The sequence below is a fragment of the Chitinophaga filiformis genome, from assembly GCF_900102545.1.
Classification (GTDB): Bacteria; Bacteroidota; Bacteroidia; order Chitinophagales; family Chitinophagaceae; genus Chitinophaga; species Chitinophaga filiformis.
Map to the genome: position 1 here is coordinate 57,672 of NZ_FNBN01000004.1, position 57,671 is coordinate 115,342.

At 44.6% G+C, this 57,671-nt stretch carries 50 protein-coding genes (2 of these 50 cut by a window edge); 31 read left to right on the forward strand and 19 right to left on the reverse strand.

Features of this window, described 5'->3' with window-relative positions; genetic code table 11:
• The 11 genes from BLR32_RS18020 to BLR32_RS18070 all read left to right on the forward strand — a co-directional run.
• Window positions 1-1,039: the 3' portion of a chloride channel protein gene (locus BLR32_RS18020; protein ID WP_089834246.1), read on the forward strand. Its footprint begins 854 nt before the window's first position; the window shows 1,039 of its 1,893 coding nt (coding positions 855-1,893); the start codon falls outside the window, past its left edge; the stop codon is at window positions 1,037-1,039.
• A 219-nt stretch (window positions 1,040-1,258) separates the two neighbouring features.
• Window positions 1,259-2,929: a thiamine pyrophosphate-binding protein gene (locus tag BLR32_RS18025; RefSeq protein WP_089834247.1), complete on the forward strand. Its 1,671-nt coding sequence runs from the start codon at window positions 1,259-1,261 to the stop codon at window positions 2,927-2,929.
• A complete protein-coding gene (locus tag BLR32_RS18030) occupies window positions 2,922-4,427 on the forward strand; it encodes an AMP-binding protein (RefSeq protein WP_143011517.1) in 1,506 nt (501 codons plus the stop codon). Before BLR32_RS18025 ends, BLR32_RS18030 begins: the two co-directional genes overlap by 8 nt.
• Entirely contained in the window at window positions 4,417-5,616 is a 1,200-nt protein-coding gene (locus tag BLR32_RS18035; protein ID WP_089834249.1) for a citrate/2-methylcitrate synthase, read from the forward strand. The genes BLR32_RS18030 and BLR32_RS18035 overlap by 11 nt, the downstream gene beginning before the upstream one ends.
• Window position 5,617: 1 nt before the next feature.
• Window positions 5,618-7,006: a Gfo/Idh/MocA family oxidoreductase gene (locus BLR32_RS18040; protein ID WP_176842334.1), complete on the forward strand. Its 1,389-nt coding sequence runs from the start codon at window positions 5,618-5,620 to the stop codon at window positions 7,004-7,006.
• A complete protein-coding gene (locus tag BLR32_RS18045) occupies window positions 6,999-8,138 on the forward strand; it encodes a MalY/PatB family protein (protein ID WP_176842335.1) in 1,140 nt (379 codons plus the stop codon). The genes BLR32_RS18040 and BLR32_RS18045 overlap by 8 nt, the downstream gene beginning before the upstream one ends.
• Window positions 8,135-8,689, forward strand: a complete 555-nt coding sequence (locus BLR32_RS18050; RefSeq protein WP_089834251.1) for a P-loop NTPase family protein — start codon at window positions 8,135-8,137, stop codon at window positions 8,687-8,689. The genes BLR32_RS18045 and BLR32_RS18050 overlap by 4 nt, the downstream gene beginning before the upstream one ends.
• A complete protein-coding gene (locus BLR32_RS18055; protein WP_089834252.1) occupies window positions 8,686-9,903 on the forward strand; it encodes an MFS transporter in 1,218 nt (405 codons plus the stop codon). The genes BLR32_RS18050 and BLR32_RS18055 overlap by 4 nt, the downstream gene beginning before the upstream one ends.
• A 1-nt stretch (window position 9,904) precedes the next feature.
• Window positions 9,905-11,152, forward strand: coding sequence for a hypothetical protein (locus BLR32_RS18060; RefSeq protein ID WP_089834253.1), 1,248 nt, complete (start codon window positions 9,905-9,907; stop codon window positions 11,150-11,152).
• 4 nt (window positions 11,153-11,156) lie between these two features.
• The gene (locus BLR32_RS18065; protein ID WP_089834254.1) at window positions 11,157-12,665 is read left to right on the forward strand and encodes a hypothetical protein; all 1,509 of its coding nucleotides are present in this window, start codon (window positions 11,157-11,159) and stop codon (window positions 12,663-12,665) included.
• 210 nt (window positions 12,666-12,875) lie between these two features.
• Window positions 12,876-13,538, forward strand: a complete 663-nt coding sequence (locus tag BLR32_RS18070; RefSeq protein WP_089834255.1) for a response regulator transcription factor — start codon at window positions 12,876-12,878, stop codon at window positions 13,536-13,538.
• 2 nt (window positions 13,539-13,540) lie between these two features.
• Here the strand turns inward: BLR32_RS18070 and BLR32_RS18075 are convergent, their stop codons facing one another.
• The gene (locus tag BLR32_RS18075; RefSeq protein WP_089834256.1) at window positions 13,541-14,311 is read right to left on the reverse strand and encodes a CHAD domain-containing protein; all 771 of its coding nucleotides are present in this window, start codon (window positions 14,309-14,311) and stop codon (window positions 13,541-13,543) included.
• 198 nt (window positions 14,312-14,509) lie between these two features.
• Here BLR32_RS18075 and BLR32_RS18080 point away from each other — a divergent pair, with 198 nt between their 5' ends.
• The 4 genes from BLR32_RS18080 to BLR32_RS18095 all read left to right on the forward strand — a co-directional run bounded on the left by BLR32_RS18080 (window position 14,510) and on the right by BLR32_RS18095 (window position 18,784).
• A complete protein-coding gene (locus tag BLR32_RS18080) occupies window positions 14,510-15,847 on the forward strand; it encodes a Gfo/Idh/MocA family protein (RefSeq protein WP_089834257.1) in 1,338 nt (445 codons plus the stop codon).
• Between the two features lie 188 nt (window positions 15,848-16,035).
• On the forward strand, window positions 16,036-16,506 hold the full coding sequence (locus tag BLR32_RS18085) for an RNA polymerase sigma-70 factor (protein ID WP_089834258.1): 471 nt from the start codon (window positions 16,036-16,038) through the stop codon (window positions 16,504-16,506).
• 27 nt (window positions 16,507-16,533) lie between these two features.
• Window positions 16,534-17,538 (forward strand): FecR family protein, encoded by a 1,005-nt coding sequence (locus BLR32_RS18090; RefSeq protein ID WP_089834259.1) that lies wholly within the window; start codon window positions 16,534-16,536, stop codon window positions 17,536-17,538.
• 25 nt (window positions 17,539-17,563) lie between these two features.
• Window positions 17,564-18,784, forward strand: a complete 1,221-nt coding sequence (locus BLR32_RS18095; RefSeq protein WP_143011518.1) for a hypothetical protein — start codon at window positions 17,564-17,566, stop codon at window positions 18,782-18,784.
• On the opposite strand, the gene BLR32_RS18100 is transcribed toward BLR32_RS18095, so the two are convergent.
• The 3 genes from BLR32_RS18100 to BLR32_RS18110 form a co-directional block, all read right to left on the reverse strand.
• A complete protein-coding gene (locus BLR32_RS18100; RefSeq protein ID WP_089834261.1) occupies window positions 18,772-19,818 on the reverse strand; it encodes a Gfo/Idh/MocA family protein in 1,047 nt (348 codons plus the stop codon). The two genes, BLR32_RS18095 and BLR32_RS18100, sit on opposite strands and share 13 nt — an antisense overlap.
• 3 nt (window positions 19,819-19,821) lie before the next feature.
• A complete protein-coding gene (locus BLR32_RS18105; protein WP_089834262.1) occupies window positions 19,822-20,919 on the reverse strand; it encodes a radical SAM protein in 1,098 nt (365 codons plus the stop codon).
• A gap of 266 nt (window positions 20,920-21,185) precedes the next feature.
• Window positions 21,186-22,196, reverse strand: coding sequence for a sigma-54 interaction domain-containing protein (locus tag BLR32_RS18110; RefSeq protein ID WP_089834263.1), 1,011 nt, complete (start codon window positions 22,194-22,196; stop codon window positions 21,186-21,188).
• 319 nt (window positions 22,197-22,515) lie between these two features.
• Between BLR32_RS18110 and BLR32_RS18115 the strand changes: the two genes are divergently transcribed.
• The 7 genes from BLR32_RS18115 to BLR32_RS18145 all read left to right on the forward strand — a co-directional run bounded on the left by BLR32_RS18115 (window position 22,516) and on the right by BLR32_RS18145 (window position 31,786).
• Entirely contained in the window at window positions 22,516-23,421 is a 906-nt protein-coding gene (locus tag BLR32_RS18115; protein WP_089834264.1) for an AraC family transcriptional regulator, read from the forward strand.
• Between the two features lie 130 nt (window positions 23,422-23,551).
• Window positions 23,552-24,553, forward strand: coding sequence for an alpha/beta hydrolase (locus tag BLR32_RS18120; RefSeq protein WP_089834265.1), 1,002 nt, complete (start codon window positions 23,552-23,554; stop codon window positions 24,551-24,553).
• 316 nt (window positions 24,554-24,869) lie between these two features.
• Entirely contained in the window at window positions 24,870-26,279 is a 1,410-nt protein-coding gene (locus BLR32_RS18125) for an ATP-binding protein (RefSeq protein WP_089834266.1), read from the forward strand.
• Window positions 26,280-26,333: 54 nt separating this feature from the next.
• Window positions 26,334-28,004, forward strand: coding sequence for an FAD-dependent oxidoreductase (locus tag BLR32_RS34555; RefSeq protein WP_089834267.1), 1,671 nt, complete (start codon window positions 26,334-26,336; stop codon window positions 28,002-28,004).
• Window positions 28,005-28,049: 45 nt separating this feature from the next.
• On the forward strand, window positions 28,050-30,191 hold the full coding sequence (locus BLR32_RS18135; protein ID WP_089834268.1) for a DNA topoisomerase 3: 2,142 nt from the start codon (window positions 28,050-28,052) through the stop codon (window positions 30,189-30,191).
• Window positions 30,192-30,349: 158 nt separating this feature from the next.
• Window positions 30,350-31,237: a DUF4349 domain-containing protein gene (locus BLR32_RS18140; protein WP_089834654.1), complete on the forward strand. Its 888-nt coding sequence runs from the start codon at window positions 30,350-30,352 to the stop codon at window positions 31,235-31,237.
• Between the two features lie 123 nt (window positions 31,238-31,360).
• Window positions 31,361-31,786 (forward strand): SufE family protein, encoded by a 426-nt coding sequence (locus BLR32_RS18145; protein ID WP_089834269.1) that lies wholly within the window; start codon window positions 31,361-31,363, stop codon window positions 31,784-31,786.
• 68 nt (window positions 31,787-31,854) lie between these two features.
• Here the strand turns inward: BLR32_RS18145 and BLR32_RS18150 are convergent, their stop codons facing one another.
• Both BLR32_RS18150 and BLR32_RS18155 read right to left on the reverse strand, forming a co-directional pair.
• Window positions 31,855-32,556: a 3-ketoacyl-ACP reductase gene (locus tag BLR32_RS18150; protein WP_089834270.1), complete on the reverse strand. Its 702-nt coding sequence runs from the start codon at window positions 32,554-32,556 to the stop codon at window positions 31,855-31,857.
• Window positions 32,557-32,598: 42 nt separating this feature from the next.
• Complete coding sequence (locus BLR32_RS18155; protein ID WP_089834271.1) at window positions 32,599-35,133, reverse strand: phosphocholine-specific phospholipase C; 2,535 nt, start codon at window positions 35,131-35,133, stop codon at window positions 32,599-32,601.
• Between the two features lie 134 nt (window positions 35,134-35,267).
• Here BLR32_RS18155 and BLR32_RS18160 point away from each other — a divergent pair, with 134 nt between their 5' ends.
• A complete protein-coding gene (locus BLR32_RS18160) occupies window positions 35,268-36,701 on the forward strand; it encodes a cation:proton antiporter (protein ID WP_089834272.1) in 1,434 nt (477 codons plus the stop codon).
• Between the two features lie 59 nt (window positions 36,702-36,760).
• On the opposite strand, the gene BLR32_RS18165 is transcribed toward BLR32_RS18160, so the two are convergent.
• From BLR32_RS18165 to BLR32_RS18215, 11 genes are all read right to left on the reverse strand, one after another.
• Window positions 36,761-37,633 carry an SdpI family protein gene (locus tag BLR32_RS18165; protein ID WP_089834273.1) on the reverse strand — a complete coding sequence of 291 codons (873 nt, stop codon included), beginning with the start codon at window positions 37,631-37,633 and terminating at the stop codon, window positions 36,761-36,763.
• Complete coding sequence (locus BLR32_RS18170; protein ID WP_089834274.1) at window positions 37,623-37,922, reverse strand: autorepressor SdpR family transcription factor; 300 nt, start codon at window positions 37,920-37,922, stop codon at window positions 37,623-37,625. Before BLR32_RS18170 ends, BLR32_RS18165 begins: the two co-directional genes overlap by 11 nt.
• Before the next feature lie 96 nt (window positions 37,923-38,018).
• Window positions 38,019-39,350, reverse strand: coding sequence for a lytic transglycosylase domain-containing protein (locus tag BLR32_RS18175; protein WP_176842336.1), 1,332 nt, complete (start codon window positions 39,348-39,350; stop codon window positions 38,019-38,021).
• Window positions 39,351-39,363: 13 nt separating this feature from the next.
• Window positions 39,364-40,809 carry an Asp-tRNA(Asn)/Glu-tRNA(Gln) amidotransferase subunit GatA gene (gatA, locus tag BLR32_RS18180; protein WP_317042837.1) on the reverse strand — a complete coding sequence of 482 codons (1,446 nt, stop codon included), beginning with the start codon at window positions 40,807-40,809 and terminating at the stop codon, window positions 39,364-39,366.
• A 194-nt stretch (window positions 40,810-41,003) separates the two neighbouring features.
• Complete coding sequence (locus tag BLR32_RS18185) at window positions 41,004-41,240, reverse strand: Sec-independent protein translocase subunit TatA/TatB (RefSeq protein ID WP_089834277.1); 237 nt, start codon at window positions 41,238-41,240, stop codon at window positions 41,004-41,006.
• 191 nt (window positions 41,241-41,431) lie between these two features.
• Window positions 41,432-41,779, reverse strand: a complete 348-nt coding sequence (rplS, locus tag BLR32_RS18190) for a 50S ribosomal protein L19 (protein ID WP_089834278.1) — start codon at window positions 41,777-41,779, stop codon at window positions 41,432-41,434.
• A 110-nt stretch (window positions 41,780-41,889) separates the two neighbouring features.
• Window positions 41,890-42,561 carry a tRNA (guanosine(37)-N1)-methyltransferase TrmD gene (gene trmD, locus BLR32_RS18195; RefSeq protein ID WP_089834279.1) on the reverse strand — a complete coding sequence of 224 codons (672 nt, stop codon included), beginning with the start codon at window positions 42,559-42,561 and terminating at the stop codon, window positions 41,890-41,892.
• Window positions 42,562-42,612: 51 nt separating this feature from the next.
• On the reverse strand, window positions 42,613-43,185 hold the full coding sequence (rimM, locus tag BLR32_RS18200; RefSeq protein ID WP_245705457.1) for a ribosome maturation factor RimM: 573 nt from the start codon (window positions 43,183-43,185) through the stop codon (window positions 42,613-42,615).
• Between the two features lie 34 nt (window positions 43,186-43,219).
• Complete coding sequence (gene rpsP / locus BLR32_RS34625; protein ID WP_089834281.1) at window positions 43,220-43,660, reverse strand: 30S ribosomal protein S16; 441 nt, start codon at window positions 43,658-43,660, stop codon at window positions 43,220-43,222.
• 130 nt (window positions 43,661-43,790) lie between these two features.
• Window positions 43,791-45,116 (reverse strand): signal recognition particle protein, encoded by a 1,326-nt coding sequence (gene ffh, locus BLR32_RS18210; RefSeq protein ID WP_089834282.1) that lies wholly within the window; start codon window positions 45,114-45,116, stop codon window positions 43,791-43,793.
• A 198-nt stretch (window positions 45,117-45,314) separates the two neighbouring features.
• On the reverse strand, window positions 45,315-46,184 hold the full coding sequence (locus BLR32_RS18215; RefSeq protein ID WP_044218015.1) for a sigma-70 family RNA polymerase sigma factor: 870 nt from the start codon (window positions 46,182-46,184) through the stop codon (window positions 45,315-45,317).
• 368 nt (window positions 46,185-46,552) lie between these two features.
• On the opposite strand from BLR32_RS18215, the gene BLR32_RS18220 reads away from it, so the two are divergent.
• The gene (locus BLR32_RS18220) at window positions 46,553-46,933 is read left to right on the forward strand and encodes an START-like domain-containing protein (RefSeq protein WP_089834283.1); all 381 of its coding nucleotides are present in this window, start codon (window positions 46,553-46,555) and stop codon (window positions 46,931-46,933) included.
• Window positions 46,934-46,938: 5 nt separating this feature from the next.
• Here BLR32_RS18220 and BLR32_RS18225 read toward each other — a convergent pair whose 3' ends face one another.
• Window positions 46,939-47,550 carry a hypothetical protein gene (locus BLR32_RS18225; RefSeq protein WP_089834284.1) on the reverse strand — a complete coding sequence of 204 codons (612 nt, stop codon included), beginning with the start codon at window positions 47,548-47,550 and terminating at the stop codon, window positions 46,939-46,941.
• A gap of 174 nt (window positions 47,551-47,724) precedes the next feature.
• Between BLR32_RS18225 and BLR32_RS18230 the strand changes: the two genes are divergently transcribed.
• From BLR32_RS18230 to BLR32_RS18240, 3 genes are all read left to right on the forward strand, one after another.
• Entirely contained in the window at window positions 47,725-49,167 is a 1,443-nt protein-coding gene (locus BLR32_RS18230) for an LptF/LptG family permease (RefSeq protein WP_089834285.1), read from the forward strand.
• A 157-nt stretch (window positions 49,168-49,324) separates the two neighbouring features.
• The gene (locus tag BLR32_RS18235) at window positions 49,325-49,987 is read left to right on the forward strand and encodes a phosphatase PAP2 family protein (protein WP_089834286.1); all 663 of its coding nucleotides are present in this window, start codon (window positions 49,325-49,327) and stop codon (window positions 49,985-49,987) included.
• A gap of 31 nt (window positions 49,988-50,018) precedes the next feature.
• The gene (locus BLR32_RS18240; protein WP_089834287.1) at window positions 50,019-51,644 is read left to right on the forward strand and encodes an ArnT family glycosyltransferase; all 1,626 of its coding nucleotides are present in this window, start codon (window positions 50,019-50,021) and stop codon (window positions 51,642-51,644) included.
• 74 nt (window positions 51,645-51,718) lie between these two features.
• Here the strand turns inward: BLR32_RS18240 and BLR32_RS18245 are convergent, their stop codons facing one another.
• Window positions 51,719-52,456 (reverse strand): superoxide dismutase, encoded by a 738-nt coding sequence (locus BLR32_RS18245; protein WP_089834288.1) that lies wholly within the window; start codon window positions 52,454-52,456, stop codon window positions 51,719-51,721.
• A gap of 424 nt (window positions 52,457-52,880) precedes the next feature.
• On the opposite strand from BLR32_RS18245, the gene BLR32_RS18250 reads away from it, so the two are divergent.
• The 4 genes from BLR32_RS18250 to BLR32_RS18265 form a co-directional block, all read left to right on the forward strand.
• A complete protein-coding gene (locus BLR32_RS18250) occupies window positions 52,881-53,984 on the forward strand; it encodes a ThiF family adenylyltransferase (RefSeq protein WP_245705458.1) in 1,104 nt (367 codons plus the stop codon).
• Between the two features lie 106 nt (window positions 53,985-54,090).
• Window positions 54,091-54,801, forward strand: a complete 711-nt coding sequence (locus BLR32_RS18255) for a hypothetical protein (protein ID WP_089834290.1) — start codon at window positions 54,091-54,093, stop codon at window positions 54,799-54,801.
• Between the two features lie 20 nt (window positions 54,802-54,821).
• Window positions 54,822-56,948 carry a sensor histidine kinase gene (locus BLR32_RS18260; protein WP_089834291.1) on the forward strand — a complete coding sequence of 709 codons (2,127 nt, stop codon included), beginning with the start codon at window positions 54,822-54,824 and terminating at the stop codon, window positions 56,946-56,948.
• Between the two features lie 66 nt (window positions 56,949-57,014).
• Window positions 57,015-57,671, forward strand: partial view of a sensor histidine kinase gene (locus BLR32_RS18265; RefSeq protein ID WP_089834292.1) — the 5' portion only. Its footprint extends 441 nt past the window's final position; only the first 657 of its 1,098 coding nucleotides appear in the window; the start codon lies at window positions 57,015-57,017; the stop codon falls past the right edge of the window.

Consider the following 57,671-nt stretch of genomic DNA (forward strand, 5'->3'; position numbering starts at 1 on the left):
ATTGCCCATACACTGGATGTGGTGGCCGGCAATAGGTTCTCTTGCGGTAGGTATAACCGGTTATTTCGCTCCTTATACAATGGGGGTTGGTTATAGCAATATTTCTCAACTACTGAGTGGCAACATAAGCGTTCAGCTTATACTGGGACTGTGCTTTCTTAAATTTATTTCCTGGTCAATTTCTTTAGGCAGTGGCACTTCAGGAGGAACACTGGCGCCGCTGTTAACTATCGGAGGCGCTACCGGTCTGGGACTCGGCCTTATTGTATCTTCACTGTTTCCGCAGATCAACATCAGTCTGCCCACCTGTGCACTGATAGGTATGGCCGCTATGTTCGCCGGGTCAGCAAGAGCGCTACTTACTTCTATCGTTTTTGCATTTGAAACGACCTTACAACCACACGGATTATTGCCATTACTGGGCGCATGTACCGCCTCCTATTTTGTTTCCTTCTTTATGATGAAAAGCTCCATCATGACAGAAAAAATTAACCGTCGCGGCGTGCCAACACCAGATGCATATGAACCGGATATTTTGCGGGAATTGAATGTGGAAGAGGTGATGGATAAAAACGCTCCAATAGTTAGAGAGGATGAAAGCATCAGAGAAGTACTGGAAGGTTCAGCAGCAAAAGTACAGGACGGATACGGGGCGGTTATTCTTGATAAAGATGATAAAGTACGCGGAGCGATAAATTTAAAAGACCTGTATCAGGGGGTATTAAAAGGACATACTACTATGTCTGAGCTGAAACACGAAGAGGTTTTTGTTTTTCCTAACAGTACACTACTTGCTGCCATTATATTAATGGAAGAGCGTAAACTGGAGCTACTACCTGTAGTATCCAGACAAAACAAGGGAAAAGTGCTCGGCGTTATTACAAAAGACCTGATACTTTCCACTTATCGCAGAAGACGCGAGGATAGTGATGAACATCAGCGGGAGATTTCAATCAAGCGAAGTGGCTACAAATTCCTGGCAAGAACGAAAAGACTAAGGCAGGAACAGTCTAAAAGATTTTTCAGAGGAACAAAGTAAGCCTACCATACCGAAGAGTTACGGCAGCAGTACAGATGTATTGTTGCCGTTTTTATTTCTGCGATCCCTCCCGTTACTTTATAACCCCTCCATATCCCATTGCGTATTTCCGCAAAATAATTTGGTAGCTGCCGCAACATAATTTGATGTTCTTGCTAATTACCGGCCGGGGCTTTCCTTCTACATTTATGCCACATTGATCCACCAAACATTCAAAAGATGAAAGCCTCAAAGTTATTCTTAAAATCAGTTGCCAAATTAGGAATCAGAAAAGTATTCGGTATAGTAGGCGGGGAAGCGCAGGCCATGCAGTTTGACGAAGAACCATCACTGGACTTTTACCTCACCCGCCACGAATTTGCTGCCGGTATTATGGCCGATGTATTTGGCCGCATGACAGGAGAACCACAGATGTGTTATTCCACCTTTGGTCCGGGACTCTCCAACCTGTCTACCGGTATAGTTTCCGCCATTCTTGACAGATCTCCCATGCTGGCAGTATCAGCCCAGATCCCAAGAGCGGAAATACAATTTAACCAGACCCACCAATGCATTGACAACGTAGCCCTGATGCGCCCTATTACTAAATTTGCTGCGCAGATAGAAAACGTCCACGAAATACCTGCATTGCTTAAAACAGCCCTTGAAATAGCCGTAAACGATATTCCCGGCCCTGTATATCTGAGCTTCCCCACCGATGTAATGGAACAGGAAATACCCGACGAGGAGGCAGTAGCCCTGTTGCAAAGCCTATCCCCGGTAAAAAGAGCAGCTGCTCCCCTCCCCGACTTCCGCCAGTTAGATATAGTGCTCAACAAAATAAAAGATGCGCGGAAACCGCTGGTGGTTGTAGGTAATCAGCTGATCAGAGACAATTGCTGCGAAGAGCTGGTAGAATTCATCACCGCGCATAATATACCCGTTATCTCCACATTGGCATCAAAAGGTATTGTTCCGGAAGATCATCCATTGTTCATTGCTCCATGCAATAAATACATAGACAAAATATATCACGATGAACTCGTATCCCAGATCTTTGATAACAGCGATCTGCTATTGCTGATCGGTTATGATTTCGGAGAAGACCTGAAGTCAAGCCTGTGGAAAAATAAAAAAGAGACCATTGTTATCAACACCCATTATAATGATATGGGTAAGGTATTTCAACCGGATATCCTTTTTACCGGCGACCTGAAACAGGTGTTCCCTTATATCATGCAACAGGGCATCACTCCCAAAGAAGACAATGAAGCGCTACTGGAATTAAAACAACTGTTCGATAAAAGAGCGCCTTTCGTAAGCGAAGAGTTTTCCAATATACCACTGATCATTCAGTCTGTCAGAAATGCGCTGGGTGAATCAGGGGTGCTGTGCAGTGATATTGGCCTACATAAACAATATGCCGGCTTGCTTAGCAAGACCTATAAGCCCGACACTTTTATGTGTTCCAATGTATGTGGCACATTCGGCTTTGGCCTGCCTGCAGGTATGGGTGCCAAACTGGCCAGACCTGCTGAAAGAGTTGCTGTTATTTGCGGAGATGGAGGTTTTCACTCTACCAGCCAGGACCTTGAAACCGCTGTCCGTTACAATATTCCTATTGTAATCGTTGTGCTGAAAGACAATGCTTTTGGTCTGATCAAATACTACCAGTTCCTTGAAAGAGAAGACATCTTTAAGCGTAGCGTTGAATTTGGCAACGTAGACTTTGTGAAACTGGCTGAAGCGAATGGCATGAAAAGCATACAACTGGAAGCGCCGGAGCAACTTGAATCAATGATGGAAGAAGCCTTTTCCACCAACAAACCTATGCTGATAGAAATTCCTATTGTATACGACTACAGATTCAGAGAAGTTGAAGTACCTGAAGAAATGGAAATCAATGACTAAGTATATTGCCAATCATAGTCCCCTTACTCCTTTATTGTTCCTGGAAAGAGCCGCTGCCTTTTATAAAGATAAAACAGCTGTCGTACAGGACAATATCAGAAAAACATATGGTGCATTGTACAGCGATTGTACACTTACCGCCATGCGTTTTAGGGAGCTGGGGGCACAAGCCGGGGACCGCATAGCCTACATCAGCAGGAATAATCACCAGCTGCTGGAAGCACACTATGCGGTTCCCATGTGCGGGGCCATCCTTGTTCCTATTAACTACAGGCTGAATGAAAAGGAAGTCAGTTATATCCTGAAACATGCAGCCGTAAAGATCCTTGTTACTGAGGAACAATACTACCACGAGCCTTACAGTGATATCGTTGAAGCGCATCTCTTCATCAACAGCGAAGATCTTTATAAGCAAAACCCGCACTATAAATATAAAGCCCCGCGGATCAATGAAGACGATACCATCTCTTTGAACTACACCAGTGGTACAACCGGGCATCCTAAAGGCGTGATGTATTCGCACCGGAGTACCTATCTCAACACCCTTGGAGAATGTATCACTGCGTCGCTGACGGCCGACTGTAATTATTTATGGATACTTCCTATGTTCCATTGTAACGGATGGTGTTATACCTGGGCAGTAACGGCAATAGGAGGAACACACTTTTTTATAGACAGCTTCGACCCTGAATATGTTGTTTCCTATATCACCACTCAGAAGATCACGCATCTGTGTGCTGCACCTACCGTGCTTATACAACTGCAACAGGCCATTAATTTCTCGCTGCTGAGAAACTATGGTAAACTGACGATCATCACGGCGGGCTCCGCACCAGCGCCTGATACCATCAGGAGGTTTGAAGAGAATGATGTAAAGGTCATTCATGTATACGGACTGACAGAAACACATGGTCCTCATTCTGTGTGTGAAACCAGCGACAGATCAAGACAGGGCATTGCCAGTGTACATGCCGTGTTTATGAACGTTGTCGATGATGAGCTACGCTCCGTAACATGGGATGGTAAAACGATCGGAGAAGTAGTAGTACGCGGCAATAATATCATGCAAGGCTATTACAAAGACGTAAAACTAACCCGTCAGGCATTCAAAGGCGGTTGGTTCCATACAGGCGATCTTGCAGTAATACACCCCGACGGACATGCCGAAATAGTAGACAGAAAGAAGGATCTTATTATCAGTGGCGGTGAAAACATCTCTTCCATTGAAGTGGAGAACGTATTGTATCAGCACCCTGATATCCTGCTGGCAGCAGTCATCCCCGTATATGATCATAAATGGGGAGAGATACCCAAAGCCGTCATTGAACTAAAACAGGGAAAGACCCTTTCGGACAAAGAGATCATTGACTTCTGCAGAGATAAACTGGCTCACTACAAATGCCCCAAAGCAGTCATATTCGATACAATCCCCAAAACCAATACAGGTAAAGTGCAGAAAAATAAGTTAAAAGAAAAATATTACTACCATGGAAAATAACACCCTTGAAACACAACTTACGGATCTATTTAACATTACCAGCAACGGTACGCACCAGGTACTGGAGTTCAAAAAAGGTATCAACAACGTTATTGTATTTGACCCCGGCGCTAACCATAGCAGCTTCTGTAAAAGTAGTATCAGCCGCATTGACGGCAAAACAGGCCAGTTGTTCTATGGCGCTACTCCAATTGAGGAAAAAATCACCGAAACAAATTTTGAAGCCCTCGCATTCCAGTTAATTACACAAAGTGATAATAATCCTTCCGGAGAACAACAGTTCGCCCAGGGGATGCACCGCTTCTTTGTATTAGATACAGAGATACAGGCAGTGCTGCAACATCTGCCGGCATCCATTCACCCGATGGATTTCCTGCTGATAGGCGTAACCGCCCTCTCAGGTATTGAAGAAAAGTACCTTCCTGGCAATGAAGATCCGCTGGTACAGGCTCAGTTTATTATCTCCCAGCTGTTCGTGATAGCAGCATATTACTATCAGCTACAAAACAATATTACTTGGAACAGCAGCACGTCAGACCAACCTGTTTATCATCGTTTCTTACAACAGGTATCTCCAGGGAAGGCGGATCTGCATGCACCGCTTTTGAACATCGTTCTCATGTTACATGCAGAACATGGACAAAACTGTTCTACAGCCACTGTGCGTAATATAGCCAGTGCAGGAGGGGATATTTATACAGCCATCGCCAGTGGTATTGCTGCATTTAAAGGCAGATTACATGGTGGCGCCAGTCAGTATGTATCGCAGATGTATAATGAAATTATACAGAGAGGCATCAGTGCGAGCGAGTTCATAGCCGAAAAGATGAGCCGTAAGGAAGTGATCTACGGCTTCGGGCACCGCATCTATAAAAACTGGGACCCAAGGGCAAGGATCATGTACAATATGTTGAAGTCGGATGATCCTGTATACGCCCCTGTAGATATACTTAGAAAACTTGCTTTTGAGTTAACGGACCATGTAAGTAACGACACCTATTTCAGCAGCCGCTTCATCTTCCCTAATCCGGATCTGTTCAATAATGTATTCTATACGTTGTTCGGCATGCCTTCTTCCATGAACACAGTGATGTTATCACTTTGCAGAGTAGCCGGCTGGATCGCACATTATTATGAGAACCTGTCCGACCGTCTCCCTATTATCAGACCACAGGAATTATACAAATAACGTGAGCAGAAAAATACAGCATATTATAGTAGTCGGATGCGGTCTGCATTTCAGAGAGCGATACTATTCTGTACTGCAACAGCAAGCGGACATAAAGATCAGTATGGTGATAGATCTGGAAGCAGAAGAGGACCGCATCCGGCATTTCTTTTCAGACAAATCGCTGCTTCCTGAACAGTATCTTTTTCTTCCTGATCAGTATCGTAATGATCTTACTCCTGAAGAACTGGATAGGCTGCTATGCGGCAGGGTATATAAAAAAGCAATAGATGCGGTGATCATCTGTACAGAACCAAAAGCCCATAAAGCGTATGCTATATGGGCTGTCAGAAATAACCTGCATGTGTTCACCGACAAACCGCTGACTGCCTTTTCCTCCAGACAATCCTCGGACTCGCTGTTGCAGGATTTCTATGACATTACAGGAGAAATCCGGAATGATCAGCTGAACTTTGTTATATCCTGCGAGCGGCGCGCACATACCGGTTATAATTATGTCAGACAGTTTCTGTCAGATCTGATCAACACCTATCGCGTGCCTATCACATTTATAGACATTCATTTCGGCGGAGGTATGTGGAATATGCCGGATGAACTTTTCTACCGGGAAAATCATCCGTATAAATATGGATACGGCGTAATGCTGCATTCAGGCTATCATTACATTGATCTGCTGTTTAGTCTGATGTCGCTCAACAAAATACTGTATCCTGATATACATGCATCCACGCTGCATGCCTTAGCCATCTCCCCCGCTGACCATCTGGGCATGATCGATCAGACCGTGTATGAAAGATGCCTGCATACCGACCGGTTCAGTGAATATTTTCAACCTGAAAATATCAGCCGGCTGCATGATTTCGGGGAAACGGATGTTACACTGACGGGAGACTTCAAGTGTAATGGCAAACGTATCTCTCACTATTGTCTGAAGCTGATGGAAACCTCTGCCTCCAACAGAGGCTGGCATCAGTTACCAGAAAATACATATATCAGCAATGGCCGGCTCAGGCAGGAATCTGTCATCATACATGTAGGTCCTCTATGTTCTGTTCATATCAGCAGTCATTCGCTGTCTAAACAGCAATCGGCAGATAAAACAGAACATTTCACCATAGAGATCATCAACAATAAAAATGTGACAGGGCATGCCGGTTATATACAGCTGAACAGAAAGGATATCACCGATATGTACCCGGAAATGCCACTGAACAAAGGTATGAATGTAGCAGCCCGGCAATGGCAGCTGCAAAACTTTCTGCAGGGAGGAGATGCGCATTCATCCTTGTCGTCGCACAGAGAAAGTATTGCGTTCATTGATAAAGTTTACAGACAGCTTCAAACAAATATGGAATATGCTAACGCCCCAAACGAACGAATGCATGTTTGATACAATATACGACAGACGGCTTACGGACTCCCACAAGTGGAACAAGATACCGGAAGACAGCTTATCGATGTGGCTGGCCGATATGGATTTCAGAACACCGGCCCCCATACTGGATGCCTTGCGGCAAAAGGTATCTACCGGCTTTCTCGGTTATCCGGCTGTCAACGAACAATACATGGAAACGGTGCTAAACTGGTTCACGGCTTATCATCACTATAATACAGAAGGGATCAGCATCATTCCTGTAACCGGTATTATTCCCGCCCTGTCTGCCATCATACAGCGATATACTTCCGAAGGCGCTGAAATGATTATACAGGCGCCTGCTTATTATAGGTTCATGGAAATCACAGAGAACCGTACCATTTTATTCAACCCTTTAAAAATTGACGAACATGGCGAGTACCAGATGGATTTTGAACATCTGGACGCCCTGTTACCTTTGCGGCCGCAGATCTTCGTACTGTGCTCTCCACATAACCCTGTGGGCAGAGTATGGAGTTACGAAGATCTGCTGCGCATTGCGGAATACTGTCTTGAAAATGAGATCCTGCTGATAGCGGATGAGATACATTGTGATCTCGTAATACCGGGTTATCATTTCACGTCGGTCGCTACCTTGCCAACACGTTATTTACAGAATACCATTATTCTTCATTCTTCCACAAAAACTTTTAATATTGCAGGACTGAGAGGTGGGCATGTTGTTGTATTTAATCAACGGATGCAAAAAGAACTATCAAAAGTTTTTGATCTTTATGGTATCAATAAAGTGAATACTGCTTTTCTTACTGCAACAATGGCAGGTTACACCCATTGCCGCGACTGGACGATCTCATTAAATGAATATATTGCCCATAATTATCATTATATCCGGACGTTTATACAGGAGCATATTCCTCAATTAAAAACGTTTCCACTGGAGGCTACTTACCTGATGTGGATTGACTACCGCGCGTTACAGATCAGTGAAGATGATTTCTTTTCCGCACTGGACCGGGAACTGATTGTATCAAAAGGAACAATATTCAGTGAATATGGAAAAGGCTTTTTCAGAATAAACATTGCCTGTCCGCAGGACCTGATAAAAAAGGCAATGCAGATTTTACACACCCAAATAAACCATTTATGAAGATCCATATTGTAGGAGCATCCTGCTCGGGTGTTACCAGCCTTGGAGAATATCTTTCAGCAACGCTCAATGTACCCTACTTTGACACAGACGAATTTTACTGGGAGAAAAGTGATCCCCCTTTTACGATAAGAAGAGATCCGGCAGCACGGAATAACATGATATTACAGGAGTTCAGTCAACATAAGAGCTGGATATTGGGAGGTTCTGTTATCAAATGGGAACTGGATATCGCATTTGATCTGATCGTTTTCCTATGGCTGCCGCAGGATATAAGGATTGCACGGCTGAAAGCGCGGGAACTGGAAAAGTATGGAGACATTATCTATACAGATGCGGAGAGGAATAAACAATTTAATGAGTTTATTGACTGGGCATCAGGATATGATGATAATACTGCCCGTGGCAGAACCTTAGCTGCGCATCAGCAATGGCTGGCGGCGTCTCCGTTTCCGGTAATGGAACTGAAAGGAGACCTATCTATTCCCGAACGCGCAGCTAAGGTGATGGAGAAATTACATGCCATACAGCAAGAGATGTCTTTGAAATGAATACCACTTATCTTTCAAAGACATTTTCCAGCCTGATCCGGCACAGGAACTACAGACTGCTTTTTTTCAGCCTCAGTATATCGCAGGTAGGTACCAGTATACAGGATATTGCGCAGTCTTGGGTGATACTTGAGAAAACGCATTCCGCACAGGCTATTGCCCTGCTTACTGCCTGCCTGTTCACACCATATGCCCTATTGGGACTGATCAGTGCACCATTGCTGGAAAGATTAAACCCACGGAAAACGATGATCATTTGTCAGTCGTTGTCCATGTTGTCTGCCATTGCCTTGTCATTGCTTTGCTTTACGGGACAGATCGAATTGTTTCATCTTTACCTGTTTGCCCTGTTAAGAGGATTTATTGTGGTTGTCAATAACCCCATACGTCAGCTGTTGATCCGTCAGTGTGTGGAGCGGTCGCAGGTACCCAATGCCATTGCCCTGAATACTTCTGTGTTTAATCTTGCCAAGGTGCTTGGTCCGGCGATAGGTGGATTACTACTGGCTGGTTTGGGCGCCGCCTATTGTTTCCTGTTCAACGCAGTATCGTTTGCGTTTGTTATACACAGTCTCTTTATTATGCAGGAGCAGGAGTTGTACCCTTATGCAAACAATAAATCGAAGCAGTCGCTGCTGAGCCGTATCAGTAAAGCATTGGGGTATGTTTTCAAGAGCCGCCAGCTGTCGGTACCATTTGCGGTGCTTTTCCTGGTGTCTTTGCTCTGCATTAATTTTTCTGTTGTTCTTCCCATCATCTCGGGTATGTTATTACAGACGAATGCGAAAGAGTTTGGTTATATCAATGCCTTGTTCGGACTGGGGGCATTTCTGGGCGCCATTGTCTCCGCCTATCTTTCAAAGGTGAGTTTTAATTTCATGATGGTCTCTGCTGCCGGCATGGGAATGATGTTTATCCTGCTTGCCCTGGCAGGCAATATCTGGCTGACTGGTAGCCTGCTGATCATCACCGGTTATTTTTATACGACATATACAACCGTGACCAGTGCCTACATTCAACTTCGCTCGGATGAAGAATACCAGGTCAATACCATTGCATTGTATACCTATATACTCACGGGTATCAATCCTGCGGGAGCATTCCTGATAGGCTTTCTTGAGAAGACCGGAGGAGCGGCCGCGGCCTTGATCATACCCGGTATTATTGCCCTGTTGTCATCCCTCTGCGGATATCTTGCTAATAAATCCCAATAACATGACAGCGAATAAATGGACGCCCGTTCAGCAGGCATTATTCAGGTTCTGTTTTATCTTCTTTATATTAAGCCTGTTCCCATCCACCTATCGGTATTCATTCAGTATGGATTTTACGGGTATACTGATGCTAGCGACTTATCGTCCTCCTTCTCTGCCTGTGCTGTTATATATGTTGCCCGTATCGGCTGTCGGCGCTACTATCTGGATGGTTAGAGATAATAACAGACACAATATGGATATGCTGTATTACTGGCTGAGAGTAATACTGCGCTACCGGCTTGCGCTTGCTTTTGTGGGGTATGGATTTGTTTACTTCTTTCACATTCACAGCCCTTATCCTTCCATCAGTCATATGAACACCCACTATGGGGAATTCACGCGCTGGAAGATCTTTTCCATGACGTTGGGCGTTGCTCCCGGATACTCCTGTTTTCTTGGTATCGTACAATTGACCATTGCCCTGCTGCTGCTTTTCAGAAAACTAACACTGCCGGCTGTGATCATTGCCGTCATATTCCTCGGTAATGTATTTCTCAGTAACTGGGCCTATGAAGGGGCAGATGTATTATACAGCGCTTACCTGTTAAGCATTGCGTCATTCCTGTTGATATATGATCTCACGGAGTTTCATACATTGTTTGCGCTGCAGCGTCCTGCGGCGTTAAGACCTGCAATCCCTTCTTTAAAATGGAAATGGGCGCCAAGGAGTATTTTCCTGCTGTTCTTCCTGGCCTGTGGTTACGCCAGTTATTCCAGTTACAGGCAGGGCACTTACCAGTTCCCGCATACATCAACACCCACAGGGCTGGTGGGTTTTTATGATGTGAGTAGCTTCACTATTAACGGGCGGGAGCTGCCTTACTCCTTAACAGATACTATGCGATGGGAAAACGTGGTATTTGAAAAATGGGCGACTGTCAGCATTCGCTCTCCTCAACAAATCTCTATTCCAACACCTGTTTATACAGTGCCTGATCTACTGGAAAGCCCTTCCTCTTATGAGCAGACTGGCAATAACGGAAGGTGCTACTACTCGCTGCAGGCAGACACAATACAGCATACTCTTGCACTGTTGCAGCAAAACAATATGTACATATTTCATTATCACCAGCCCGACAGCAACAGGATTGTATTGTCAGGCATCAATCAGCAGCATGATTCCCTGCTGATCGTGTTAAGAAAGATAAACAAACGATACCTACTGGAAGAAGCAGGTACCGGCAAAAACAACCCTGCTAAATTATAATAACATGCATCCCTGGAACAACGCCTCAAAAATAGCCTTCCGGATATGTTTTATATTTTACCTGATCATGTGCATTCCATTCAGTAAAGAATGGTATGACAGGCTGTTCGCCGTTCACTGGGATGCGCTTCATTACAGGGACATATATGACATCACGCGTTTTCAACCTGCCATTGTCAAGTTCGATAACAGCAACTGGAATCTGATGGGATATACAGACTGGTTGCTCATACTTGCCATCTCAATTATAGGGGGATTGATATTTTCTTTTGTCGACAGAAGACGCCCCTCTTATTATGCGCTCAACTACTGGTTAATGGTGCTGATCCGTTACAGGGCGGCCATAGGTATTATAGGATTTGGGTTTTTAAAGATTTTTCCGGTACAGATGCCCTTTCCCTCTCTGGCCATGTTAAACACAGATTTCGGGCAATATTCTGCACAAAAGTTATACTGGGTATCTGTAGGTATTGTTCCCTGGTATCAGTCATTTGCCGGTGTTTTTGAAATAGGAGCTGGCCTTTTACTGCTGTTCAGAAAAACAACCGTTTACGGTGCGATCTTATTGTTTGCCGCCATGGCAGACATTGTATATGTCAACTTTTCCTATGATGGCAACGTGCATATTTATTCCTCTTATTTTGTTATTCTTGCGGCCTACCTGCTGGCTTATGATCTTCCTTACTTCTATGCATTCTTTATAAAAGAACGGTATGTAATTCCTTATCACTACTATCCTTCTTTTACTGAAAAATGGCAGCAATACCTGAGAACGGGGTTAAAATCAGGGCTACTGTTTATCTTCGTTGGTGTTACCGCTTATCTGCAGCTGATGAACTTTTTATATGACCCCTATAAACAGCCATCTCTTAAAGGAGTGCCTGCGCTAAGAGGGAACTACAATGTGACATTTTTCAGTATCAACAATAAAGAAATAGCTTACGATCCTTTCGATACCACAAGGTGGCAGCATGTCACCTTTGAGAAATGGTCTACTTTTACCTTTAGCACCAATCAACCACAGAACCTGGATCTGTCTAACGGTATCGCGCTACCGATGAGAGATATCAACCGTACTTTCGAGTTAACGGGTATGGCTGGCAGGAGAACATACTTCTATTATGAAGCGGATACAGTTCAGCAGCTACTTCATCTTCACAATAAAAATCCATTAAATAAGAAAGCAAGTATTACCAGCAACTCCTTCTACCTGGCAGGTGGCAGTAAACCTATTTTATACGATACGATCACTATTATTCCCGATGTGATCAGGAAAGAAATAAATGGCATAGACGAAAGAGCGCGGTCATGGCGCAGGCAGAAGCATATACTGCTGGAATATGCCAATGCACAACCGGGAGAAGATATGACATTACACTATACAACTAAGGACGGATCAAGGATTATTATGACAGGTGTCACCCGCAACGGAGACTCTCTTTATATAGTATTAGACAAAGTAGAAAAGCATTACCTGCTTACAGAAAGTTCATTAAACGCCGGCAATTATTAGATAATTAAATTACCATTAAATTGAACGCCTGATCTTGCCTGAAAAAAAATTTCAGGTTATATTACATGTATAAATATTTTTACTTAACCCGTAAAGTCCCGTTAAGATTGTGTTGCCCGTTAATCCAGAAACAACACAACCCTCAAGCTAAAATACCACAAAGTTCAGTGCCTGTAATTTAAACAATACTCATTCTTAGTTCTTATTTTTATGCCAGCGACACACATTAAGTTAGCCATTTTAGATAACTACACTTTATTCATCAAAACATTAAAAAGTTATCTCTCAGAAAGAAAAAATATAACCGTTGCTATTCAGTCGTCCAATGAATATGACCTGTTACAGCAACTGAAACATACGCAGATAGATGCGTTGCTGGTAGATATATTAATGCCGACACTCACAGATACTATTATATTAATCCGTCAGGAATATCCCCGTGTAAAAATACTACTGCTTGGAACTGATAAGGATATACATCTCATGTGCGATCTGCTGGAACTGGGGATATATGGGTTTATTTCCAAGTCAGGAGATCCCGAAGATCTATTGCAGGCAATAGATTCCGTAAAGGAAAACAGGGTTTACAGAAACAGGTTGTTTACGGATGTATTGTATGAGAATACACAGCATGAGAATAGTCGTAATAAGGCGAAAAAAGAAGCGACGTTGAATGACAGGGAGAAAAAGATCCTTCAGTTGTTGTGGGATGAAAAGAGTAATAAGGATATAGCGGCTCAGTTGTTTGTGAGCATCCGGACTGTGGAGAAGACGAGGCAGGATTTGAAGGATAAATTGGGGGTGAGGTCGACTGTGGGGATTTTGAAATATGCGATAAAGAATAAGATAATTTTGCCGTCGTATGGAGGGTAGATTCAATCCCTCTTAACAACCTTATTTAAAAAATCGTCCCCCATCGTATGAATAGCCTTACCAGCTTTATCCTGCTCTTTATGCAGCTTGCTGATCTTAGCCTTATTCCCTGAACTGTGCGCAGCCAGCAGTTCAACCGCTACGGCAGTGTCGTGCCATTTACCAATGGCATCCTGCATCTGGTCAAGATAGTCGATGTTTAATTCTAATGCAGATGCCAATCGCTGCTGAAGTATCCCATGCATGTATACGAGGTTTTTGATTCTCTTACGGGCTTCATGTAGCTGATCTGTGGATGTTGTAGTTACTACTCCAGCTATCTTTTTCAACTGCCTGGTAAACCAGTGTTTAATGTCATGATTCCGGACGGGCTGTAATGACTTCAGAAAGGATTTGACGTTATTCCTGATATCGTCGTTATAATCCGTTTTATGTAAACGGAATTTAGCTGTTTCCTGTTGGATAGTACCTTTTGCTTCAGTGTTGAATGCCGGATGATGAATATTGAACTGCTTTATCATTTGCAGGTTAATACTGGCTTCCCGGATAATTCCGGCACGGTGAAATATCTTCCTTATATTTTTTTTAATAGTAACGGCTTTCTCGCCCTTATACAATTTTGTCAGTTTGGAGAAAGCCTTCAGTTTCTTGATCTCCACACGTAGCTTATGCAAGGCATCCTCACCTCCGGCATCGGCAAAGGCATATAACTGAAGTCGTAACTCCAGGCACCTTTTAACAAGGTATTTTTGCTGCCTTTTCCTTTTTAGCATACCCCACAATTTTCTATTAAAGTTACCACTAATACCTTGTCCGTTCTACAATTTGCCCCAATCATCGCTTATGGAACTTCCCCTTCCTTTCGCTCATCAAAAATTCTATAAACCCCATATTTATTTTTTTACATTAGGCAGCCTATTCTAAACTTCTATCGTGCAAAAAATATTAATCTATAAACAGGTCACATCGTTATGAAAAGAAGAGATTTTATCAAAACCGGTGGTCTTGCTGGCGTAGGAGCAGGCTTAACCATCCTTAATTTCCCTGTGTTTGGAAAAAATGCCCCCAGCAATAAGCTGGTATTGGGCGTAATGGGTGTCAATTCCCGGGGGAACTGGCTTGCCCAGTGTGCAGCAAAGCTACCTGGCGCAGAGATCGGTTATATCTGCGACGTGGAAGATGGCGCTATCGCAAAGGGACTGAAGGCTGTTGCGGGCGCCCAGGACCGTAAACCTACTGTTATAAAAGACATCCGTCAATTGCTCGAGCGCAAAGACTTTGATGCATTGTTTGTCGCTACCCCTGACCACTGGCATGCCCCGGCAGCAATAATGGCCACTGCGGCAGGCAAACACGTATATGTGGAGAAACCCTGCGCCCATAATCCTGCAGAAGGAGAATTACTGATAGCAGCAGCAAAGAAATATAATCGCCTGGTACAGATGGGTAGCCAGCGCCGTTCCTGGCCGAATATGCAACAGGCTATAAAAGAGGTGAAGGAACAGCAGGTGCTGGGTAAGATCTATTATGGGAAAAGCTGGTATACCAATAACCGTCAGCCGATTGGCGTTGGCAAAAAAATAGCAGTGCCGGATACCCTGAACTGGGATCTATGGCAGGGGCCTGCCCCACGCCGCGACTACCTGGACAACATCGTTCACTATAACTGGCACTGGCGCTGGCATTGGGGTACTTCAGAAACCTGTAACAACGGCACTCACGAACTGGATTGCCTTCGCTGGTTCATGGACCTGGAATTCCCCACCAAGGTAACTTCTGCCGGCGGACGTTATGCCTATCCAAAGGACGACTGGGAAACACCGGATACCCAGACCCTCAACTTTGAATTTGAAGGCGGCAAAGCCATCTCCTGGGAAGGACGCAGCTGCAGCGCATTCAACCTGGAAGGCAGCGACCGCGGTTTTGCCATTTTCGGAGATAACGGTACCCTGTACAATTCCGGAGGTGACAGCTATAAGATAGTAGACCTCAAAGGAAAGGTCGTTAAAGAGGTGAAACAGGCCACCAATACAAACCAGAGTGCTGTTAATACGGTAAGTCCTGCCGGAGAATTTTACGATGCAATACATATCAATAACTTCCTGGAAAGCATCCGCGGCAACGCCAAACTCAATGCTGAAATAAATGTGGCCTACCGCAGTACACTGCTGCCGCTACTGGGCAATATCGCGCAGCGCACTGGCAGGGTATTACATACAGATCCCTCCAATGGGCACATCCTCAATGATGCCGACGCTATGAAATTGTGGAAAAGGGAGTATGAAAAGGGATGGGCTCCAAAAGTCTGATAATAAGTACAAAAGGATTTTTTTAAAAACACGTAGGGGTATATCCGCCCCTTCGTGTTATACTATTATATTATTGGCCAACTAGCACCCGGGAATTGACGGCATTGAAGAATAGAGATAAATCTGAACTGTTCCTGCATCTTTTTCATACCTGCTATGAAAAGCTGCACCGGTAAGCCTATACATTACTGAGAGACAGCGAAGAAGCCAATGATATTGTACAAACCGTATTTGCCCGGCTGTGGGAGAAACGGGAAACTGTCGCCTTTGAAGAAGATATAAAAGGATATTTATACCGTTCTGTTTACAACAGCTGCATGAACAATATCCGGAAAGACGGCGCCAGGGACAGGTATGTGTCCTACAAAGCCGGCAACACGGACAACTTCACACAAGGAGGCACAGAACAGCAAACGCTGACCAGAGAGCTTGAAAAACACATTGCACAGGCAACAGGCGCCTTGCCCGAACAATGCAGGGTGATATTCCTGAAAAGCCGGGAAGAAGGCAAAAAGTACGCTGAAATAGCCGCAGAACTGAACATCTCAGTAAAGACGGTGGAAGCACAGATGAGCAAAGCATTAAAACTGATGCGGGAAAAACTGGCCGATTACCTCCTTACGATTTCCCTGATATTGTATATAAATCATCTGCTGTAAAAATCCTGCATGAAATAACATTTACCATTGAGCAAACAACAAAACATAGCGATAACTGAAGCACTGCTGATAAAATACCTGGCCGGAGAAGCGAGTCCGGAAGAGGCGCTTGCCATTGATGAATGGGTAGAGCAGACGCCCGACAACAACCGGCTCCTGCAGCAATACCTGCAGTTATGGTCGCATGCCGGTAAAGAGGGCGCTTATACGGCTCCTGATCTTCAGCGGGAGCTGCAGCGACTCAATATCGATACTTCTCTTCCAACCGGAAGTCGTAAAACACCGGTACTACGTACGCTGTTTATACGCCGGGCGGTGGCAGTTGTGTTCATGGTAGCGCTTGGTGCAGCGCTACTGGTTTTCTTCCAGCCGTGGAAAACAGCGAAGGCCCCTCTTATGCTGGCGCTTACATCATCTAATGATATTCTCCGGGATACCCTGCCCGATCATTCCCGTGTAACATTAGCACCGGGTAGCCGGCTGGAACACCCAGCCTCATTCGATGGTGCTGACAGAACAGTGCAATTGCAGGGGGAAGGCTATTTCTCTATTGCGCCCAATGCCAGCAAACCTTTTATTGTACGCACAGGGACTGCAGATATTAAGGTGATCGGCACTGCATTCAATGTGAAGACTAATAAAGATAGCGTTACCATAGCCATGGATAATGGTGCTGTACTTTTCTTCGATAACCATGACAGTGTCATTGTAAAAGGTGGCATGCAGAGTGTATACCAGGTGGATACACATCGCTTCTCCGTAACAAAAATGGAAGGTGGCAATGACTATGCCTATGCTACTAAAACATTCCATTTTGAGGCTACTCGTCTGGAGTTAGTAGTTAGCGCCCTGGAAAAGGCCTACAACGTAAAGATCGTACTGGAAAATAAAAAACTGGCCGATTGCACCATCACTACCTCATTTACCGATATGCCAATTCAATATGTAATGGAAGTCATCACCGCATCGTTATCTCTACAGTACCATATGGAAGGGTCTACTATTTATGTGCAAGGGAATGAATGCAATTGAGTTATTTAGGAAAGCATGCCTGGCCATGGTATGCATACTACTGTTTACCGGTGTGAAAGCACAGACAGTCCCTCCATCATTGGATAAACGGGTGCGCGTTCCTATGAAGGAAGTGAGTATCACCACCCTGGGGGATATGATTACAACACAAACAGGTTTCATCTTATCCTTTAATGCACAAAAGGTAATAGCCCAGAAACAGCTACAGCTCCGACAGCCCTCTTATTCCATGCATCAGTTGCTTACAATGATCAGGGAAGCCACAGGCTCTGACTATACCATCTATCAGGACCATGTTATCTTCCGCCGGTCAAACAACAAGAATGTTGCTACAAGGACCGCTACAAGCAGTCAGCCAATCAAACACGTGACCGAACAGCGCCCTACAGGCGCAAAATGGCAGCCTATCGGTGCAGGTAAACAGATGCACATACCGGTAACAAACGCCCCACCTGGTACCATAACAGCTACACCGGAAGCTGGTATAACAACAGATTTTCTACCCAATGCTACAGCGGCTACACTAATAAATACTATCGCGGGCAGCAATAAAACTATTAGTAATTCACCTTCTTATTCACTCTCAATAGCACCGGTAAGGCTTACCATTCCTACTATAAAACCCGCAGCGCCTATGTCGCTACGTCCTACTTCACCAGCGAAACGGCAAAAGCAACCATACATATATGAAAAGCCAGGCCTTTTCAAACCATTTGCGCAGAGCGGGTTCGCCGCAGATGAAGCACTTTATGCCAACGTGCAGGCAAAAGCAGGTGTGACACTGGTATACGGTATTGTATCCTGGGGCACCAATTTTTCAGTATCAGGTTTTCGCTATGGAGCAGGTATCAGTTATCCCTTAAATAATCGCTGGCTGATAGAGCTGGAAGCTACAACAGGTAAGCTCTTTAAAGAAACGACTATACACACAGTTAGTGATACCGGTGCAACAAGGCCTGTTGTTTATGTAAACAGCCAATTGCAAAGAGTCAGTCTTCTTGTTCAGAGAAGAATAAGCCCTCACCTGTCAGTACATGCTGGACCTGTATTCAATCGCCTAAAAAGTACTTACCAATTAACGACCTGGCCGCTAAGCCTCGCTACCCTGAGAGCGGTAGCAACAACTCCTGAAAAGGATTATATAACTATCAACCCTCCCTATACACTTCATAGGTCTCCACCTGAAGAAACAGCAGACATCAGTACATGGATTGGTTTCCAGATAGGCATCAGCTACCGGCTCTGACCTATCGCCTGCTTTAATTCATCCAGCAAACGGAATGTATCTCTGAATGTAGCAGGCGCCGCGCGATGCAGCATTTTACCCTGCTGTACTTGTGTCACGAAATAATGGATCTCATCACGATAACCGTATTGTACCACAGGATTGTTCCCTGCCACAGGTGTGGCCGTTGTATAATTTGTTTCACTCAACAGGCGCTGGCTATTGAAGACCTTGTTAAATGGTATACCGGCAAACTGCCTGCCCAGGGGCGTAATGCGGAAACTACCCGGATAGGTTATTTCTATTACTTTACGGGGAGTAAGGCATAGCAATGTATCAGTAAACAATGACCAGGAATAGCAGCTGGACAGCTCCAGCATACCCGTTACCTGCTTATGTTTCATCAACAATTGCAGATGTATGCCGCCGTTCACACCTGGATGATGTAACAGGGTGTATTGTTCCACCGGCCCGAAAAACTGTATTACATTATTTACAGGATGACAGAATAATTCCATCACTGCATCACCTTCCGGGTACGCCCCCGTAATATAACGCGCCTGGTAACTATACGTATCAGCAATACTCTTCTTCAATTGCCGGTTTAAAGGGCTGAAACGCTTATTAAATGCAATCATACACTTATCCGCATGCAGATGAGTAATCAGCTCTTGGAGGGCTGCATAACTGTTAACAGCCGGCTTTTCCACAAACACATATTTGCCTGCATCCAGACAAGCCTTTACCAGCGGGAACTGGTGTTCATTCTTCATGCAGATAAAAACGCCCTGTACTGACGGATCGTTTAATATGACTGACAATTCTGATACACCTGTACATTCGGGAAAAAGACGCGCAGCCCTTGTCGCGACAGATAACTGGCGGGAATAAAGGTATTTAATGCGGACGCCCATATTTAGTATGACAGGATATAAATTATCAATACTATGCTGTCCTACTCCTATAAAAGCGAAGGACGGGCCATCGCTAAACAGCCCGTCTAAATTCCTCCTTCTTCGCCATTGTTTGTATTTACCGATAACCAGATCCAGCATGTTCTACACTTTTGCCATTACTGTTTTAAAACTTTCCCTTTGTTTATTCCACTGATAATCTCCAAACAATTTCTCTGTGATCAGATTACCCAGTAAGCGTTCCGATTGACGGAGTAATGTGATATCATATTTGCGGTGGAAGTTGATCCAGCAGCCATTACAGTTGTGACAATGATGCTTCTGTATAGCGTTGGTAGTGGCATCATTGAAGATGTGGTCGAGTGAATTGTCATAGACGTTGCCAAGCTTCAGATCCAGGTTCTGACAGATGGGTACATCTCCGTTTGGCAATACTACAAGGCTATCGAAGATAGAATAGCAGGGCATTTTCAATTCGCCCTGCTGCCAGTATTTATACAGTTGTAGGAAATCAAGGTTTTCATCAAATCCCTGCAGGCTTTGAACAATATCAGCAGGTATTTCAAGACGGGCAGCAGTAGCAACAGGTGCTTCACTGCCGATAACATTATCAGTATGCGCGGTTTCTACTGTATCGAAGTAAGAGATGTTATTGTAGATACCAATCCGCAGATCTGTTCCATACTCAGCACACACCTGCATTACATGACGCAGGTCATCAAAACTGTTATAGGGCGACAATGTGAACATGACAGAAATCTCCTGTTCCTGGTGCAGTTCTTTGATCACACGTAGCACTTTGTCATAACCGTCTTTACCCCGCATGTACTGGTATGTTTCTTTATTACCATCCAGGGAAATGAACAGGCGTTTCGGCCCATATTCTTTCGCCGCCTTAATCACTTTTCCGGGATCCAGGCAATTCGATAAAAGATCATATGCAGGATGGAATCTGCTGAACCATTGTAAAATCTCAAACGCCTGCGGATGTAACAGAAACTCACCTCCTTCGAGGCCTATATTGGTAGTTTTGCTGATACAATCGCTCTGCATGATCTCCACGATCTTCTCCATGGGCAGATGTACAACCGGTCTTTTCGCCCATATCAGGCAATGTTTGCAGCGGGACTGGCAAAGGTCTGTAGCATAGAGCATCAGTGTGGACAGCTTCTTCGAAGTTGGCTGTAGCTGGTTCCGCACGAACCTTGAGGCCCGTGACACATAGTCGGCAGTAGTATACATGAATATTACTTAAGAGAGCGTATAAATAAGAATAGCTATGATTGCGATAAATAAAAAACTCAAAAAAGGCAGCACCAGGTAACATAGCATCCTTGCCAGTATCTCGTGCTTCTGATGTTCTTCATATTCCATAGGTCAGTTATTAAATAGTAATGCCATTACTATAACAACACAATGGGTAATGTATACCCTTACGCAGGAGAAAAATAAAATAGCCGTCCTGTGACCGGACGGCTGTAAGTTTGTTATCAGCTTTGTAATGTCAGTTAGTGCTGTGGTACTTTTATAAAATACTTATGCTCTTTGTGAATACCTAGTTTCCTGATGCGGTGATTCAGGGTGGATACGTGCAGTCCGAGTATCTCTGCAGCACCACCAGGCCCGAATACCTTTCCCCGGCATTTATCCAGTACTCCCAGGATGTACTCGCGTTCCACTTCTGCCAGCGTCCTGCTATAGTCCTCGTCTGCTTTGCTTTTATTTTCTGCCTTCGACAAAGGAGATGATAAATGGATCTCCCTGATAATATTCCCTTGCATGAGTAATATGCTTCTTTCGAGCACATGCTCCAGTTCGCGGACGTTACCCGGCCAGTTATAAGCATTCAGTTGCTTCATGACCATACTGGACAAACGGACATTCTTCTTACCAGCAGTACGGGCAAAGCGGTCAATAAAATGCGCCGCCAGCAATGGGATATCTTCCTTCCGTTCCCGCAATGGTGGCAATACAATAGGGAATACATTCAGCCGGTAGAACAGATCACTCCTGAAACGGCTTTCCGCTACTTCTTTCTGTAGATTGCGGTTTGTTGCTGCAATGATCCTGACATCTGTTTTAATAGTATGCTTACCTCCTATTCTCTCGATCTCTTTTTCCTGTATAGCGCGCAACAGTTTCACCTGGAGGTCCGGAGGTAATTCACCTATTTCATCCAGGAACAGGGTACTATGATTTGCCAGTTCAAACTTTCCGATCCTGCGTTCCAAAGCACCGGTAAAACTGCCTCTTTCATGCCCGAATAATTCACTCTCTATAAGATTAGGTGGCAACGTTGCACAGTTCACCTTTACCATCAGTTTATTCCTGCGGGGAGAAGCATTATGAATAGCCCGCGCGATCAATTCCTTCCCTGTACCTGTTTCTCCCATTATTAACACGGTACTCTGGGTAATGGACACCTGGGATAACATGTAAAACACGTGTTGCATTTCCGGGCCTGCACCAATAAGATCACTATAATTATATTGTGGCATATCTGATTTCTCTAGGCTCATGTTATAGCTGATTTCGTGAGAAGGAAAAATGGTATGCTAGTCCAACAAGTGATGTACCATTCTCATAAATCGTTGAACGATACCCTGTTGGTTAACAAAAAGCCCATATAATTGTTCATATATGAACAGTCAGGCCAGGAAATCAGCGATATATAATCAGCGGGGAGCTCGCGGATCCTGAAATAGCAATAATGTATTGATCAATTGGTCATATATGGCCAATAATTTCAGGCGAACAATCACCTAATCATATATTGATCAACAACTTATAGCATGGCATCAGATTAGCATATTATTAATTGGACTGAAACCTCATTTTATGAACACCGCTATGCTCATGTTACCCGATGCACCCCAGCATTTCAAGTCAGAAAGGAACAGCCACTTTGAGATACAGACACTGGAAGGGATGACGCAGGGCCGGCTCTACCTGAATGAACAAGCTGAGAGACTGCAACATTTTGAGATCATCTGGTTCAGAACAGGCCAGGGGCTAATCACTATTGATACTGTCCAGCATTCTGTCGGACAAAACATGATCTACTGCCTTACTCCCGGTCAGGTGAAAAGCTTCAGGATCCAGGGCGCCGTTGAAGGATATTATATTTCCTTTTCACAGGATTTCCTCTATCGATGGGCTACCTATACAATAGGCAGCACCTGGCTGGATACCGACATCTCAGGCATGAGTATACCGGTCATAAAAGCTGACGAGGAAATGAAGGACGAGATAGAAGACCTGATGGAGAAAATGGAAAAGGAATATACACATCATTACCTCTTACGTTCGGAGATACTGGCGGGATTGCTGAATATACTGGTGATCTATATCACCCGCAGGCTGCAGCTCAGGGTAAATGAACTGGCCCAGTCGAAGGAAATTGAGCTGGTGAGGAAGTTCGTGTCCCTGGTAAAAGCGCAGTTCAGGACAATGAAATTTGTGGCGGACTATGCTTCGGAACTTTTTGTGACTGCCAATCACCTGAACCGCATTGTAAAAAAGATCACGGGTACACCAGCCAGTTCGCATATACAGCAGCATATTATCATGGAAGCAAAAAGACAGGCACTGCATTCCAATGTAAGTATGAAAGAGATTGCTTATCTATTGGGTTTCGAAGACCATTCTCATTTCAGTAAATACTTCAAGAATAACTCCGGTATGAATTTCTCCAGTTTCAAGAAAGGATTGGTAAGTGATCTTGTTGCTGCTGCCCATGACTGAGCCCCTGCCCATCCATTCACTTTCCCCTGAATTGTACAACAGAGACCATTATTCTGCCATTGATGCCTGCATATCTATATAATAGATTTGCAGGGACCCATTTTATTAACATCCATAAAAAGATAACTATATGACTGAACATTTAATTGCTGTTGGCGACACTATTGCAGTGTTGGACCCAGCTATAGATCCGGCTATTGATACACGTGTCAAAGCCTTTCTTAATGTTTTGAACAGTGCCGGCGGCGATCCTATGGAAACGATGACACCTGCTGACGCCCGTAAAGTACTGGAAGGAGCGCAGAAGTCTGTGCAGGTAGATCTTTCCGGGGTTGAAGTGACAGAAAAGACGATCAGTGAAGACGGTCTGAGTGTAAAACTGTTTATCGTACGTCCGGAAGGACAGACAGGCGTGCTGCCTGCTTTCATGTTCATTCATGGTGGTGGCTGGGTATTGGGAGATTTCCCTACGCATCAGCGCTTTGTCAGAGACCTGGTGGTTTATTCAGGTCTTGTTGCTGTATTTGTGGAATATACCCGTTCTCCGGAAGCGAAATATCCTACAGCGCTCAATGAAGCATATGCTGCTACCAAATGGATTGCTGCGAATGGTGCTGAACTGAATATCGACGGGAAACGCCTGGCGGTGGTTGGTAATAGTGTTGGTGGCAATCTGACTGCTGCTACCGTGTTAATGACGAAGCACAAAAAAGGCCCTGAGATCAAATTCCAGGTGCTTTTCTGGCCGGTGACAAACGCCAACTTTGATACCGTTTCCTATCATCAGTATGCTACCTCCCGCTTCCTGACAAGGAATATGATGATATGGTTCTGGGATAATTATATGCCGGAGGCAGGACGTAATGAGATCTATGCATCTCCTTTGCAGGCGACGCTGGAAGATCTGAAAGGATTGCCGCCTACGCTGGTACAGACTGCAGAGAATGATGTACTGAGGGATGAAGGTGAGGCATATGCTCGCAAAATGGATGAGGCTGGGGTACCGGTTACACTGGTGCGTATTCAGGGCATGATCCACGATTATGGTTTGCTGAATCCTATTGCTGATGTACCGGCGGTACAGTCTGCGTTGCGATATGCAGCAAATGAGCTGAGAAATGCACTGAAATAGTTGCTTTTAGCTTCAATATAGCTTCTATATAATCAGGATATAACAATGGTTCTCCTATGGGTATCTTACGTTCATGCTACGTCTCTGAACCTAGCATGAACGTAAGATACCCATAGGAGAACCATTGTTATATCGGCTTCACATGCTGGTTTGATCGTTGTCTCATAGGGATCGCGCAACAACTGCCAGATTACAAAAACCGTTTGTAAAACCTTCCGTTTGAGTATTTAGACTTATTTAAACATGAATCCGACAACTATCACTGTGGGAACCTAGCTGAATAATAAGTATCTTTCTGGTCAATAATCATCCTTCCATGACTAATACCACTACCGTTGAATGGATGCGCTCCATTGAGGCACTTCAGGGCGTTCCCGACAACCAGTTGCAATGGTTTATTGACAATAGCGAGCGACAAGAATATCCTGCGGGTACCTATATGTTCAAAGTTGATGACATGATGCTCGGCACTCAGCTGATTGTATCCGGTCTCGTGAGAATATGCCAGATGCAGAACAATGAACTGCGTGAATTACTTATAGTAGAACCTGGTAAGATAGTAGGCTACCTCCCTTTTTCCAGAGGCACCATATACCAGGTAGCGGGAGAAGTGATAGAAGATACAGTTGTACTCACTCTTCCTATCGAGAAAATACAGGAACTGATCCGTAATCATTTTGAGCTGACACAGGCCCTGGTACATATTATGACTAATCGTGTACGGGACTATACTTCCTTCCTGCGGCAAAGTGAAAAAATGATGGCGCTGGGTAAGTTGTCAGCAGGACTGGCACATGAGCTGAATAACCCGGCGGCAGCTGTGGTACGGGGTGCTCATTCCATGAAAAAGCACCTGCAGTTACAACCGGAGTTCTTCAAACGTATTATGGAAATCCGTATGGATGCAGCCGCTATTGATCTTGTCAAGGAGAAAATGTTTGAAGTGCTTTCACAACATAAGTCACAGGGATCTACTCTAACACTTGTACAGCGCTCCCAGAAAGAAGATGAATTAACAGAGTGGCTGGATGAACTCAATGTGGAAAACAGCGTGGAGCTGGCAGAGAACTTCGTGGAATTTGGTTTTACCAAAGAGCGTCTTGATGAGTTCAGACAACGACTGGGCGCCAATGACATTTCTCCCGTGTTCAACTGGATCAACAATAACCTGGTTACGGAAAAAATTGTATCTGATATTGAAGAGGCCTCTAAACGTATTGCAGACCTGGTGGGTTCCGTAAAATCGTTCACCCATATGGATAAGGGCTATGATAAACAACTGACCAATATACATGATGGTATCCGGAATACGCTTTCCATCCTGCAATATAAATTACGTAAAGGAAATATCGAACTGGTAGAACAATATGATACCAATCTGCCTCCTCTGCGTGCACTGATCGGGGAACTGAACCAGGTATGGACTAACCTGATCGATAATGCACTGGACGCAATGGAGGTGAATAAAAGAGGGAAACTGACTATCAAAACAGAACGTGATAAAGACTGTTTAAAAGTCATCATTACTGATGATGGTCCCGGTATACCAGAAAACTTCATCGCTAAAATATATGATCCGTTCTTTACAACAAAAGATCCGGGTAAAGGTACAGGACTGGGACTGGATATTGTATCACAGATCGTCCGCCAGCATAAAGGTTACTTGAATGTAGAATCTAAACCAGGAGAGACCCGTTTTATCGTGTCACTTCCCATTCATGGATAATCATATTTATAAGTTAATTTTGAATTGACTTATGCCATTCTAAGAACAGACTATATGAATCACAATCCGCCTTTTATTCTCTGTATTGATGACGATGCACAAGTGTTACGTGCCATTGTGAGAGATCTCAAACATCAATACCGTGATAGCTATAAAATAATAAGTACAACCGTAGTTAGTGAAGCACTGGAATCTTTATTGGAACTCAAGAATAAAGGTGAAACAGTGGCTATGTTCATTTCAGATCAGCGTATGCCTGAAATGGAAGGTGTGGAATTCCTTGAAAAAGCGATGGAGTTTTATCCGGATGCAAGACGTGTACTGCTGACTGCTTATTCTGATACAGATGCTGCCATCAGGGCTATTAACTCTGTACAACTGGACTACTACCTGGTGAAACCCTGGAGTCCTCCGGAGGAGAAATTATATCCGATCATCGATGATCTGCTGGGTAACTGGCAGGCAATATACCGCCCGGATTTTAAGGGTATCAAAGTGCTGGGATACCAGTTCTCTCCTAAGTCGCACGCCATTAAGGACTTCCTGGCAGGCAACCTGATCCCCTATCAGTGGCTGGATGTACAGGCTTCGGAAGAAGCTGCGCGCCTGCTGAATGTCAACAACCTTTCCATTAAAGACCTGCCGGTGGTTATATTTGATGATGGCGGCTGTCTTTCCTGTCCGTCTATCATCGACATTGCCCGCAAAGCGGGACTGAATCCACAAGTGAAACAGGATGTTTACGATGTTGTGATCATTGGTGCTGGTCCTGCGGGACTGGCGGCAGGTGTGTATGGTGCTTCCGAAGGACTGAAAACACTGCTGATAGAGAAACGGGCTCCCGGCGGACAGGCAGGAACCAGTTCGCGTATTGAGAACTACCTGGGTTTCCCCAGCGGACTAAGTGGCGCTGAACTGACCCGTCGTGCTATTGCACAGGCTACCAGGTTGGGTACGGAGTTCATTACACCTCAGTCAGTAAAAGATATTAAACAGAAAGACGGTTATAAAAAGATCATACTGGAAGACGGTACGGAAATTAATACACGTAGTGTGATCATTACTACCGGTGTGGATTATCGTCAGCTGGAAACCAAGGGTGTGTCAGACTTCACGGGCGCAGGTATTTATTATGGCGCTGCCACCACTGAAGCAGCAGCTTGTAAAGATAAAGATGTATATGTTGTTGGTGGAGGCAATTCCGCGGGACAGGCAGCTATGTACTTATCTAAGTTTGCGAAGAATATTTATATCATCATCCGTAGAGAAGATCTGACCAGTACCATGTCTGCTTACCTCATAGAGCAGATTGCCGGTACGCCTAATATCACCGTATTGCCGAAAACAGAAATTGCTGAGGCAATGGGGGAAGAAAAACTGCAATCTCTTTGTCTCTGTAATATTGATACGAAAGAACGGAGACAGGTGAATGCAGACGCCCTTTATATCTTCATAGGTGCAAAACCATTCACTGACTGGATTGAGCTGGACATCATCAAAGATGATAAAGGATTTATTGAAACCGGCAGAGACCTCAAAAACTACGATACATTCAATAAGATCTGGAAACAGAACCGTGACCCATACCTGCTGGAAACCAGCTGTCCCGGCATTTTTGCCGCGGGAGATGTACGCGCCCATGCCATGAACAGGGTGGCCGCTGCAGTAGGTGAAGGTTCTATGGCTATAAGCTTTGTGCATAAATACCTGGCAGAAGTTAAGTAGCTTTCTGTCTATTTATACGACATTTGCATCCCTGTTTAATTGACTATGAAGGTTTGCATTGCAGAAAAGCCAAGCGTAGCCAGAGATATCGCAGAGATCATCGGCGCTAAACAACGTAAGGACGGATATTATGAAGGCAATGGGTACCAGGTGACCTGGACCTTCGGGCATTTCTGTACCCTGAAGGAGCCGCATGATTATACTGAACAATGGAAGTTCTGGCGGCTGGAAGACCTCCCCATCATTCCTTCCAGCTTCGGTATCAAACTCATAGCAAACAACGGTGTAGAAAGACAATTCAAGATCATAGAACAACTGGTGCAGCAATGTGAAGAAGTGATCAACTGCGGGGATGCCGGCCAGGAAGGAGAACTCATCCAGCGATGGGTATTGCTGAAGGCACAATGTACAGCGCCTGTCAAAAGGCTGTGGATCTCCTCCCTGACTGAAGAGGCTATCCGCGAGGGCTTCCAGAAACTGAAAGATGCTGACCAATACAATAACCTGTATGCGGCAGGCAGTGCCAGGGCTATCGGCGACTGGCTGCTGGGGATGAATGCCACCCGGCTATTCACCAAGAAATTTGCGATGGGGAAAACTGTACTCTCCATCGGAAGAGTACAAACCCCTACCCTGGCGATGATCGTGGCCAGGCAGAAAGAGATCAATGCGTTTGTGTCTGAGGAGTACTGGGAGTTAAAGACCATTTACCGGGAAACGGAATTCACCGCTACCATTGACCGTATCAAGGTATTGGACAGGGCTGAGAAAGGGTTGGCATATCTGAAAGAGCATCCTTTTGAGATCACTTCCTTTGAGAAGAAAGAAGGTAAGGAAGGGAATCCCCGCCTGTTTGACCTCACGGCATTACAGGTGGAAGCCAATAAGAAATATGCTTATTCTGCGGATGATACGCTGAAATATATCCAGGGCCTCTATGAGAAAAAGCTGGTTACCTATCCCAGGGTAGATACCACCTATCTCTCGGAAGACCTGCATCCTAAAATTGCAGGCATCCTGCAGGACATGACGCCTTATGCGGCATTGACTGCGCCTGTTCTTGCCAAGCCTATTCCTAAGCTCAAGACTGTCTTCGATGATAAGAAGGTAACAGATCACCATGCCATCATTCCTACAGGCGTCTATCCGGCCAACCTGGGCCTGGAAGAGAAACGTGTATATGATCTGGTGGCAAGGCGTTTCATTGCGGCCTTCTATCCGGAGTGTAAGATCTCCAACACTACTGTATTGGGTAAAGTGGGACAGGTAGAATTCAAGGTCACCGGTAAGCAGATCCTGGAGCCGGGCTGGAAGGAAGTATATGCCAATGATGTTGCTCCTAAAAAAGAGGGAGAGGAAGAAGAAAAGATCCTGCCGGTATTTGTGGTAGGTGAAAGCGGTCCTCATACGCCGAGGATACATCAGGGCAAAACTTCACCACCCAAAGCATTTACAGAAGCGACCTTATTACGTGCGATGGAAACTGCCGGTAAGCAGGTAGAAGATGAGGAAATGCGTGAACTGCTGAAAGATAACGGTATTGGCCGTCCTTCCACACGGGCGAATATTATTGAAACGCTCTTCCGCAGGAAATATATAGAGAAACGCAAGAAGAACATTTACGCAACACAAACCGGTATAGATCTCATAGATACTATTCAGACGGAATTGTTGAAGAGTCCAGAGCTGACGGGTATCTGGGAGCGTAAATTGCGTCTCATAGAAAAGGGAGAATATGCCATGGATACGTTCAAGCAGGAACTGATCCAGATGGTTATAGATCTGACCAAAGAAGTGAAAACGGCCAATTATAAGGTGATTACCATAGCGCCCGATCAACCGGCTGAAAAAGAAAAAGAGAAAGACAAAGAAGAAAAGCCAAAAAAAGAGGCGAAACCAAAAGAACCCAAAAAGGCTGTTGTAATAGAAGAACAGCAATGCCCGAAATGTAAAGCGCATCTGCTGAAGAAAGGTAATACAGCCTATGGCTGTGCCAACTTCAAAGTATGCGGGTTTAAGGTACCGTTTGAAGTGTTTGGTAAGAAGCTGACAGATAAACAGCTTGCCGACTTGTTGACCAAAGGGAAAACCGGCAAAATAAAAGGCTGGAAGCTGACAGGTGTTGAAGGTGAAACAGAAGGTAAACTGGTCCTGAATGCCGGTTTTGAGCTGGCAATAGAGCAATGACGGTCTACTTTTCCATGATAAGTGTAACACCTTGTCCGCCGGCGGCACAAACAGAAACGGCTACCTTGCGTGATTGGTGGTCGGATAGCATATACTAAATATACGACTATCGTCACCAAAATTGCCTTACCTTACATACATAATTTATACCCTATATGATGAAAAGTTTTAAAGCCCGCATCTGGGGACTGGTGCGTTGGGCAACCCTTGTTTTCCTCGTGCTGTTTATTTTCAGGTTCATTTATGGTTATGTTGCCCCTGATGGTCGCCAGTCAGGAGACTACAGCAATGACTTCTTCGAAAGCATCAGTAATCTCAGGAAAAACTATGCTTCTGAAAAGATGCAACAATTCCAGGGTACAGCCAGCCACCAACCTGACATGGCTGTTTCTCCCAGTCAAAAATATGAGAAAACAGCGTCTGTCAAGACTAAATCCTCACACTTCGAGCAGGACAGCAAACAGATCACTGCACAGACAGAATCCTTTAAAGCTATCGTGCAATATGAACAGGCACTGGGCCTGAAAGGCAGCAGGGAATTACATCTGATGATCGGTGTGAATCCAGAAGCATTTGATTCCTTTTATCTCGCTGTGCAGAAAATAGGTGTGATCAAAGCTACCCAGATCACGAAAGTTGATAAGACGAATGAATACCGTCAGCTGAATGCACAAAAAGCATCTCTGCTGAAGACACTGGAATCACTCAATGAGTTAAAGTCAAAACCAGGGCCTATTACAGACCTCGTAGCACTGCATGATAAGATACTTGAGACAGAAGGTAAACTACAGGATCTAGGTGTAGAATTGGGCAACTTCGACACAGAGAATGAATTCTGTACAGTAAAGCTGTCTTTGTATGAAGGCGCGACAGAAAAGAAGATCAGTCTTATACATAGAGTGAGAATGGCATTGGAGTGGACGATACATTATTTTACTTATCTGGTGTTTGCCGCATTGGGTGTATTGTGTGGAGCGTTTGTGTTGCTGGTGATTATTGACAGGTTGAAAGTGATTAGTAAGATTGCGAAAAAGCTGGCAGAGTGAGAGAAGCCGGATAACTGATCTATATGTTTTGGTCAGTGTCACCGTAAAAACATTTTCCGTTTTGGAGTCTTCATCCTCGGCATATATGCTTAATTTCATATTGTCACCTTAAAACGAGAGTCTATGTCAATAAATGAAGCACAGGATAAACTGATCGAGGATGTACTCCTTTTGGAAGATGAAGAAAGCCGCCAGCAATATATAGAGAATGTTGCCAAGTCACTACCGTTGATAGAAGATAAATATAAACACGATCATTATCGTGTACAGGGCTGGATTTCCGATATGTGGGTGCGTGCGGTATATATCAAGGAAAAAGTATGGTTTACTGCCTGGTCCAGTGATAAGGACAGCAATAGTCTGCTGGCTATGTTCAGCCGGATATTGTCTGGCAACCATCCTAAGGATATTGCTGACGCCGATATTTATTTCATGAATGAAATATCCGGTCTCTTCCAACCATTCTTCTCTGTACAATGGCCATTGATATTGCGTAAGATGAAATCGCAGGCCGTTGCCTACCAGATACAGCTACTACAAGCCATGTAAAATAAAAAGGTCCCGCAGTACGCGGGACCTTCGAAACAATATGATAAGATTACTCACGGATTGGTAGATCATAAACCGGCCTCCTTAACAAATGTTCGCCTGTTCAGTTTCAACTGCATTACGATCAGCTCCGCGAAATCTTCAGGTTGCATCACCTTTTCAGGATTACCATCAGTCAGTTTCAGCTCTATTGCCATATCGGTTGCAATTGTACTGGGCGTTAATGTCGTTACCCTGATATTGGATTTACGTACTTCCTGCATCAATGACTCAGACATACCAATTAGTCCGAATTTAGATGCGCTGTAGGCGCTGGTTACCGGTGCGCCTTTCTGCCCCGCAGTAGAAGATATATTCACGATGTCGCCGCTCTGACGGGACAACATCCCTGGCAATACCGCACGTATTACATAATAAGCGCCAAACAGGTTCACCTTTATCACCTGTTCCCATTCTTCCGGTTCCAGTTCCAGGAATTTTGCAAACTTACCGATACCTGCATTGTTGATCAGGATATCGATGCTGCCAAGTGCTGCGCTCATTTTCGCTATAGCCGCTTCTACTGCTTTTCTGTCTGCCACATCAGCAACAGCATATACCACTTTTACACCCGTTTCCTTTAACTCATCAGCAACCGCCTGCAGATCTTTTTCAGTGCGCGCCAGCAAAGCCAGGTTCACTCCTTCTGCTGCCAGTTGTTTTGCTACTGCTTTACCTATTCCCTTTCCGGCACCTGTTACCAGTGCGTTTTTACCTTTTATTGATTCCATGTTTACGTATTTGTGGTTTTCGCCCGCAAAGGTAATGTTCTGCTATAACTTCACTCTGCCCATTACAGGATCACTGAATGTAGTTTTCCCGTTTTCCACATGTCCGGCGTATCTTCTTTCAAATGTTCTGTTACCAGCAATACGCACACTGAAATCGTACCAACCAAAGCTTTTGCGGAGATCGAGCACTATTGAAGATTTTGCACCTGCTGTCAGCACCTTTTTATGATTACCGCTTTTATATGCATGATCAATGATCTCTACAGTATATGCCTGTGTCTTATCAGGATTGTACAATTGTAAAGAAACATTGCCGGTAAATGCTTTGCCCTTCCGTTCGTATCCGCATACCACATCTACCAGCGGATCATTTTCATTTCCCATGAATTCTCTATAAAATCCATTAGGGCCATACACCCGGAGATGATACAAGCCATTTTCAAATGAAGCAAGAGGCCAGCTATCTGTCAGACTATCTCCTGCCTTCACTGCGTAAGCCCATGTTCTTACTGCTTCAAAACCGCTTTTATCTTCAGTGATGTATTTACCAGGTGCATATACATTAAATGGCACACCTGCAGACTGCTTGCCAGCCAACTCAGTACCAGCTGTAAATTTTATTTCGAAAGATTTTCTGTCACTTCCAGATTTTCCATCTACGTACAACTCGTATGGCAATGCGCATGCCGGACGGATGCCTTCTTCCTGTCTTGCCATATAAGGAGCCGTAGTATCCTGGTTGATGGCTGCGATCTCTGCTGCTGTCAGCTTTCTAAAGCCGGAAGGCACTTCTTTGAATTGCGCCTTGTGGATACTTTCGATAAAAGCATCTTTGTCGCCAAACGCAGGCAGGGGTATTTTCTCCCCATTGTATGGACGGAATACGGAGGTCAGGTCGCCACATACCGCACGACGCCATTCACTGATATTATGTTCAACGACAGACTTACCAGTCTTATGATTTAGGAAATGTTCCAGGAATTGTAATGTTGATGTATGGTCAAATACCTCCGAACAAGCCATGCCTCCACGGCTCCATGGAGAAGCGATGATCAATGGTACACGGTAGCCAAGACCGATAGGACTTGCTCTTACATCGTTTTCATCCATGCCTTTTTTTCGGAGTTCCTGTTCACGGGTTACGTATTCAACACTTGTATCTATACCGTCAGAGGCAAGCCCGGTGCCTGGTCCGTGTGGCGGCACAAAAGGCGGTACGTGGTCGAAGTCGCCGTCATTCTCATCATACGCCAGTATAAAGATTGTTTTCTTCCACACCTCAGGATTCTGTGTCAGGATATCCATTACTTCCGCAACATACCATGCACCATACCACGGCGCTCCCGGGTGATCGGAGAAATTCTCCGGCGCTACGAGCCAGGAAACGGTAGGCAGTTCTCCCTTTTTCACATCTTCCCTGAACTGATAAAGAACATCACCTTTAGGCACCTTCATAGTGCGTTCGGTATTGCCATCATGGTACTGAAGTGTAGTCAACTGATGATAATCCGGATCTTTTTCATTGGTGACAAATGCCTTTCTATGTATGTTCTTTTCTCTTTCGGAAAGCAGATTAAATTTTTCAGGACGCCATTTTTCTTCCTCTTCCTTCAGCTTATTCAACAGCGCCTGCTTCTCTTCCAGCTCCTTGCCGAGAGAGGCAGTATCGGCCCCGGCTGAGAGCTTGCCTTCCAGTGTTTTTATAGCATCTGTCAACTGAGGAATACTTCGCTGTAAATGCTTATAGTGAGCAATTGAGAACTGAGGCCTGTATTGCGAGAAGAATTCCAGTGGATTGTCGGTGAAATTTGCCAGCCATGCATCTTCATCACCATTGAAACCTACACCTACACTCAATTCATTCTGATATACTTTCCAGCTGATGCCATGCTCTTCCAGTCTTTCAGGAAAGGTGGTCCAGCTGGCAGGAACAGGATAATCCACTTCTGAGTTCCGCACATTAGGTGCTGCATCCGAACTTTGTTTTTCACGGATAGTGCCTGTCCAGAAATACAGCCTGTTAGGAGTTGTACCCGTCAGGGAAGAACAGAAATTCTGATCACATACAGTGAATGCGTCTGCAAGGGCATAATAGAAAGGAATGTCTTCCCTTGTGAAATACCCCATTGTCAGAGGCAGGTCTTTATATTCTTTATTGCCGGATTGTTTTACATCCAGCCATTTATCATACTTGCCACCATTACGGGCATCTACCTGGTTTTCCCAGGAGTGCGGAAGAGAACTCATCCAGGTGACTTTGGAATCTTTAATATCCAAACGGAAGGGAGCGTAAGTCTCCCCTGCCGCATTTGACTGCAGCCATACAAGATTTTTATTAGGCAGTGTAATAGCACGCGGATCATTAAAACCACGTATTCCTCTTAACGTACCGAGGGTATGATCGAAAGATCTGTTTTCCTGCATGAGTAATACAACATGTTCCGCATCCAGGTAGGTGCTTCCTGCGGCGGGATCAATAGCCAGCGCCCGTTGAATAGATGCGGGCAATACGCCTGCCAGTCCTGTACCACCTGACAATAAAGCGGCCTTTTTGATAAAGTCTCTCCTTGTATCCATAGTGTCAACAAGATACGTAACCTCTGTCAAGCTGATGCTATATAGTTGTAACTTTCAAGGTAATTTAATACTACGTTAGTGTGACGCTCCCGGATATTATTATTATCTTTCCTGCAAACCAACCGATATTAATTATGAACAAGAGACTGTTGCTTTACCCGCTGATTATCGGCTTTTTTGGATGCCTTATCTGGTTCATTATAAGACAAGGTAACCATCTGACAATAGATCCGACTTCTCAGACAAATAAGGTTGTAGTTGCTGCAACGCCGGCTACTGCGGCTTCAGCAGAAGGTGTATGGACATCGCTTGTGCATAATGTACAACATCCTTTAGCATTGCTGTTGTTGCAGATTATATTAATATTACTCACTGCCAGGTTGTTTGGTTGGCTGGCCAATAAGATCGGGCAACCATCTGTTGTTGGTGAAATAGTAGCTGGAATCTGCCTGGGCCCTTCTTTATTTGGCATGATCTGGCCTAATGGAAGTGCCTTCATTTTTCCTACAGAGGGTTTTAAGAACCTGCAATTCCTCAGTCAGATAGGATTAGCTTTCTTCATGTTCATAGTAGGCATGGAGCTGGATACACACAAAATGAAAAACAAGGCTCACGATGCGGTAATGATCAGTCATGCCAGTATTGTATTCCCATTTTTCCTTGGTGTACTACTCGCATACCATATCTATCCGCAATTTTCACCTGTCAATGTGCACTTCCTTTCTTTCGCATTATTCATGGGTATAGCCATGAGTGTAACAGCATTTCCCGTACTGGCACGTATTGTCCAGGAGAGAAAACTAAGCGGTACACCGCTGGGATTACTGGCCATTACCTGTGCTGCTGCCGATGATGTGACTGCCTGGTGTATTCTTGCTGTTGTTATTGCCATCGTAAAGGCTGCCAGCCTATGGAGCGCTGTACTTACTATGATTATGGCTGTTATGTTCCTTGGCGCTATGTTATATGTACTGAAACCATGGCTGAATAAAAAGATCCTGAAACTACAAGCTGCCAATAAGCAAAAATCAGTTGTAGCAGTGGCCTTTATGACACTGTTATTTTCTGCCTGGGCAGCAGAAGTGATCGGCATTCACGCGCTGTTCGGAGCTTTCCTGGCAGGTGTGATCATGCCCGCCGAAGTGTCCGTTCAAAAGCTGCTCACAGATAAACTGGAAGATGTAAGCGTAATGTTGCTGTTGCCAATTTTCTTTGTTTTCACCGGATTGCGTACCCAGATTGGTCTGTTGGGACAGGGGCACCTCTGGGCCGTTTTTGGTTTAATTATGCTCGCCGCTGTAGGTGGTAAACTGGGAGGTAGCATGTTGACCGCTAAACTGATGGGACAATCCTGGACTGATTCCCTTGGAATAGGTGCACTAATGAATACCCGTGGATTGATGGAGCTGGTGGTACTGAATATCGGCTATGATCTGGGCATCCTTTCTCCCGAAATCTTTGCTATGCTGGTGTTAATGGCGTTGGCCACAACATTTATGACAGGTCCTTTGCTCGATATAGTGAAAAAGGTAGAAGAAAGCCGCTTACATGCCAGCCAGATAGGATAATGCATTATACTTGATATAAATACGAAAGCCGTCAACATTTGACGGCTTTCGTATTTATATCAATGTATAACGATCTTACGGTACAGCCAATAAGAATAACCGATGCAGACTACGCTGATCAATATTAATACAGCGGACAGTATAAAGCGAAGCGTACTTTCAGGGGCAAAAATACAGATAATAAACCCGGTAATACCTGCAGCAAAGCACCATATGCCACCTACATGATGAGTCTTCCTCCACACTTCTTCGTTACGTAACGTCCAGGGTGTTCTGATCCCCATAAACCGGTTAGGACGAACATTATAAAGCAGATTTCCGCATATGGCGATAAAAAGCGTTATCAGCTCGGGTATCAGTCTTTCCGCATGGATGCCCTGAGATGCAAGAATCACCAGCAGCGGCCCTGCACTGGTCACCACATGCGTGCTCACCCAAATGATCTTATAATACTTCTCGGATATTGGTTTAGGCATATTACCGATCACCCGTGAAAAGAGGAGGTACAGAAAGGCATTAAGCGTGACCAGCAGCAGGATCATAGAAATATTGGCAATCCTGGCATCGGAAAGGTCTGGCAACTGATGCCCGGCAGCTAGTAACGAATATGTTGGCAGCAACAACATAAAGGCGATTATAACCAGTTTGAAATAATACAGCCACTGTCTCATACCAGCACTCATTTTCGGCCGGCCGGCCTTCAGCACTGCTGGTAAAGACATGACAAGATATACTACTATGGCGCAGACAGACAATCCAGCCATCAATCCCAAAGGAGAAGCATGTCTGTCAGCTATCCATTTCCCGCTATCCACGGTATAATGTGAAGCGATCAATGCTGGCAATTGCTCCCGGAGTAACAGGTATACTACCCAGGGCATTAAAAACAATAGTATAAAAGGGATTTCTTTTTCAATGTTGTTAGCCTTCATAATTCAGGTTTTTGTTTTGAACTTTTTTATCAGCATTCGAAGAAAACTGCAGTACCCATTTCAACAGCTCATCCACTACGGTAGTGTTCAGGGAGTAAGAAATGAACTGCCCCTGTTTTTCGCTCACAATCAGTTCGGCCTGTCGGAGCAGGTCCAGGTGATGTGAGATAGTAGGTTTGGAAAAGTTGAAGTGGTCGGCAATCTCCCCAGCGGTCTTATCCCCTTCTTTTAAGAGCTCCAGGATATCCCGCCTTGTTTTATCATTTAAGGCCTTAAACACGGTATTCATAATTATATATTTAGACAATTATCTAAATGCAAAAGTAATAAAAAAAGAAAAAGCCTGATCAAATGATCAGGCTTTTTTCTTTTTGATGAGTTATGTCTAACGAAGAGACGTCTTCTTTAAAGTCGTTTTTTTAGTCACCGGCTTCTTAGCAGTTGTTTTCTTCGCCACTGTTTTCTTCTTAGCGGTAGCTGCTTTGGTTTTACCTTTTGCCGTTGTTTTAACGGATTTGGTAGATTTAGTTCTGGAAGCAGTTACGGTCTTTTTAGTCCTGGCTTCAGCTGGTGCAGCTAATTTAGCTGGTGCCGGGAAGCGTGATTTGTCAACAGCAGTTGCCTTATCATCCAGCATCATCTGTAAGGATTCCTTCAGGATATCTTCTTTTTCAGCCTGGAATTCCTTCATTTTCTCTTTAGGTATTCTCAGGTCGTAACTGTTTTCCGCACTTGCCATCATTTTGGCGAAATCCGGATTCAGGTGCTCCAGTTCTGGCAGTTCCATATCCAGTTTCTTTGCAATAGCATCCAGGCGGTATTTGCCGGAGATATTGAACTCTACTGTATTGAACATTTCTTCTTCTGTCAGTTCGGTAGTCGCATAAGAAACGCCTGCGGTTGGAGCTGCATTCACCACGGTATTATTCATATCATCGCCAACACCGAAGAAGTTATTGAACCTATCGAGGATATAACCGGTAGCGATGAATTTGTAAACGTGATTGCGGGATTCTGCGGGCAGGAAGTATTGCATACCCCAGAAATCTGTACGGCCGCTGGCGTTCATAGCGCGTTGTACGCCACCGGGACCGCAATTGTAAGCTGCTACTACCAGTAACCAATCGCCGAACTGGTTGTACAGTTCATTCAGGAACTTGGCAGCTGCCACAGTAGACTTATAGAAGTCTTTTCTTTCGTCCACTTTTTTACCCACACTGAGACCGAAGATACGCGCGGTACCAGACATAAACTGCCAGGCTCCTACGGCTCCTACACGGGAACGGGCGTTGGTATTAAAGCTGGATTCGATTACGGCGAGATATTTCATTTCCTCAGGAATACCGTGCTCCCTGAAGATTTTCTCTACCATCACAAAGTAAGGCTGGCCTTTGGATACCATTACCTGCAGATGCTGACTGTATCTGCTGGCAAAGTTATTGATGTAACCAGCTACAATGTTGTTGTTGATCTGTTCATAGACCTTGGGGCTGCTGATGCTGGACGGGAGACTCTGGGCATTCTTGCGCACAGTCTGCGACGTTTCCGAAGGAACAATAACTGTATCTTTCGGTAAACGTATCTTGTGGTTCAGTACCGTAGTATCCGGTCCTCCATAGGGAGTAACCATCTCTTTAGGTACACCATTGCCACCAATCGCTTCAAAAGTCCCTGCACCCAAAGTTGGCAACAGCAGTAGTAAAAAGATTTTCCTCATACACATATTTATTTTAAACAGGAGTAACCCTCCGTAATTGCATTACATGTTCCGCAATGCTTAACAGGTTTGCTTCGCTAAATTGCTTTGTGATGATCTGTACACCATATGGCATTCCGTTTGAATGCCGCTGCAAAGGTACGGAAATTGCCGGTACCCCCGCTAAATTTGCCAGTACCGTGTAAATATCTGCCAGGTACATGGCTATTGGATCGTCCGCTTTTTCACCTATTTTGAATGCCGTTGAAGGCACTGTTGGCATAATTATCGCATCATACTGGGATAAGATCTCTGACAATTTATCTACCACCAGTCTTCTAACCTGTTGTGCCTTAGTGAAGTATGCATCGTAATACCCCGCACTAAGTACAAAAGTCCCTAGTAATATACGCCGTTTTACCTCTTTTCCAAAACCCTCAGACCTGCTTTTCTTATAAAAGTCGGCCAGTTCCAGGTTTTTAAGAGAAGTTCTGTGTCCGTATTTCACTCCATCAAACCGGGAAAGGTTAGATGAAGCTTCTGCGGTTGTAAGCACATAATATGCTGGCACTACATAATCGAGATAAGCGAAATCGGCTGCTGTAACTGAATCCCCTGCAGATCTAAGTTCTTCGAAAAAGGTGGTATATCCATTCTTCATTTCCTCATCGAGGCCGGGGTGAAACAACGCGTCTTTTAAATACGCTAATTTCCAGGATTTATTGTGTAAGATCTGATAATCAGGTACTTCTTCTTTGGAAGCTGTACTATCATATCCATCAGGCCCTGCTATCACCTGCAGAACCCTTGCCACATCTGCAATATTCCTGCCAAAAATACCTATCTGATCAAAAGATGAGGCATAGGCGATGAGTCCGTAGCGGGATATACGGCCATAAGTTGGTTTTAATCCCACAATACCGCAGAAATCAGCCGGTTGTCTTACAGACCCTCCTGTATCACTACCCAGGCTCACCATACAAAGATCTGCCTGCACTGCCACTGCCGAACCGCCAGATGACCCACCCGGTACACGGGTATTGTCTAATGCGTTCAACACCGGCCCATATGCCGAATTCTCATTGGTAGATCCCATTGCGAATTCATCACAATTGAGATTGCCAATGATAATAGCATCTTCTGCCAGCAACCTTTCTACAGCTGTAGCAGAGTACAGGGAAGTAAATCCCTCCAGTATGCGAGAAGCAGCGCTTACTTTATGTCCTTTATAACAGATAACATCCTTAATGCCTATCACAATGCCCGCAAGCGCTCCCACAGGCTCTCCGTTTTTAATACGGGTATCCAGTGCATGCGCTTTTGATAGGGCTTCTTCTTCAAAAACTTCCAGAAAGGCATTCAGGTGTTTTGTCTGTTCAATCTGGTACAGGTAATACCGTACCATCTCCGTACAGGTTGTTCTGCCGGCGTATAATGCTTCTTGAAAAGCCGATATACTGCTGAATTCAGACAAAGCCAAACCAGTTAATTTCTTATAAAATAATTGCTCAGGTCAAACTTGAAAGCCGGGAACCGGATATGGTTCAGTTGGCATACTGGTATATAGCAGCTAATACAGTGATTGATGCAATCCCCTTCACAGGCACACTATCCCACTATTCACGTTTGAATCAAAGAAACGAGAAATTCCAATTTCCTGCAGGCAGGAATTAATTAGGCATTCTTGTGGTCAGTCGTAGCTGGCTGATCTTTCATACCATCTTCGATCTCTTTACGCACATTATTCTTTGCGTCGTTGAACTCACGGATACCTTTACCAAGGCCACGCATCAGTTCTGGAATTTTCTTACCACCAAACAACAGCAATACAACCAAAGCGATCAAAAGTAATTCTGTCATACCTAATTCCTGGAATAATAAAAGTGGTGATTTAACGATAACGGCAGTCATTTTCTCAGTTTTAAACGTTAAGCAAACAAAGATAGGTAAATATATTCGGGATTTAGGCATGCCTGGAGTGACCTGCAAAGTTTTAATTCTATTTTAAGAGTTTTCCTCTACGTGGCATCCGGTTTCCATAGAAATGAAAAAAAACGGGAACCGGAACGGTCCCCGTTATCACTAATTTCCCTGTATTTATACTAAACCCTTTTCTCTTTGATACGGGCAGCTTTACCAGCACGTTCGCGCAGGTAGAACAGTTTAGCCCTTCTTACTTTACCAACCTTGTTCAGGATGATACCATCGATGTGAGGAGAGAACAGAGGGAATACCCTTTCTACACCAACACCATCAGAAATTTTTCTTACTGTAAAGGATACAGTAGCACCAGTACCCTGTACTTTCAAAACATCACCTTTGAAGGACTGGATTCTTTCCTTGTTACCTTCAACAATTTTATAGTTAACAGTGACGTTGTCACCGGCTTTAAACTTCGGGTAGGATTTCTTACCTGTCAGTTGCTCGTGAACAAAAGAAATAGCGTTCATCTTTCAAATATTTATCGGACTGCAAAGGTAACTGAGAAATTCACAACTTCCAAATAACAGCTCCTTTTATTAAAGAATAATTTTTCAAACGGCTGACTATCAGCCTTACTTTATAACAAATCCGGACGACGTTCCTTTGTGCGCTCCAGCGCCTGGTCATGCCGCCAGTTGTCAATTTTCTTGTGATCCCCGCTTAACAGTACATCAGGCACCCGCCATCCTCTGAATTCTTCCGGCCTGGTATATACAGGAGGCGCCAGCAGGTTGTCCTGGAATGAATCCAGCAAAGCAGATGTCTCGTCGTTAAGTACACCGGGTATCAGTCTGCCAATGGCATCTACCAGCACAGCTGCTGCCAGTTCCCCGCCAGATAGTACATAATCCCCTATCGAGATCTCCTTTGTAACAAAGTGAATACGGATGCGCTCGTCAATTCCCTTATAATGACCGCATAAAAGCAGCAGGTTCCCTTTCAGAGATAACTGATTCGCAATCCGCTGGTTCAGCGTTTCTCCATCTGGTGTCAGATAGATCACCTCGTCATATTTAACCTTCGCCTGCAGACTCTCAATGGCATTTACCACTGGCTCCAGCATCATTACCATACCTGCTCCCCCTCCAAACTGGTAGTCGTCTACCTGATTATGCTTGAGCATGGAATAATCCCGCAGATTATGTGTATGCACTTCCAGGAGTCCTTTTGTCTGTGCCCGCTTCAGTATTGAATGCGAAAAGGGACTTTCCAGCAACCCCGGTTGTACTGTAATGATATCAATTCTCATGTTAATGACGCAACCGGCCCGTTTTACAGGGCCATAGTGAACAATAAATGCCTACTCCAGATAAATATCCAGCAGGCCTTCCGGTAGATCCACATGCACGATCTGGTGTTTTTTATCCACTTTTACGAGCGATTGCTCATTGAGTGGCAACAACATCTCTTTCTCCCGGAACATAACCTTTACCAGCACCTGCATCGGCATTTCTATTACTTCCTCAATCACTCCCAGCTCTCCCTGTTGCTTGTCATGCACTGCATATCCGAGCATAGACAAAGGCGAGGAAGAGGCTGCCTGCTTTTTAAAGTCATCTTCCCCCAGGTATACAGGCACCTGTACCAGCTTCCGGGCAGCTTCTTTTGTGTCTATTCCTTCCAGCTTGACAAACACATGTTCATGATCCTTCACACTGGTCTTCTGAACGAAGTATGGAATAAAGCTGTTCTTGCGTTCTTCCAGGAATAATGCTTCCACTCCGGGCAGGGATGTCTTCTTCCCCAGACTATGTTTGAGGATCAATTCTCCCTGTAATCCAAATACTGATACCAGTTTCCCTATACTGAAGTAATTATTCATATGCGATACACGTCCCTTCCGGGAAGGAAAAAGGGAAATATTTGCGTACAAATATTTCCCTTTCAATATGATTCAAAAGCTTAGATTACGCTTCACCACCTTCTGGCTGAGCAGGACTATCTTCTACTCTTCTTACGATAGGAGTTGCAACTCTAGCTTTTTTGTGACTGTCACGACGGGCAGCAACTTTCTGCTCGTGTTCAGCCTGCCATTGTTCGAATTTCTGGAAAGCGGTAGGCTCATCAAACAGACCCAGTTTCACACCTCTCAACAGGTGTTTCAGGTAAAGAACACCTTTAAATGACAGGATTCTTCTTACAGTGTCTGTAGGTTGTGCACCCTTCTGTAACCAACGCAGTGCCTTTTCTGTATCAATGTTGATAGAGGCAGGAACAGTCAGCGGATTGTAAGTACCGATTTTCTGGATAAATTTACCATCTCTTGGCGCGCGAGCATCGGCAACTACGATAAAATAAAAAGGTCTCTTCTTAGCGCCATGACGTTGTAGTCTGATTTTTACTGGCATAAATAATTCGAGTTATTTTTTTGCGAGTTATGAAAAAATATTTCTTTGGGGCAGCAAAGGTAATTTTTAAACCCGACAGTTCAAAATATTTTCTGTTAAAAGTCTACAAATTGCAGACTCCCTCCAGAACTTACCTGCCGAAAGCTCTTAATCCTTTACCACCTGCTCCAAACTTGTTCATCATCTTCATCATCTGACGCATCTGGTCAAACTGCTTCATGAACTGGTTCACATCCTGGATATTTTTCCCAGAGCCTTTCGCAATACGCTTGCGACGGCTGCCGTCAATAATATCAGGGTTGCTCCGCTCATGCGGTGTCATGGAACCGATCATAGCCTCAATGCCCTTGAATGCGTCGTCACTGATGTCGATATCTTTTATAGCCTTTCCGACCCCTGGAATCATTCCCATCAGGTCTTTCAAGTTACCCATTTTTTTGATCTGCTGCAGCTGTTCGCGAAAATCTTCAAAATCGAACTGGTTCTGACGGATCTTTTTCTCCAGTTTCTTAGCCTGCTCTTCGTCGAACTGTGCCTGGGCACGCTCTACCAAAGTGGTGATATCACCCATTCCGAGGATACGCTGTGCCATACGCTCAGGATAGAATACATCCAGCGTATCCAGCTTCTCACCCATACTCACAAACTTGATGGGCTTCTCTACCGTGTATTTGATAGTCAGCGCCGCACCACCACGGGTATCACCATCCAGTTTGGTTAGCACCACCCCACTGAAGTCCAGGCGGTCATTGAACGCTTTGGCTGTATTCACAGCATCCTGACCTGTCATGGAATCTACCACGAACAAGATCTCGTTTGGCTTCACGGCAGCCTTCACATTAGCTACCTCAGTCATCATCACTTCATCAACAGCCAGACGGCCGGCAGTATCGATAATGATGACGTTATTTCCCTGCTGCTTGGCATGCTGGATCGCATTCTGGGCGATCTTTACCGCATCCTTGTTCTCAGGTTCGTTATATACTTCCACCCCTATCTGCTCTCCCAGCACTTTCAGCTGATCGATCGCCGCCGGACGGTAAATATCGGCCGCTACCAGCAGAGGTTTTTTGCCTTTCTTTGTTTTAAGGAAATTCGCCAGTTTACCGGAAAAGGTTGTTTTACCCGAACCTTGTAAACCTGCGATCAGGATTACAGTAGGATTCGCCTTCGTGTCCAGTTCAGCTTCGGTGCCGCCCATCAGCTCAGCCAACTCATCCTTCACGATCTTCACCATCAGCTGTCCGGGAGAAATGGCAGTAATTACCTTTTCACCCAGCGCCTTTTCCCTTACACGGTCTGTAAAATCCTTTGCAATTTTATAGTTAACATCAGCATCTACCAGCGCCCGGCGTATTTCCTTCACTGTAGAAGCTACGTTGATCTCACTGATACGGCCTTCGCCTTTCAGTTGCTTAAACGCCGAGTCGAGCCGCTCTGATAATGATTCAAACATTTTTGTCCTGTTTAATTTTTTGCTGTTCTGCTATCCATCCTCTGCGGACTTATAGCTTCAGGGGTTGCAAAAATAATATAAAGTATCTTCTAAACCACCAGAAGGCCGCAAATAACGAAAAAAGGTGAATATCTGCCCGATATTCACCTTTTTCCTATATAAGTTCGTTAGTTTTACCAGCTTTGAAAACGATTGTAATCAGCTTCCCAAATAATTCCTCAGCAGTTTGCTGCGGGAAGTGGTACGTAATTTAGTGATCGCTTTGTCCTTGATCTGACGCACCCTTTCACGGGTAAGGCCAAATTTTTCGCCTATATCTTCCAGTGACATCGGATGCTCAACTGCTATACCGAAGTACAGGATGATCACATCTTTCTGCCTGTCTGTAAGGGTGGACAAAGAACGTTCTATTTCGCGACGCAATGAATCGTGGTGATCCAGTTCTTCATCTGCGTTTACTGCATTCGGATTAGCGAGTACATCCAGCAGAGAGTTGTCTTCACCATCAATAAACGGAGCATCCATGGATACGTGACGGGCAGCAACGCCTAAAGTAGCTTCTACTTCTTCCGTATTAATCTCAAGGATGGTAGCCAGTTCGTCAGGAGACGGCTCTCTTTCAAATTCCTGTTCCAGTTGGGAATATGCCTTGCTGATCTTATTGCTCAAACCAACTTTGTTCAGCGGCAGACGTACAATACGGCTCTGTTCTGCCAAAGCCTGGAGAATGGACTGACGGATCCACCATACGGCATAGGAGATAAACTTGAAACCGCGTGTTTCGTCAAAACGCTGTGCTGCTTTGATCAGACCCAGATTTCCCTCGTTGATCAGGTCACTGAGTGATAAACCCTGGTTCTGATACTGCTTTGCAACAGACACCACAAAACGGAGGTTAGCTTTAGTAAGCTTTTCCAGCGCTCTCTGATCCCCTTGCTTAATGCGGATAGCCAGGTTCACTTCTTCCTCCGGAGTAATTAAATCCACCTTCCCAATTTCCTGCAGATATTTTTCCAGGGATTGGGACTCCCTATTCGTGATGGATTTCGTGATTTTGAGTTGGCGCATTGACATAAAGAATCGGAACAGTTACAGGTTAATAAAATGTTACCCTATTTGATGAATGCCTGACAAAAATAAGTTTTTTTAGAAAGCTCCCAAAAAAAATAATTGGTTGTTAAACCATTTTTAAGCAAAAACGTTTCATCATTCACAACTTAATATTGGAACCTTTAAATACGGGTTTTCCCACAAAAGCTGTGAAAACAAACGGTGCAGATTGCTAATGTATTGATTATTTTCCTAATAGAATTGTTATTTATAAAGTGTACAAGATTTTCGTCAATTATTAAAAAAAATTGCAAAATAATTTTGACAGAATAAATAATTTTCTATAATTGCAGCCAGATGCTATTGATTTACTAATTACTTGAGCGATGTCTAAGAAAGTGCAATATGAGTTGGAATACCCGGTACGGTGCTCACCCAGTATCTTATACGAATTCCTTTCCACTCCCGCTGGTCTACAGGAGTGGTTCGCAGATAAAGTAGATTACAGGGACAGTGTTTTCTCCTTTTCATGGAATGGTTCCACCGAAGAGGCAGAAGTACTTGAACAGGAAGAAGATGAATTTATCCGTTTACATTGGAAACATGCGCCCAAGGAAGAATTCTTTGAATTTCGCATACAGATCTCCGAAGTGACTAATGAAACAATTCTGATCGTTAAAGATTTTGCAGAAAAGAAAGAAATAGCCGACCAGAGCCAGTTGTGGGACTACCAGGTAAAAGACCTCTTCCACAGGATAGGTAACTAATCCGGTCAGTCAGCATTGACCAGTACCTGTAGCAAAAGAGCATAATCTCTTACTACCTCCGGAACTATCTTTCCCCATTCTTCAAAACTGTAAGGTTTAGCAAGTTTAATAAAAGGACGCCGGGCGATCAGCTGCTTAAATTCCAGTACCGGTATAGCCGATATTAATTTGTAATTCCCATCTTCTAAATCGTGAAGCCAGGGGTCTTCCTGAAGGTAGACCTGAAATTGATGCGCTGCCAGTTGCTGCCAGGCCGAAGCTATCGCGTCACTGTACCTTTCCTTCTCCTCCCCCGCCAGATGCAGGGTGGCAATGAAGTAATGTCCCCACCAGAACATGGTGCGGAATGCGAAAATATTGTCCCTGGTAAAAAACCGGGGATAATCCAGTATGATATAAGGCAATTCTTTATACCGCTCTCCTCTCGATATCTTTCCTCCTGCTTTTAACGTATGCTCAGGAAAGGGAAATGTACCAGTAACCGGATGTGCCTCCAGTGCCAGTTGCAACTGCCCCATCAATGTCATTACTTTCTGTAAAACATTGTTTTTCAAATACAACCATTCGGCATTTACAACCAGTGCCCGCTCTTCTGCTGTCAGTGAAACTGTATCCATCCCACAAATTTACAACCCGCATCCTCCTTTCCGGGGAAATTTAACTGTAATTTTAGTCCTTACTTGATATCACTTTCATAAATGATATTAAATTTGTGCGCTTTGAATACGAATTGTATGCTTTATGTATAAATTGACGTTCTTAAAGCATCAAACTAACATTATACGCAGGAAGTGAAAAAACTGGATAAGCTCATCATAAAAACGTTCATGGGGCCATTTGTGGCTACCTTTTTTGTGACCCTGTTCGTACTGGTGATGCAATTCCTGTGGAAGTACATTGACGACCTCGTAGGTAAAGGTCTTGATACACCGGTAATCATCGAACTGATCACCTATACCAGTGCCAACCTCGTATCGCTGGCCCTTCCGCTGGCAGTGTTGCTATCTTCCATCATGACCTTCGGTAACCTGGGAGAGAGTTTCGAGCTGGTAGCACTGAAATCGTCTGGTATCTCCCTCACCCGCTTCATGCGCCCGCTGCTCTTGGTCTGTACCACCATCGCCGTTCTGGCTTTCCTCTTTAACAACTACGCCCTGCCAGTGGCCAACCTCCGGGCGAAGTCACTGCTTTACGATATTACCAACTCAAAACCGGCCTTCAATATCAAGGCAGGTGTGTTTTATACCGATATTCCTGACTACACTATCAAAGTAGCGCAGAAAGAGAACGACAACAAAACCATTCACCAGGTAATGATCATCGACCACACTCCGGGTGGGGGCGATAAGGTTATACTGGCAGAAAAAGGCACCATGCTGCTTTCTCCCGATAAACGCTTTCTGTACTTCGTACTGGAAAAAGGCTGGCGCTATGAAGAACGCAATAGCCGTAGTGCTACTGCGCCGGGAGAACTGATCCGTCTTGGTTTCAGGGAGTACAAAAAAGCATTTGACCTCAGCTCTTTTGCCTTCAGCAGGTTGGATATGGGTCTTTTTGCATCCAACCAGCAAATGCTGAACGTCAGACAACTGGACAAAGCAATAGATTCCCTGTACAAAGAAGAAAAACTGTTTTCGCGCACTGTCAATGCCTATGTTACCACCCGTTATCCTTTTTATAAATGGCAGGATACCGGCTGGCTGGCCAAAGCAACTCCTTTAGCCGCCAATGCAACTTCCTTCCGGGATGTGATTCCTGAAAAGTCCCTCCGTTATGTAATGGAAAGGGCAGAACAGAATATCCGTGACGGACAGAATAACCTGGAAGGGCCTGCCAGGGAATTTGGCGACAAGCACAGCACCCTCCTGCTGCATAAAGTGGAGTGGCAGCGCAAATTCACACTCGCATTTTCCTGCATCGTCATGTTCCTGATAGGCGCCCCGCTGGGTTCCATTATCCGAAAAGGCGGTCTGGGTACGCCTTTGATATTTGCTGTTGTGTTTTTTGTGATTTTTAATATATTTTTCATGGTTGGAGAGAAGATGGCCAGAAAAGACGTGATGACCACCTGGAGTGGTATGTGGCTTTCCAACATAGTCCTTATACCTATCGCTATGTTCCTGATATACAAAGCGTTGAATGATTCTCAATTATTCAACAAAGAGTTTTATTTCAGGATCTTCGATAATATCAAAAAGCTCTTTAGAAGATTAAACACAAAGCCTACAACTTGACAGCCATAAGCCTTTAGCTATTCGCTTCAAGATTTTCAGCATTCATTTTCCGGGCAGACTTTGTTTGCCGGGCGGGACCACTCTGTGCCTGCGCTAACGGGATAGCTGAAAACCTTGTACATAGCCACGGCTTACGGGGGGGTCACAACCTACAACTATGAAAACACTAATAACACTGTTAGGGAAGAATGCCAGCTTTTTTCTACCATTCCTTTTATGGATTGTTGGAGGAGCATTGTTACAGGCCTATTTCACACATGAAGAATTATTCCTGGCCATCAACCATGCGCATACGTCATGGGCTGATATAGCCATGACAGGTATTACCTACATCGGAGATGGTATTGCCTTTGCCGTTATGCTGGCCATTATGCTGGCCTTTAGAAAATACAGGCTGTTCCTGAGCGCCGGCACGATACTGCTGCTGGTTACGATTATTGTGCAGATAGCCAAACATTACTACAACGAGCCCAGACCCGCTCTTTATTTTGCTGATACAGCGACACTCGTACACACTATAAAATGGGTACACGTGCATGGCAGCTGCAGTTTCCCCTCAGGGCATACAACAACTGCCTTTGCCATGTTTACCTTTTTAACGCTGATCTGCAGGAATAAAATCGTCGGATTTGCGTTCTTAACACTGGCATTATTAGCCGCTTACTCACGAATTTACCTGGCACAGCACTTTTTTGTGGATGTGTACGCAGGAAGCATCATAGGCACTACCAGCAGCCTGGTTGTTTATACACTGTTCCATCAGAGAAGGTTGAAATCATCTCCTGAAGTGGATGCAGAACCAGTCATTGGTCTGACCTGATTTAGTTATTTTTGTTGATTTGGAATGAATTATGAAATACCTCTTGATTGCCATAGCCGCTGCCATTCTTTTTATACCCTTTCTCGGGGCAGTGCATCTGTTTGACTGGGATGAAATCAATTTTGCGGAAGCGGCAAGGGAAATGATCGTAAGTCATAACTATTCACAGGTACAGATCGATTTTCAACCCTTCTGGGAAAAACCACCTTTATTTATCTGGCTGCAGGCTGCCAGTATGCATATTTTTGGTGTGAATGAATTTGCAGCCCGTTTTCCGAATGGTATTTTAGGCATTGCTACACTGGTAACACTTTATGGTATTGGCAAAAAGCTGGCCGACGAAAAGCTGGGCTTATGGTGGGCATTAGCGTATGCCGGCTCCTGGTTGCCTCATTTCTATTTCAAATCAGGTATCATAGATCCGACTTTCAACTTTTTCATATTCCTGGCCATTTATTGCGCCTTCCGTATAGCCTATGCCGCTAAGCCATCCCGGATGGCCATCCTGAGTGGCATCTTCCTCGGATTGGCGGTGCTGACAAAAGGGCCGGTAGCTATTCTCATCAGTTTACTAACGCTGCTGTTCTATTGGATATATAAAAAAGGGAAGATTGGTATCGGTCTGGCCCAACTGGGACTGATTGCACTCCTTGCTTTCATTACCACAGCCCTCTGGTTCGGCTATGAGCTTATTGCACATGGCTGGTGGTTCATCAATGAATTCATCACCTACCAGATAAGACTGTTGACCACTCCTGATGCCGGCCACGGCCACTCATTTTTCTACCATTGGATAGTGTTGCTGATAGGTTGCTACCCCGCCAGTCTTTTCCTGTTCACTTATATCAGGGGCCGCAAAGGCAAGTCTATCTACACCGGTTCTGCCTCAGCAGAAATAAAGGATTTTAAAAGCTGGATGTGGGTGCTGTTCTGGGTGGTATTGATCCTCTTCTCTATTGTAGAGACCAAAATCGTACATTATTCTTCACTCTGCTACTTCCCTCTGAGTTTCCTGGCTGCCTGGCAAATGTATAGGATCTCGGAAAACAAGCTGCAGCTGCACGCCTGGAATATCGTACTGATGTTACTGATTGGTCTTGCTATTGGTCTTGCCATTGCCCTGCTGCCAGTAATTGGTCTTTACAAAGACGTGCTGATCCCTCATATCGGTGATAAATTCGCACGGGCCAATCTCCAGGCCGAGGTACCCTGGTCTGCCTGGGAAACAGCTTACGGCGCAGGCTATATGTTACTGATCATTGTCGGTTCAGTCCTCCTGTTCCAGAAAAAGATCAGAGCCGGGCTGCTTTGCATATTCCTGAGCACTATGGCAGCAATACAGATCACCATTGTGCATTTTACCCCCAAAATAGAGCGGTATTCCCAGGGGGCAGCTATTGACTTCTTTAAGACCTTTGAAGGAAAAGACAGTTATGTACAGGTACTCACCTATCACAGCTATGCCCACTTATTCTATACGAAAAAACTGCCGCCAGCTAACAAGAACTATTATAATACGGACTGGCTGCTGAGTGGCCCCGTGGACAAACCTACATTTTTCGTCTGCCGTATAAACGACAGCGAACCTTGGAGAAAAGACCCGAACCTGGAGGTAATCGGTGAGAAGAACGGGTTCGTATTCTTTAAAAGAAAATGATACAATAATATATTGAAAGAGAAAGGGGCCACCGTGGGTGGCCCCTTTCTCTTTTCAGGTACAAGGCGTACCAGTTATTTTACAGCTGCTGTGTATAATTTATCAACCTCATTCCAGTTTACAACATTCCAGAAAGCAGTAACATAATCAGCGCGAACGTTATGATATTTCAGGTAATAAGCATGTTCCCACACATCCAGTCCCAGGATAGGCGTGCCACGTTCTTTCACAATGTTACCCATTAACGGGTTGTCCTGGTTTGGCGTGGAAATGACAGACAATTTCTTATCCGGTGTAACAATCAGCCATGCCCAGCCGGAGCCGAATACTCCCTTAGCAGCAGTATTGAAAGCTTCCTGCAACTTTTCAACAGAGGTAAAAGTATTGTCGATAGCGGTTTTCACCTTACCCGAAGGCGTTGTTTTCTGTGGAGATAACAGCTTCCAGAACAGGGAATGATTATAATGTCCTCCCGCGTTATTGCGTACGGCTTTATCGTCAGCTTTTACTTTCGCGAGGATCTCTTCAAGTGAAAGATTTTCGTAAGATGATCCCTTTACGGCATCATTCAGGTTTTTAACGTAGGCGCCATGGTGTTTGTCATGGTGAATCTCCATCGTAGTCTTATCAATATGCGGCTCTAAAGCGTCATAACTATAAGGTAAAGGTGGTACTTCAAAAGGAGCTTTTGCGTTGCCATCTAAAACGGATATTCCTCTGTGAGCTGCGGGAGCAGCTACTATACCAGAGGGATTACTTAAAGCTGCCACACCGGCTAACCCGGCCAGCTTTATAAATTCTCTCTTGTTCATATACTAAGGCATTAAAATTATGATGAATAAAGAACTTCAATGGTCACTGCCAAAACAGCAAATTCTACACCAATATTATAGAAATTTATTTCATGAGTTACACCGGTCATCAAACAATTGTCATTAAAACACAGATTCTCACTAAAATAACGAGCCCATTTCGCAATCTTTTCAAATTAATTGTTATTTTACCATACGCTTTCATGTGAAACTTTAACTTTTTCTTTACTTGTATACTTAAAACAACATTTATCCCGAACTACATAGTGAGTATATGATATATGTAGTGAATTAACGAGCTTGCCTTTGTCATCAGGCCTTTACCATGCCAGAGTACACTTAACAACTAACATACTAACTAATTGACCATACATATACCATTTTGAATTGCCATTATTGTTCATAAAATTATATGCCAGGCAAAATGACAGAACTAGAGCATTATATCAATAAGCAACGGAAGGAGCCGGATAATTATACACCAGTATTTTATCGATTGCAGCACGAAGAACAATATGCCGATTTACTGGCCTTATTAGCGGCCAATCCGCATATACGCATATATGACCAGATTCATTCCCAGCTGAGAGAGCTGATGAAGATCCGCAACCCAACGAAGCGGCTCACTGAAGAAGAATCTGAACAAAAGATCAGCGAATATGTTGGTACTACACCGCTTCATGCCTTTGGCGTATGGGTTTACTACCCATGGTCACACAGGGTAGTACACATCGTTGACGAAAAAGACTTTATTGAACTGCGCACCAGCAGGAACAAACAGAAGATCACCGATGAGGAGATCGCCATGCTGAGCGGTAAGAAAATAGGTATTATTGGGCTCTCCGTAGGGCAGTCCATCGCGCTTACCCTGGCAATGGAGAGAGTGTGCGGAGAATTAAGGCTGACCGACTTTGATAAGGTCGAGCTGACCAATATGAACAGGATACGTACCGGTATTCACAGCATACAGGTCCATAAGGTGGTAATAGCAGCCCGCGAAATAGCGGAGCTGGATCCGTTCATCAAAGTTGTAATTTATACAGACGGCGCCACCGAGGAAAATCTGGATGACTTCTTTACCAAAGACGGTACCCTTGATATCCTGGTAGAAGAATGCGACGGCATTGACATAAAAATATTAAGCAGGATGAAAGCCAAGTCCCTCGGCATACCTGTTGTAATGGATACTAACGACAGGGGCATGGTGGATGTAGAACGTTTTGACCTGGAACCCGACAGACCCTTATTGCACGGTTTCATACCCGATATAGATCTAAAAAGCCTTCGCGGGCTTACGGATGCAGAGAAGCTACCCATATTCCGTCCTATGGTTGCACTGGATGACATGTCCGAAAGAATGAAATACTCTTTAGGCCAGATAGGAAAAACGATTACAACCTGGCCGCAACTGGCATCTTCCGTTGTACTGGGCGGAGCCGTAGTAACGGATACCTGCAGGAGAATTCTGCTCGATCAGTTCAAAAGCTCTGGCAGGTATTATGTGGATTTTGAACAAATAATTGTTTAATAATTCGGGATGAGCGGAACAGATGTCCTTTGCAATCGGAACCGCAATTGCTGGTCCGCTCATTTCCCGGCCTGATCTTTTTTAAGGAGTACCCAGATGCAATATCATGATTACAGTAAGGGCTTTTAAAGCACCAGACGACCCGGAGGCCTGTCTTCGTTTTTATAATGGCCATCTCCGGTTATTGGAAATATACTTTGGCATTGCTAAGATCACATCCGGCAGTGCGGACTGGATGCACCATGAAAATAGTATCGTGATTATTGTAGAGGATGAGACACGTACCAAAACATACGGCGGTGCCCGTGTACAACTGGCAGATGGCGTATTGCCACTGCCCATAGAAACGGCTATCGGCAAATATGATCCGAAAATATATGATGTTGTCAAAACCGGAAGCGCAGAGATCTGTGCAATGTGGAATTCAAAAGAGGTGGCCGGTATGGGTATCGGTAGCCAGGTCCTGGCCAGGGCAGGCGTAGTGCTGGCAGCCCAGATGCCTATTGACAATTTCCATGTTTTATGTGCCCCCATTACCACACGCATTGGTAAGAGAGTGGGCTTTACCATCGATGAATCACTGGGCGATAAAGGCACATTCTTTTACCCTAAAGACGACTTCATTGCCACCGCAATGGTCATTAACGATGTTAATAAACTGGAAAATGCCGACCCCAAAGAACGCGAGCTGATCTACGATCTACGCGAAAATCTGGTTCAAACCAAAACAGAAGTTGGCCCTAAAGGGTCTTATGAAGTAAGCTATAACCTCGAAATTGCTAATTTGCAGTATTCCAATGTGAAGAGTGAACGGTGAATTTTCTATAAATTTAACGCATGTTCCGATTTATCGTTCTATTGCTCCTTACTATCTTTGGTTTCCAGCAATTGGAGGCGGCCCCTCCTTTCGTATTCCGAAACAATATGCCCCTGACCCGGATCGGCAAAAACCTCGAGATATACACCGATAAGACTAACAAACTGGATATCAATGCGGTCACCAAAGCACCTTTCACCTCCCCGGATGAAAACGTTCCCAATCTCCAGATCACGCCTTACACCCATTGGGTAAGATTTACCATCACGAATGAATCTGACCTGAAGGAGCTGCTACTGGAAGTGGAATACCCCACCATCGACGATATTACCCTGTTTGAGCTACAGCCGGACGGCAGTTATAAAACCACCCATCTGGGCGAATTTACCAGCTATTCCAACCGGCCTGTCGATCATCAGAACTATATATTCCCCCTCACCCTGCAACCTCATACCACCAGGCAGTATTACCTGAGGGTCGTGGCCGGGGAACAATTACAGCTACCCATTTTTGTAGGTACCCGGGATCAGGTAATGGAGAAAAATGACTACCGGGAACTCATATTTGGCTTATACATCGGGGTTATACTGGCCATGTCCTGCTATAACCTTTTCCTGTATATATCTACCAGAGACACCAGCTACCTCACCTACGTATCCTACAATGTATTTGTAGGCCTCACGCAGGCTACCCTGCAGGGATATACTTTCCGGTTCCTTTACCCCGGCAGCCCCTGGATGGCCCAGCATGCCACCGTACTGGTGCCTATAGTGAATGGATTGACGGCCCTCTGGTTCATCCAGCAGTTCCTGCTTACCAAACAGTACTACAAGTCCGGCCACAAACTTATTAATATACTTATCGCCCTCTATGTCGGTTGTTTTATTCCCTCCCTGCTGGATATGTATATCGTTGCCCAGATCTGGGTACAGGCAGTAGTAGGTATCGCAGCCCTCAGCGTATTATATATATCGGCACGCATGAGCCTTATGGGATACAGCTCTGCCAGGTTCTTCCTGATTGCATGGTCCATATTCCTGCTCAGCGTACTCGTATTTGTGCTGCGGAACGCGAACGTGCTGCCGTACAATGAGTTTACTTACTATGCACTGCAGATAGGCTCTGCAATGGAAGCACTCCTCCTGTCCTTTGCACTGGCCTATAAGATCAACCTCTTCAAGGCAGAAGCACTGCGGGCATCCCAGGAAAATGAGCGCCTGGTAAAGGAACAAAATATCATACTGGAAGACAAAGTCCACAAACGTACAGAAGAGCTGCAAACCAGTAACGAAGAACTCAATGTAGCCCTGAAAAACCTGAAAGATGCACAAACCCAACTGGTGGAAAGGGAAAAAATGGCGTCTCTCGGTCAGCTGACTGCCGGCATCGCCCATGAAATAAATAATCCAATCAATTTTGTCACATCTAATATAAAACCACTGAAGCTGGATATCCAGGATATCAAAACGCTACTGGAAAAATATGATGCCTTGCCACAGTCTCAGGATATTCATGGTGCACTTCAGGATATTGCCGCTTTTAAAGAGGAAATAGATATTGACTACATCCATGACGAAATATCTTCTCTTATCAAAGGAATTGAAGACGGTGCTACCAGGACCTCAGAAATTGTTAAAGGATTACGTACCTTCAGCAGGCTCGATGAAAGCGAGCTTAAATCCGTGGATCTGCATGAAGGATTGGACAGCACACTGGTACTACTCAAAAACAATATACCACCTAATGTCAAAGTGGTAAGAGAATATGGCTCTTTACCCAAAATAGAGTGTTATGCAGGTAAAATGAACCAGGTATTTATGAACATACTGACCAATGCCTTTAATGCCATAAAAACAAATAACAAAGACCGCGAAGAGATGGTAACCATTACTACCCGGGAAGAGAACGGTCTCGCCCTCATCAGTATAAAAGACACCGGCCCCGGCATGACAGAAAAAGTGAAAGAAAAGATCTTCGACCCCTTCTTTACTACCAAAGATGTGGGTGAAGGTACCGGCCTTGGACTTTCAATTGTATTCAGCATTATCGAAAAGCACAGCGGACGCATAGAGGTAATCACTGCGCCTGAGAAGGGTGCAGAATTTATTATATATTTACCTATGAGCGTAACCGCTCACGCGTCTTAGTATACCCACGCAGGAAATCCATTTAATCAACCAGAAAGTTGAACCTGCGGACAAAAACGAAAATGGATGAAAGACAACCGTATCAGGATTTTGTACATTGACGATGAAGTTCATAACCTCAATGCTTTTAAAGCCGGTTTCCGCAGAAGTTATGAAATTTATACGGCCAATTCTGCCCAGGAAGGCAAACAGCTATTGAAAAGCATTGATGTCCACATCATCATTGCCGACCAGAAAATGCCCGTATCCACAGGAGTTGAATTCTTTAACGAAATAAAGGATACCCTCCCCGACCCCATGCGTATTCTCCTGACAGGTTATACGGATGTGGAAGATATCATCGATGCCATCAACAAGGGACACATCTTTTCCTACATCAAAAAGCCCTGGGATGAGCATGAACTGCACCGCGCCATTAACAACGCATATGAAATATATTCTACCCGCAAACAGCTGAAGGAAAAGATCCTGGAACTGGAAAAGATCAACGATGAGTTGAACCGCTTCATCTATTCCACCTCCCACGACCTCCGTTCGCCGTTGATGTCTGTACTCGGTATCATCAACCTGAGCCGTCTTGACAACTCTGTGACCGATCCTAACGGCTATCTCAATATGATAGAAGCGTGCATCCTCAAACTGGATGGATTCATACAAAAGATCATTGAATACTACCGCAATTCCAGACTGGATGTCGAATATGAAAAGATCGACTTTGAACAT

Bases quoted from the DNA above. Each gene is read 5' to 3' on its own strand.
- BLR32_RS18080 (WP_089834257.1), top strand. From the start codon at position 14,510: ATGAAAAGAAGAGATTTTATCAAAACCGGTGGTCTTGCTGGCGTAGGA.
- BLR32_RS18185 (WP_089834277.1), bottom strand. From the start codon at position 41,240: ATGACTGCCGTTATCGTTAAATCACCACTTTTATTATTCCAGGAATTA.
- rpsP (WP_089834281.1), bottom strand. From the start codon at position 43,660: ATGCCAGTAAAAATCAGACTACAACGTCATGGCGCTAAGAAGAGACCT.
- BLR32_RS18250 (WP_245705458.1), top strand. From the start codon at position 52,881: ATGACAGAACTAGAGCATTATATCAATAAGCAACGGAAGGAGCCGGAT.
- BLR32_RS18145 (WP_089834269.1), top strand. From the start codon at position 31,361: ATGTCAATAAATGAAGCACAGGATAAACTGATCGAGGATGTACTCCTT.
- BLR32_RS18105 (WP_089834262.1), bottom strand. From the start codon at position 20,919: ATGTATACTACTGCCGACTATGTGTCACGGGCCTCAAGGTTCGTGCGG.
- BLR32_RS18140 (WP_089834654.1), top strand. From the start codon at position 30,350: ATGAAAAGTTTTAAAGCCCGCATCTGGGGACTGGTGCGTTGGGCAACC.
- rplS (WP_089834278.1), bottom strand. From the start codon at position 41,779: ATGAACGCTATTTCTTTTGTTCACGAGCAACTGACAGGTAAGAAATCC.
- BLR32_RS18245 (WP_089834288.1), bottom strand. From the start codon at position 52,456: ATGAACAAGAGAGAATTTATAAAGCTGGCCGGGTTAGCCGGTGTGGCA.
- BLR32_RS18170 (WP_089834274.1), bottom strand. From the start codon at position 37,922: ATGAATACCGTGTTTAAGGCCTTAAATGATAAAACAAGGCGGGATATC.
- BLR32_RS18050 (WP_089834251.1), top strand. From the start codon at position 8,135: ATGAAGATCCATATTGTAGGAGCATCCTGCTCGGGTGTTACCAGCCTT.
- BLR32_RS18030 (WP_143011517.1), top strand. From the start codon at position 2,922: ATGACTAAGTATATTGCCAATCATAGTCCCCTTACTCCTTTATTGTTC.
- BLR32_RS18120 (WP_089834265.1), top strand. From the start codon at position 23,552: ATGACTGAACATTTAATTGCTGTTGGCGACACTATTGCAGTGTTGGAC.
- ffh (WP_089834282.1), bottom strand. From the start codon at position 45,116: ATGTTTGAATCATTATCAGAGCGGCTCGACTCGGCGTTTAAGCAACTG.
- BLR32_RS18110 (WP_089834263.1), bottom strand. From the start codon at position 22,196: ATGAGCCTAGAGAAATCAGATATGCCACAATATAATTATAGTGATCTT.
- BLR32_RS18100 (WP_089834261.1), bottom strand. From the start codon at position 19,818: ATGCTGGATCTGGTTATCGGTAAATACAAACAATGGCGAAGAAGGAGG.
- BLR32_RS18225 (WP_089834284.1), bottom strand. From the start codon at position 47,550: ATGGATACAGTTTCACTGACAGCAGAAGAGCGGGCACTGGTTGTAAAT.
- BLR32_RS18260 (WP_089834291.1), top strand. From the start codon at position 54,822: ATGTTCCGATTTATCGTTCTATTGCTCCTTACTATCTTTGGTTTCCAG.
- trmD (WP_089834279.1), bottom strand. From the start codon at position 42,561: ATGAGAATTGATATCATTACAGTACAACCGGGGTTGCTGGAAAGTCCC.
- BLR32_RS18025 (WP_089834247.1), top strand. From the start codon at position 1,259: ATGAAAGCCTCAAAGTTATTCTTAAAATCAGTTGCCAAATTAGGAATC.
- BLR32_RS18240 (WP_089834287.1), top strand. From the start codon at position 50,019: ATGAAATACCTCTTGATTGCCATAGCCGCTGCCATTCTTTTTATACCC.
- BLR32_RS18220 (WP_089834283.1), top strand. From the start codon at position 46,553: ATGTCTAAGAAAGTGCAATATGAGTTGGAATACCCGGTACGGTGCTCA.
- BLR32_RS18060 (WP_089834253.1), top strand. From the start codon at position 9,905: ATGACAGCGAATAAATGGACGCCCGTTCAGCAGGCATTATTCAGGTTC.
- BLR32_RS18150 (WP_089834270.1), bottom strand. From the start codon at position 32,556: ATGGAATCAATAAAAGGTAAAAACGCACTGGTAACAGGTGCCGGAAAG.
- BLR32_RS18135 (WP_089834268.1), top strand. From the start codon at position 28,050: ATGAAGGTTTGCATTGCAGAAAAGCCAAGCGTAGCCAGAGATATCGCA.
- BLR32_RS18055 (WP_089834252.1), top strand. From the start codon at position 8,686: ATGAATACCACTTATCTTTCAAAGACATTTTCCAGCCTGATCCGGCAC.
- BLR32_RS18075 (WP_089834256.1), bottom strand. From the start codon at position 14,311: ATGCTAAAAAGGAAAAGGCAGCAAAAATACCTTGTTAAAAGGTGCCTG.
- BLR32_RS18165 (WP_089834273.1), bottom strand. From the start codon at position 37,633: ATGAAGGCTAACAACATTGAAAAAGAAATCCCTTTTATACTATTGTTT.
- BLR32_RS18070 (WP_089834255.1), top strand. From the start codon at position 12,876: ATGCCAGCGACACACATTAAGTTAGCCATTTTAGATAACTACACTTTA.
- BLR32_RS18160 (WP_089834272.1), top strand. From the start codon at position 35,268: ATGAACAAGAGACTGTTGCTTTACCCGCTGATTATCGGCTTTTTTGGA.
- BLR32_RS18035 (WP_089834249.1), top strand. From the start codon at position 4,417: ATGGAAAATAACACCCTTGAAACACAACTTACGGATCTATTTAACATT.
- BLR32_RS18115 (WP_089834264.1), top strand. From the start codon at position 22,516: ATGAACACCGCTATGCTCATGTTACCCGATGCACCCCAGCATTTCAAG.
- BLR32_RS18125 (WP_089834266.1), top strand. From the start codon at position 24,870: ATGACTAATACCACTACCGTTGAATGGATGCGCTCCATTGAGGCACTT.
- BLR32_RS18065 (WP_089834254.1), top strand. From the start codon at position 11,157: ATGCATCCCTGGAACAACGCCTCAAAAATAGCCTTCCGGATATGTTTT.
- BLR32_RS18255 (WP_089834290.1), top strand. From the start codon at position 54,091: ATGATTACAGTAAGGGCTTTTAAAGCACCAGACGACCCGGAGGCCTGT.
- BLR32_RS18045 (WP_176842335.1), top strand. From the start codon at position 6,999: ATGTTTGATACAATATACGACAGACGGCTTACGGACTCCCACAAGTGG.
- BLR32_RS18155 (WP_089834271.1), bottom strand. From the start codon at position 35,133: ATGGATACAAGGAGAGACTTTATCAAAAAGGCCGCTTTATTGTCAGGT.
- BLR32_RS18095 (WP_143011518.1), top strand. From the start codon at position 17,564: ATGGTATGCATACTACTGTTTACCGGTGTGAAAGCACAGACAGTCCCT.
- BLR32_RS34555 (WP_089834267.1), top strand. From the start codon at position 26,334: ATGAATCACAATCCGCCTTTTATTCTCTGTATTGATGACGATGCACAA.
- BLR32_RS18215 (WP_044218015.1), bottom strand. From the start codon at position 46,184: ATGCGCCAACTCAAAATCACGAAATCCATCACGAATAGGGAGTCCCAA.
- BLR32_RS18235 (WP_089834286.1), top strand. From the start codon at position 49,325: ATGAAAACACTAATAACACTGTTAGGGAAGAATGCCAGCTTTTTTCTA.
- BLR32_RS18175 (WP_176842336.1), bottom strand. From the start codon at position 39,350: ATGAGGAAAATCTTTTTACTACTGCTGTTGCCAACTTTGGGTGCAGGG.